This window comes from Reyranella soli (genome assembly GCF_007992495.1).
GTDB lineage: Bacteria > Pseudomonadota > Alphaproteobacteria > Reyranellales > Reyranellaceae > Reyranella > Reyranella soli.
On the sequence record NZ_BKAJ01000090.1, the window covers coordinates 1 to 53,741 of the forward strand.

Annotated in this window: 59 protein-coding genes (1 of these 59 running past the window's edge); 32 read left to right on the forward strand and 27 right to left on the reverse strand. The window is 66.7% G+C overall.

The features are described from left to right. Window positions 1-171: 171 nt before the first annotated feature. The 3 genes from RSO01_RS25280 to nudB form a co-directional block, all read right to left on the reverse strand. Window positions 172-2,448 (reverse strand): mechanosensitive ion channel family protein, encoded by a 2,277-nt coding sequence (locus tag RSO01_RS25280; RefSeq protein ID WP_147152635.1) that lies wholly within the window; start codon window positions 2,446-2,448, stop codon window positions 172-174. A 139-nt stretch (window positions 2,449-2,587) separates the two neighbouring features. Further along, window positions 2,588-3,961 (reverse strand): MFS transporter, encoded by a 1,374-nt coding sequence (locus tag RSO01_RS25285; RefSeq protein ID WP_147152637.1) that lies wholly within the window; start codon window positions 3,959-3,961, stop codon window positions 2,588-2,590. After that, window positions 3,958-4,413: a dihydroneopterin triphosphate diphosphatase gene (gene nudB / locus RSO01_RS25290; RefSeq protein WP_147152639.1), complete on the reverse strand. Its 456-nt coding sequence runs from the start codon at window positions 4,411-4,413 to the stop codon at window positions 3,958-3,960. Before nudB ends, RSO01_RS25285 begins: the two co-directional genes overlap by 4 nt. 128 nt (window positions 4,414-4,541) lie before the next feature. On the opposite strand from nudB, the gene dapD reads away from it, so the two are divergent. From dapD to RSO01_RS25305, 3 genes are all read left to right on the forward strand, one after another. Next, window positions 4,542-5,381 carry a 2,3,4,5-tetrahydropyridine-2,6-dicarboxylate N-succinyltransferase gene (gene dapD / locus RSO01_RS25295; protein WP_147152641.1) on the forward strand — a complete coding sequence of 280 codons (840 nt, stop codon included), beginning with the start codon at window positions 4,542-4,544 and terminating at the stop codon, window positions 5,379-5,381. Window positions 5,382-5,385: 4 nt separating this feature from the next. Continuing rightward, window positions 5,386-6,345: a TauD/TfdA family dioxygenase gene (locus RSO01_RS25300; protein WP_147152643.1), complete on the forward strand. Its 960-nt coding sequence runs from the start codon at window positions 5,386-5,388 to the stop codon at window positions 6,343-6,345. Between the two features lie 276 nt (window positions 6,346-6,621). Next, window positions 6,622-6,813: a DUF433 domain-containing protein gene (locus tag RSO01_RS25305; RefSeq protein ID WP_147152645.1), complete on the forward strand. Its 192-nt coding sequence runs from the start codon at window positions 6,622-6,624 to the stop codon at window positions 6,811-6,813. A gap of 73 nt (window positions 6,814-6,886) precedes the next feature. Here RSO01_RS25305 and RSO01_RS25310 read toward each other — a convergent pair whose 3' ends face one another. After that, on the reverse strand, window positions 6,887-8,128 hold the full coding sequence (locus RSO01_RS25310; RefSeq protein ID WP_147152647.1) for a hypothetical protein: 1,242 nt from the start codon (window positions 8,126-8,128) through the stop codon (window positions 6,887-6,889). Between the two features lie 138 nt (window positions 8,129-8,266). Beyond that, window positions 8,267-8,734 (reverse strand): nuclear transport factor 2 family protein, encoded by a 468-nt coding sequence (locus RSO01_RS25315; RefSeq protein ID WP_147152649.1) that lies wholly within the window; start codon window positions 8,732-8,734, stop codon window positions 8,267-8,269. 65 nt (window positions 8,735-8,799) lie between these two features. On the opposite strand from RSO01_RS25315, the gene RSO01_RS25320 reads away from it, so the two are divergent. From RSO01_RS25320 to RSO01_RS25345, 6 genes are read left to right on the forward strand one after another with little or no spacing between them, the layout of a single operon-like run. Beyond that, window positions 8,800-9,354, forward strand: a complete 555-nt coding sequence (locus RSO01_RS25320) for a LemA family protein (protein ID WP_147152650.1) — start codon at window positions 8,800-8,802, stop codon at window positions 9,352-9,354. A gap of 3 nt (window positions 9,355-9,357) precedes the next feature. Continuing rightward, entirely contained in the window at window positions 9,358-10,317 is a 960-nt protein-coding gene (locus tag RSO01_RS25325) for a M48 family metallopeptidase (RefSeq protein WP_147152652.1), read from the forward strand. Continuing rightward, complete coding sequence (locus RSO01_RS25330; RefSeq protein ID WP_373867948.1) at window positions 10,304-11,221, forward strand: glycerophosphodiester phosphodiesterase; 918 nt, start codon at window positions 10,304-10,306, stop codon at window positions 11,219-11,221. Before RSO01_RS25325 ends, RSO01_RS25330 begins: the two co-directional genes overlap by 14 nt. A gap of 40 nt (window positions 11,222-11,261) precedes the next feature. After that, window positions 11,262-11,933 (forward strand): GntR family transcriptional regulator, encoded by a 672-nt coding sequence (locus RSO01_RS25335; RefSeq protein ID WP_147152654.1) that lies wholly within the window; start codon window positions 11,262-11,264, stop codon window positions 11,931-11,933. 30 nt (window positions 11,934-11,963) lie between these two features. Beyond that, complete coding sequence (locus tag RSO01_RS25340; RefSeq protein WP_147152656.1) at window positions 11,964-12,764, forward strand: phytanoyl-CoA dioxygenase family protein; 801 nt, start codon at window positions 11,964-11,966, stop codon at window positions 12,762-12,764. Between the two features lie 22 nt (window positions 12,765-12,786). Further along, entirely contained in the window at window positions 12,787-14,151 is a 1,365-nt protein-coding gene (locus RSO01_RS25345; protein ID WP_147152658.1) for an NAD(P)H-dependent oxidoreductase, read from the forward strand. Window positions 14,152-14,277: 126 nt separating this feature from the next. Here the strand turns inward: RSO01_RS25345 and RSO01_RS25350 are convergent, their stop codons facing one another. The 3 genes from RSO01_RS25350 to argB are packed head-to-tail and all read right to left on the reverse strand — an operon-like array spanning window position 14,278 to window position 16,269. Continuing rightward, window positions 14,278-14,676, reverse strand: a complete 399-nt coding sequence (locus RSO01_RS25350) for a globin family protein (protein WP_147152660.1) — start codon at window positions 14,674-14,676, stop codon at window positions 14,278-14,280. A gap of 54 nt (window positions 14,677-14,730) precedes the next feature. Then, entirely contained in the window at window positions 14,731-15,300 is a 570-nt protein-coding gene (def, locus tag RSO01_RS25355; protein ID WP_147152662.1) for a peptide deformylase, read from the reverse strand. 48 nt (window positions 15,301-15,348) lie between these two features. Next, the gene (gene argB, locus RSO01_RS25360) at window positions 15,349-16,269 is read right to left on the reverse strand and encodes an acetylglutamate kinase (RefSeq protein ID WP_147152664.1); all 921 of its coding nucleotides are present in this window, start codon (window positions 16,267-16,269) and stop codon (window positions 15,349-15,351) included. A 119-nt stretch (window positions 16,270-16,388) separates the two neighbouring features. Between argB and RSO01_RS25365 the strand changes: the two genes are divergently transcribed. After that, window positions 16,389-17,060: a 2OG-Fe(II) oxygenase gene (locus RSO01_RS25365; protein WP_147152666.1), complete on the forward strand. Its 672-nt coding sequence runs from the start codon at window positions 16,389-16,391 to the stop codon at window positions 17,058-17,060. Window positions 17,061-17,239: 179 nt separating this feature from the next. On the opposite strand, the gene RSO01_RS25370 is transcribed toward RSO01_RS25365, so the two are convergent. Further along, on the reverse strand, window positions 17,240-17,710 hold the full coding sequence (locus tag RSO01_RS25370; protein ID WP_147152668.1) for a hypothetical protein: 471 nt from the start codon (window positions 17,708-17,710) through the stop codon (window positions 17,240-17,242). A gap of 140 nt (window positions 17,711-17,850) precedes the next feature. Between RSO01_RS25370 and RSO01_RS25375 the strand changes: the two genes are divergently transcribed. Next, entirely contained in the window at window positions 17,851-18,882 is a 1,032-nt protein-coding gene (locus RSO01_RS25375) for an EF-hand domain-containing protein (RefSeq protein WP_147152670.1), read from the forward strand. A gap of 90 nt (window positions 18,883-18,972) precedes the next feature. Here the strand turns inward: RSO01_RS25375 and yihA are convergent, their stop codons facing one another. From yihA to rpmH, 5 genes are read right to left on the reverse strand one after another with little or no spacing between them, the layout of a single operon-like run. Further along, entirely contained in the window at window positions 18,973-19,635 is a 663-nt protein-coding gene (gene yihA / locus RSO01_RS25380; RefSeq protein WP_147152672.1) for a ribosome biogenesis GTP-binding protein YihA/YsxC, read from the reverse strand. Continuing rightward, a complete protein-coding gene (yidC, locus tag RSO01_RS25385) occupies window positions 19,635-21,491 on the reverse strand; it encodes a membrane protein insertase YidC (protein WP_147152674.1) in 1,857 nt (618 codons plus the stop codon). The genes yihA and yidC overlap by 1 nt, the downstream gene beginning before the upstream one ends. Window positions 21,492-21,503: 12 nt before the next feature. Continuing rightward, window positions 21,504-21,761, reverse strand: a complete 258-nt coding sequence (gene yidD / locus RSO01_RS25390; protein ID WP_147152676.1) for a membrane protein insertion efficiency factor YidD — start codon at window positions 21,759-21,761, stop codon at window positions 21,504-21,506. Window positions 21,762-21,813: 52 nt separating this feature from the next. Next, the gene (rnpA, locus tag RSO01_RS25395; protein ID WP_147152678.1) at window positions 21,814-22,191 is read right to left on the reverse strand and encodes a ribonuclease P protein component; all 378 of its coding nucleotides are present in this window, start codon (window positions 22,189-22,191) and stop codon (window positions 21,814-21,816) included. A 14-nt stretch (window positions 22,192-22,205) separates the two neighbouring features. Further along, window positions 22,206-22,340: a 50S ribosomal protein L34 gene (rpmH, locus tag RSO01_RS25400; protein WP_147152680.1), complete on the reverse strand. Its 135-nt coding sequence runs from the start codon at window positions 22,338-22,340 to the stop codon at window positions 22,206-22,208. A gap of 165 nt (window positions 22,341-22,505) precedes the next feature. Between rpmH and RSO01_RS25405 the strand changes: the two genes are divergently transcribed. The 7 genes from RSO01_RS25405 (at window position 22,506) to RSO01_RS25435 (ending at window position 29,650) form a co-directional block, all read left to right on the forward strand. After that, window positions 22,506-23,153 carry a glutathione S-transferase family protein gene (locus RSO01_RS25405; protein WP_147152682.1) on the forward strand — a complete coding sequence of 216 codons (648 nt, stop codon included), beginning with the start codon at window positions 22,506-22,508 and terminating at the stop codon, window positions 23,151-23,153. 72 nt (window positions 23,154-23,225) lie between these two features. Then, complete coding sequence (locus RSO01_RS25410; protein ID WP_218037453.1) at window positions 23,226-23,942, forward strand: TVP38/TMEM64 family protein; 717 nt, start codon at window positions 23,226-23,228, stop codon at window positions 23,940-23,942. After that, entirely contained in the window at window positions 23,923-25,341 is a 1,419-nt protein-coding gene (locus RSO01_RS25415; protein ID WP_147152684.1) for a dihydrolipoyl dehydrogenase family protein, read from the forward strand. Before RSO01_RS25410 ends, RSO01_RS25415 begins: the two co-directional genes overlap by 20 nt. An 8-nt stretch (window positions 25,342-25,349) precedes the next feature. After that, window positions 25,350-26,600, forward strand: a complete 1,251-nt coding sequence (locus RSO01_RS25420; protein WP_147152686.1) for an NAD(P)/FAD-dependent oxidoreductase — start codon at window positions 25,350-25,352, stop codon at window positions 26,598-26,600. 54 nt (window positions 26,601-26,654) lie between these two features. Next, complete coding sequence (locus RSO01_RS25425) at window positions 26,655-27,455, forward strand: DUF2092 domain-containing protein (RefSeq protein ID WP_170303345.1); 801 nt, start codon at window positions 26,655-26,657, stop codon at window positions 27,453-27,455. 17 nt (window positions 27,456-27,472) lie between these two features. Further along, the gene (locus RSO01_RS25430; protein ID WP_147152690.1) at window positions 27,473-28,153 is read left to right on the forward strand and encodes an RNA-binding protein; all 681 of its coding nucleotides are present in this window, start codon (window positions 27,473-27,475) and stop codon (window positions 28,151-28,153) included. 54 nt (window positions 28,154-28,207) lie between these two features. After that, a complete protein-coding gene (locus RSO01_RS25435; RefSeq protein ID WP_147152692.1) occupies window positions 28,208-29,650 on the forward strand; it encodes a sensor histidine kinase in 1,443 nt (480 codons plus the stop codon). A gap of 29 nt (window positions 29,651-29,679) precedes the next feature. On the opposite strand, the gene RSO01_RS25440 is transcribed toward RSO01_RS25435, so the two are convergent. Beyond that, window positions 29,680-30,429 (reverse strand): DUF1499 domain-containing protein, encoded by a 750-nt coding sequence (locus RSO01_RS25440; protein ID WP_170303346.1) that lies wholly within the window; start codon window positions 30,427-30,429, stop codon window positions 29,680-29,682. 77 nt (window positions 30,430-30,506) lie between these two features. Between RSO01_RS25440 and yddG the strand changes: the two genes are divergently transcribed. Further along, entirely contained in the window at window positions 30,507-31,388 is an 882-nt protein-coding gene (yddG, locus tag RSO01_RS25445) for an aromatic amino acid exporter YddG (RefSeq protein ID WP_246158786.1), read from the forward strand. On the opposite strand, the gene RSO01_RS25450 is transcribed toward yddG, so the two are convergent. The 4 genes from RSO01_RS25450 to RSO01_RS25465 are packed head-to-tail and all read right to left on the reverse strand — an operon-like array spanning window position 31,374 to window position 33,810. Continuing rightward, window positions 31,374-31,631 (reverse strand): hypothetical protein, encoded by a 258-nt coding sequence (locus RSO01_RS25450; RefSeq protein ID WP_147152696.1) that lies wholly within the window; start codon window positions 31,629-31,631, stop codon window positions 31,374-31,376. The two genes, yddG and RSO01_RS25450, sit on opposite strands and share 15 nt — an antisense overlap. An 8-nt stretch (window positions 31,632-31,639) precedes the next feature. Continuing rightward, window positions 31,640-32,056, reverse strand: coding sequence for a cupin domain-containing protein (locus tag RSO01_RS25455; RefSeq protein ID WP_147152698.1), 417 nt, complete (start codon window positions 32,054-32,056; stop codon window positions 31,640-31,642). Window positions 32,057-32,066: 10 nt separating this feature from the next. Then, window positions 32,067-32,687, reverse strand: a complete 621-nt coding sequence (locus RSO01_RS25460; RefSeq protein WP_246158788.1) for a glutathione S-transferase family protein — start codon at window positions 32,685-32,687, stop codon at window positions 32,067-32,069. A gap of 22 nt (window positions 32,688-32,709) precedes the next feature. After that, window positions 32,710-33,810: a malate/lactate/ureidoglycolate dehydrogenase gene (locus RSO01_RS25465; protein WP_147152700.1), complete on the reverse strand. Its 1,101-nt coding sequence runs from the start codon at window positions 33,808-33,810 to the stop codon at window positions 32,710-32,712. Window positions 33,811-33,978: 168 nt separating this feature from the next. Here RSO01_RS25465 and RSO01_RS25470 point away from each other — a divergent pair, with 168 nt between their 5' ends. The 3 genes from RSO01_RS25470 to RSO01_RS25480 all read left to right on the forward strand — a co-directional run bounded on the left by RSO01_RS25470 (window position 33,979) and on the right by RSO01_RS25480 (window position 37,782). Next, window positions 33,979-36,390 carry a DUF3772 domain-containing protein gene (locus tag RSO01_RS25470; RefSeq protein ID WP_147152702.1) on the forward strand — a complete coding sequence of 804 codons (2,412 nt, stop codon included), beginning with the start codon at window positions 33,979-33,981 and terminating at the stop codon, window positions 36,388-36,390. After that, window positions 36,371-37,420: an alpha/beta fold hydrolase gene (locus RSO01_RS25475; protein ID WP_147152703.1), complete on the forward strand. Its 1,050-nt coding sequence runs from the start codon at window positions 36,371-36,373 to the stop codon at window positions 37,418-37,420. Before RSO01_RS25470 ends, RSO01_RS25475 begins: the two co-directional genes overlap by 20 nt. Window positions 37,421-37,485: 65 nt before the next feature. Beyond that, entirely contained in the window at window positions 37,486-37,782 is a 297-nt protein-coding gene (locus RSO01_RS25480) for a GIY-YIG nuclease family protein (RefSeq protein ID WP_147152704.1), read from the forward strand. A 149-nt stretch (window positions 37,783-37,931) separates the two neighbouring features. Here RSO01_RS25480 and RSO01_RS49545 read toward each other — a convergent pair whose 3' ends face one another. From RSO01_RS49545 to RSO01_RS25510, 5 genes are all read right to left on the reverse strand, one after another. Continuing rightward, on the reverse strand, window positions 37,932-38,456 hold the full coding sequence (locus RSO01_RS49545; RefSeq protein ID WP_281291509.1) for a UGSC family (seleno)protein: 525 nt from the start codon (window positions 38,454-38,456) through the stop codon (window positions 37,932-37,934). Beyond that, a complete protein-coding gene (locus RSO01_RS25495) occupies window positions 38,453-39,907 on the reverse strand; it encodes a thioredoxin family protein (RefSeq protein WP_147152710.1) in 1,455 nt (484 codons plus the stop codon). The genes RSO01_RS49545 and RSO01_RS25495 overlap by 4 nt, the downstream gene beginning before the upstream one ends. Before the next feature lie 91 nt (window positions 39,908-39,998). Then, window positions 39,999-40,991 carry an alpha/beta fold hydrolase gene (locus RSO01_RS25500; RefSeq protein WP_147152712.1) on the reverse strand — a complete coding sequence of 331 codons (993 nt, stop codon included), beginning with the start codon at window positions 40,989-40,991 and terminating at the stop codon, window positions 39,999-40,001. Between the two features lie 75 nt (window positions 40,992-41,066). Continuing rightward, window positions 41,067-42,008, reverse strand: coding sequence for a fatty acid desaturase (locus RSO01_RS25505; protein ID WP_147152714.1), 942 nt, complete (start codon window positions 42,006-42,008; stop codon window positions 41,067-41,069). After that, complete coding sequence (locus RSO01_RS25510) at window positions 41,990-42,652, reverse strand: MSMEG_1061 family FMN-dependent PPOX-type flavoprotein (protein ID WP_147152716.1); 663 nt, start codon at window positions 42,650-42,652, stop codon at window positions 41,990-41,992. Before RSO01_RS25510 ends, RSO01_RS25505 begins: the two co-directional genes overlap by 19 nt. A 105-nt stretch (window positions 42,653-42,757) precedes the next feature. Here RSO01_RS25510 and RSO01_RS25515 point away from each other — a divergent pair, with 105 nt between their 5' ends. The 7 genes from RSO01_RS25515 to RSO01_RS25545 all read left to right on the forward strand — a co-directional run bounded on the left by RSO01_RS25515 (window position 42,758) and on the right by RSO01_RS25545 (window position 49,930). Next, window positions 42,758-43,741: an ABC transporter substrate-binding protein gene (locus RSO01_RS25515; protein ID WP_147152718.1), complete on the forward strand. Its 984-nt coding sequence runs from the start codon at window positions 42,758-42,760 to the stop codon at window positions 43,739-43,741. An 89-nt stretch (window positions 43,742-43,830) separates the two neighbouring features. Continuing rightward, a complete protein-coding gene (locus RSO01_RS25520; RefSeq protein ID WP_170303347.1) occupies window positions 43,831-44,715 on the forward strand; it encodes an ABC transporter substrate-binding protein in 885 nt (294 codons plus the stop codon). A gap of 47 nt (window positions 44,716-44,762) precedes the next feature. Next, the gene (locus RSO01_RS25525; protein ID WP_170303348.1) at window positions 44,763-45,080 is read left to right on the forward strand and encodes an ABC transporter substrate binding protein; all 318 of its coding nucleotides are present in this window, start codon (window positions 44,763-44,765) and stop codon (window positions 45,078-45,080) included. Beyond that, the gene (locus tag RSO01_RS25530) at window positions 45,077-47,938 is read left to right on the forward strand and encodes an ATP-binding protein (protein WP_147152724.1); all 2,862 of its coding nucleotides are present in this window, start codon (window positions 45,077-45,079) and stop codon (window positions 47,936-47,938) included. The genes RSO01_RS25525 and RSO01_RS25530 overlap by 4 nt, the downstream gene beginning before the upstream one ends. Then, window positions 47,935-48,300 (forward strand): response regulator, encoded by a 366-nt coding sequence (locus RSO01_RS25535; protein ID WP_147152726.1) that lies wholly within the window; start codon window positions 47,935-47,937, stop codon window positions 48,298-48,300. The genes RSO01_RS25530 and RSO01_RS25535 overlap by 4 nt, the downstream gene beginning before the upstream one ends. A gap of 172 nt (window positions 48,301-48,472) precedes the next feature. Then, window positions 48,473-49,567 carry an adenylate/guanylate cyclase domain-containing protein gene (locus RSO01_RS25540; RefSeq protein WP_147152728.1) on the forward strand — a complete coding sequence of 365 codons (1,095 nt, stop codon included), beginning with the start codon at window positions 48,473-48,475 and terminating at the stop codon, window positions 49,565-49,567. 90 nt (window positions 49,568-49,657) lie between these two features. Next, on the forward strand, window positions 49,658-49,930 hold the full coding sequence (locus tag RSO01_RS25545; protein WP_147152730.1) for a hypothetical protein: 273 nt from the start codon (window positions 49,658-49,660) through the stop codon (window positions 49,928-49,930). A gap of 187 nt (window positions 49,931-50,117) precedes the next feature. Here the strand turns inward: RSO01_RS25545 and RSO01_RS25550 are convergent, their stop codons facing one another. Then, entirely contained in the window at window positions 50,118-50,597 is a 480-nt protein-coding gene (locus RSO01_RS25550; RefSeq protein ID WP_170303349.1) for a hypothetical protein, read from the reverse strand. A 67-nt stretch (window positions 50,598-50,664) separates the two neighbouring features. Then, window positions 50,665-51,591: a patatin-like phospholipase family protein gene (locus RSO01_RS25555; RefSeq protein ID WP_147152734.1), complete on the reverse strand. Its 927-nt coding sequence runs from the start codon at window positions 51,589-51,591 to the stop codon at window positions 50,665-50,667. A 143-nt stretch (window positions 51,592-51,734) separates the two neighbouring features. Here RSO01_RS25555 and RSO01_RS47535 point away from each other — a divergent pair, with 143 nt between their 5' ends. From RSO01_RS47535 to RSO01_RS25565, 3 genes are all read left to right on the forward strand, one after another. Beyond that, the gene (locus tag RSO01_RS47535; protein ID WP_170303350.1) at window positions 51,735-51,932 is read left to right on the forward strand and encodes a hypothetical protein; all 198 of its coding nucleotides are present in this window, start codon (window positions 51,735-51,737) and stop codon (window positions 51,930-51,932) included. 154 nt (window positions 51,933-52,086) lie between these two features. Next, a complete protein-coding gene (locus RSO01_RS25560; RefSeq protein WP_147152736.1) occupies window positions 52,087-52,356 on the forward strand; it encodes a hypothetical protein in 270 nt (89 codons plus the stop codon). Window positions 52,357-52,408: 52 nt separating this feature from the next. Further along, the gene (locus tag RSO01_RS25565) at window positions 52,409-53,419 is read left to right on the forward strand and encodes a protein kinase family protein (protein ID WP_147152737.1); all 1,011 of its coding nucleotides are present in this window, start codon (window positions 52,409-52,411) and stop codon (window positions 53,417-53,419) included. Between the two features lie 6 nt (window positions 53,420-53,425). On the opposite strand, the gene RSO01_RS25570 is transcribed toward RSO01_RS25565, so the two are convergent. Next, window positions 53,426-53,741 carry the final stretch of an alpha/beta fold hydrolase gene (locus tag RSO01_RS25570; protein ID WP_147152739.1) on the reverse strand. It continues 509 nt past the right edge of the window, so only the last 316 of its 825 coding nucleotides appear in the window; its start codon lies beyond the right edge, outside the window; it ends in the stop codon at window positions 53,426-53,428.

Genomic DNA, 53,741 nt, shown 5'->3' on the forward strand with positions numbered 1-53,741 from the left:
ATCTCCTCCCCCGTCATACGGGGGAGGATAAAGGAGGGGGCGAGCCGCAAAGACGATCTCTCGAATGAGAAGATCATGATCTGAAATTGGCCACGCCCGATCTGTGGCCTGCCCCCTCCTATATCCTCCCCCGTATGACGGGGGAGGAATGAGAGAGACCTGAGTAGGGGTTCAGCTCGCTGCCGCCAGTGCCGGCGTTCCCTTGGCGTCGGCGGGGGCCGGGGTAGCCTCCGCCACCACGCGTTCCACCGAGGCGGGGGCAGCCTGCACGACGACGGCCGCCCCTTCCTTGGCGAATTCGATGCCCATGGCCGGGAAGACGCTGAACATGCGCTTCACCGCCTCGCGCTGGATGGCGGCGGGGTTGCCGGGCTTGGCCGTGAACTTGAAGCGGACCAGCAGGGCGTTGTCGGCGATGTCGGCTACGCCCTGCATCTTGAAGGGCGCCAGGATGTCGGCCTTGATCGCCGGCATTTCCATCATGTCCGCGCCGATCTTCTTCGCCGCCTTGCGCAGCTTCTCGAGGTCGGTGTCGCGGGCGAAGCGCAGGTTGAACTTCACCGTGATCCAGTCGCGGCTGAAGTTGGTGATCTGGCCGAGCTGGCCGAACGGAATGGTGTGCACCTGGCCGTTCTGGTGGCGCAGTTTGATCGAGCGCAAGGTGAAGCCCTCGACCGTGCCCTTGGCCTTGCCGCAATCGATGTACTCGCCGACACGGAAGGCATCGTCGGACAGGTAGAAGATGCCCGAGACGATGTCCTTCACCAGCGTCTGGCTGCCGAAGGAGATCGCGATGCCGAACACCGAGGCGCCGGCGATCAGCGGCGTGATGTTCACGCCGAACGATTCGAGCGCGATCATCACGGCGACGATGGTGATCAGGACCGCACCCGTCGCCCGCAACAGCGGCATCATGGTGCTGATGCGCGAGGCCGGCGCCGCCGCGGCGTCGCCGTCGGCGATCGCCTCGGCGGCGCTCTTGTTCTTGTGCGCCATGTAGGGATCGGTCTGATACTTGAAGAGCTCCCACACGACGTAGGCCACGAACAGCGTGAAGCCGGCGGTGCGGGACGAGCGCGTGATCGCGTCCCATTGGGCCTCGTCGACCAGCGCCAGGACCTGGACGACCCAGCTCTCGGCGATCGTGACCGCGACGCCGATCAGCACCGCCACGCGCACGCAACGCGCCACGACGTCGGGCAGCTTGGCCGAATCGCTGGCCGGCGTGGCGCCGAGCAGCTGCGAATCGAGGCGGCGCACGAAGGCCTGCATCAAGGTCTCGAACATCAGCACGCCGACCACGAGGATGAGGGTCAGCAGCATGGCCTGCCCGACATGCATCAAGCCCGAGATGGCGCCGTAGACCTGGGTGAGGCCGAGGATCAGGAAGAACGTGGTGGCGACCGTTATCCAGTTGCGGCCGACCACGCCAGCGAGCGGCGCAACCTTGCCGAGGCCGCCCAGCCACTGGGCAGCGGCATCGCGCGAGCTGCGGACCAGCCAGATGAAGGTCGAGACGTAGATCACCGTGACGATCACCTGGTAGGCGCCGATGGCGGCAATCGGTGTCTGGATGGCGAGCAGCACGTGCCCCAGGATCCGGCCCAGGATGATCATCAGCATCACCAGCTCGATGCGGGCATACATGGCGCGCGCATCGTGGTCGGCGACCTCGCAGAGCCTGCCCTGCGGCAGTGCCGGCCGCAGGATGATCAGGAACAGCAGCACATAGAGGCGCCAGTAGAAGATGCCGTCGAGGATGGCGGCAGCGAGCTTGTCCTGGCCGGTCGCACCGGTGAACCAGGCGCCGATGGCGGCATTGCAGATCAGCCAGACGGCGAGGACACCGAGCCCGTCGAGCACTGCCAGTGCCGCCAGGTTCGCCAATGATCGCAAGCCCTGTTCCGGGACGGCGTTGCCGGCAAGGCGATGACGGAACCGGGTCATGAAGGCGCGCAGCACCGCTTCGGCCGCAAGCGCCGCCGCGGCAACGAGGCCCAGCAGCAACAGGAAGATCGAGGTGCTGCGCCCGCCCGCAGCGGTCTGATCGAGCAGGCCGGGGATCGAGCCGAGCTTGGCGCCAAGCGTCGGCAGGGCGCGCGCGAGGTTGCCCGCGTGGTTGATGAAGACGGCGAAGGGGCCGGGACCCTCGGGGATCGGCGTATGAATGATGGAGGGCGGCGGCGGCTTGGCCTTGGACTTGGAGGTCGAGGAGGCAGCGGGGGCTGCCGGGGCCGCGGCCGGCGGAGCCGCCGGAGCGTCATGCACGCCTTCCGCCTTGAGCTTCTCCGTGACGGAATTGCTGATGGCGTCGACCAGCGCGTTGAACTGCTCCGGCGTCATGCCGGCCGGCGGCGCCGCCGGCGTCTGGGCGCCGGCACCTGCCGCGCTCAAGAATAGGACAAGCGTCAGGATCGTTGCGCCGATGGCTCGCATGAAAGTGGGCATTTCAATTCCCCTCTCGCCGATACGCTTGCAAACACGGGCAAGGCATCTGTCTACAGCGGCCTTGTCGACCGCTTGTGTCGGAATTGTATCGACCAACGAAAGTTGAACTTCAAGTGCAAAAATATGAGCGGCGGCTCGTTCAGGCCGAGGCCCGCTCCTCGCGGACCCCCCACAGCAGGATAAAGCCCAGCACCAGGAAGAACAGCACGCATGCTACGCCCAGTCGGTTCGAATCGGTCGCCTCGGTGACGATGCCGATGGCGAGCGGCGCCATCCACGCCGTCGCCCGGCCCGAGAGGGCGAACAGGCCGAAGAACTCGCCGGTCATGCCCTCGGGCGCCAGCCGGCCGATCATGGTGCGGCTCGCCGCCTGCATCGGCCCCATGCAGACGCCGAGCAGCAGGGCGAAGCCCATGAATACCCTCTCCTGCAGCGAGCCAAACAGGTCGCGGGCCGGCTGCAGCTCGGCCGCCGGGATGAAGAACAACACCCGGTCGGCGCTGACGCCCACGATGCCGACGGCAGCCACGATCACGCCCACGATGGCCGCCTGCACGACGCGCTTGCTGCCCAGCTTGTCGTCGAGCCGGCCACCCAGGAACGCGCCGGGAATGGCGAACACCGTCAGGATGATGCCGAAGACTCCGAGCGTCACGGTGCTCCAGCCGAAGGTCGCGGCGGCGTAGACACCGCCGAAGGCGATGATGGCGGCGAGACCGTCGTTGTAGAGCATGAAGGCGATCAGATAGCGCAGCGCGTTCCGGAAGCGGCCGAGACGCCGCACCGTATGGACCAACGACGAGCCTCCGCGCCGGGCCGCCAGCAGCAGCGGGACATGGCTCTTCGCGCCATCCGGCGTGAACAGGAACATCGGCATCACGAACACGATGAGCCACAGCGCCGACGCGGGCCCTATCAGGCGCTCGAGCTCATGCGTCTTGGCATCGAGGCCGAACAACGGCTGGTCGATTCGCTCGGGCATGCCGAACAACTCGGGGCGGCTGACCAGCAGCACGGCAAACAGCGCGACCAACCCGCCGCAATAGCCCAGGCCCCAGCCGAAGCCGCTCAGCCAGCCCATGCGCTCGGGCCGCACGATGTTGGGAAGTTGCGCGTTGTTGAAGACGATCGACATCTCGGCGCCGATCGTGGCGATCACCACGGCTGCGCTGATCGGACCGATGAGGTCGGGCCGGTCGGGATAGGCCCACCACAAGGAAATGCAGCCCAACACGAGCAGGAGCTGGAAGGTGAAGATGTAGGGTTTGCGCCGGCCGCCGGCGTCGGCCATGGCGCCGAGGAAGGGGCTCATCAGCGCGATCAGGATGCCCGAAGTCGATTGCGTGAAGGCCCAGGCCGCCTGGCCTTCCACCGGATTGCCGACCATGACGTTCGCGAAGTAGGGCGCGAAGATGAAGGTTGTGATGATGGTGAAGAAGGGCTGGTTGGCCCAGTCGAACAGGGCCCAGCTCACTTGGCCGAGCTTGGAGGCTTCCTTGGGGGCTGAGGTCATGCCGGGCCAGTATGCCCGAGAACCCGTCGCGGCAACTGGCTGATCGCTTCGCGGTTTGTGGGCGAAAAGGTCCGCTCCATCGCCTCCTGCCAGGGCAGCCAGAGCTGGGCGACGTGCTCGGCGGGATCGAGGGTGGCGACCGTCGCACTGTCGACCAGGAAGCCGAACACGTGCTCGGTGTTGTGCGTGACGTCGGGCGCATACTTGGCGCGCCACTGCGGCCAGATCTCATAGCGGTTGACGTGGCCCCAGTCGGTGAGCGTGCCGACCGACAAGCCGGTCTCTTCGAGAAGCTCGCGCCGTGCCGTCGCTTCAAGGTCGGGATCGTCAGGCTCGCGCGAACCGGTCACCGACTGCCACATGCCCGCCTGCTTGGCCCGTTCGAGCAGCAGCACCTCGAGCTGCCGCGTATAGACCACCACCAGCACTGATTCGGGGATCTTGTAGGCCATGGCGCCAGCATAGAGCACAATCCGCTCGGCGGGGGGCGCGCCACTCCAGTGGCGCGCCCCCAGCAGGCCCGAAACGTTGACTCCCCGCCCCCCAACGCTATGGTCCGGCGGCATTTTCGAGAGGGACGATGAGCAAGCAGCTTGAGGCCGCCATCGATGCGGCGTGGGAGAAGCGCGACGGCATCAACAGCGCCACCAAGGGCGAAGTACGCGACGCTGTCGAGGCCGCGATCGCCGGCCTCGACGACGGCAGCTTTCGCACGGCGGAGAAGTTCGGCGACGAATGGATCGTCAATCAGTGGCTGAAGAAAGCCGTGCTGCTCTCCTTCAGGCTCTATGACTCGGTGCCGATGGACGGCGGTGCGTCGTTCCCGGGCATGGGCGCCGCCCCATGGTTCGACAAGGTGCCGCTCAAGACGACGGGCTGGGACGCCAAGCGCTTCGCCAAGGCGAACTTCCGTTCGGTGCCAGGCTCGGTGATCCGCCGCGGCTCCTACGTGGCGCCGTCGGTCGTGGTCATGCCCTCGTTCATCAACCTCGGCGCCTATGTCGACACCGGCACCATGGTCGACACCTGGGCGACGGTCGGCTCGTGCGCCCAGATCGGCAAGAACTGCCACCTGTCGGGTGGCGTCGGCATCGGCGGCGTGCTCGAGCCCTTGCAGGCCAACCCGGTGATCGTCGAAGACAACTGCTTCATCGGCGCGCGCTCGGAGGTCGTCGAAGGCGTGATCGTCGGCACCGGCGCGGTGCTGTCGATGGGCGTGTTCATCTCGGCCACCACCAAGGTGGTCGATCGCGCCACCGGCCAGATCCATGTCGGCAAGGTGCCGCCCTATTCGGTGGTGGTGCCGGGCAACATCGGCGGCGGCCCGGATCGGCCCTCGACCTACTGCGCGGTGATCGTGAAGACGGTAGACGAGCGCACGCGGTCGAAGACCTCGATCAACGAGCTTTTACGCGACTGACACCATGATCGGCCAGGCGCTCCCCGAACGGTTGCTCTGGCGCGGTGATACCCTGGCCAGTGCGGCCGGCCGCGTCGTGATGCCGGCCGACGTCGAGCAAGAGCTCGACCGGGTCGTGTTGGCGCTCGACCGAGATCCGCTGCCGCTCCTGTTGCTGCGGCCCGACGACTTCGCCCTGGACGCCTCGCGCGCCTTCATGCGCGAGGTCAAGCGCACCATCGACGACGGGCCGGGCTTCGCCATCGTCGATCGCCTGCCCGTCGAGCGCTGGTCAACAGACAGTGCGCGGGCCGTGTGGTGGCTGCTGGCTTCGCTGGTGGCGCGGCCGGTGGCGCAGAAGTGGGACGGCACCTCGATCTACGACGTCACCGATCTCGGCCGGCCGCCCGGCAACGGCGTGCGGCCCGACGTCACCAACGCCGAGCAGAACTTCCATACCGACAACAGCTACAACCACGTGCCGCCGCACTATGTCGGCCTGATGTGTCTGCGCACGGCGATGGAAGGCGGCGTGAGCGGCATCGTGAGCTTCGCCACGGCGCACGAGGAGATGCGCAAGCGCCACCCCGAGCTGCTGCCGCGGCTGTACAAGCCGTTCTACTTCGATCGGCAGCGCGAGCATGCGCCCGATGACGTCATGACGACCCATCATCCGATGCTCGAGGACAAGGACGGGCGGCTGATCGCGCGGCTGTCGCACTTCCAGGTGAAGAACGGCCAGAAGCTCGCCGGCGTGCCGCTCGACAATGAGGGCGCGGCGGCGCTGGAGGCCTTCGAGGCGATCCTGAACGAGCCCGGCATGTCGGCGCGCTTCCAGTTCCAACCCGGCCAGATGCAGATCATCGACAACCGCGCGCTCGGCCACAAGCGCACGGCGTTCCGCGACTGGCCGGAGGCCGCGCGCAGGCGCCTATTGGTGCGACTCTGGCTGCGTGACACCGGCAGCCGGGCTTACAACGGCTGAGCCGGTCGTCCAATGAAGCCGCACCGCAGGCTGAAGGAAATGCTCTGCATTGCGCGGTTGCAGTCACTACGCTGCCAGGAAACAGTCACGCGGCCCTTGCGGTTTTCACACCCGATCTACCGAAACGGATATCATCAACGCCAACGACAGCTTCTCTTTGATATGCTGAGGGCGTTTCAAAGAAAGCGGCTGGCCCAACGCCGAGCTTCAAGTCAGGCCTTTACACTGGATTAGGTGCGATTGCCGTCGCCGGCAGGCGAGCGGTAGGCTGTGCGCATGGGTCCACCGATCATATCGCGTGCTCCGGAGGTGATGGGAGGCGCGGCGGTTTTCTACGGGACAAGGGTGCCCGTACAGACGTTGCTCGACTATTTGGAAGCAGGCGAGTCGATTGAGGATTTTCTCGCTGGCTTCCCGTCGGTAACACGTGCGCAGGTGATCGCTTTCCTTGAAGAAGCGAAGGATTGAGATGGGCATTGCCCGGCACTGGTTCGTTCGTCGGACCGGCCTGATCGCGGCTGGCGTTTTTCGACGCCCAACCTCAGTTCTGCATCGCGTCGAAGTTCGGGCAAGCGCCGCCCGTCAGGCCGACGACCGAAGGCAAAGCCTTCCCGGCATCATATCCCTTGGCGATCATGCCGAAGACGTAGGGGTTCCACGTGTAGCCGCAGTGGGCGGTGTCGGGACGCTCGACATATTTGAAGTAGGTGGTGTCGTTCGACACGATCACGTTGACGACGCGGAAATCCTTCAAGTCGCCGGCAAGATGGCCGGCAATGATCCTGTAGCTGAGAAGATCGTTGGGATCGGAGAAGGCGACCACGGTCATCGGCTTGGCGGCCGGAGCGGCGTGGCGGCGGGCGCGGGAAATCACGTCGAAGACGTCCCTGCTGTGGCCAGGTGTTGTCAACTCGTCCAGCGCGGCTTCCAGGGCGCGATCTGCCATCGACGTGCCGGCAACGTCGAGCAGCGGCAATTGATTGGCCACCATGTACATCATCCTGGTGGAAGCGAGGCTGGTCGCCAGACGGGGAATCGCCGTCTTGTCGTTGCTTTTCTCCGCGGCGCCCCAGATCGACAGGATGGCGTCGAAGACAAGCTTGCTGCCCAGGCTCTCGGTGACGAAGGCGAGGGCGGCGGGCGAGGCGCCCTCCGGAACCTCGCAGGCCGTGCCGTCGATGCGGCCGCCCATGGCCTGGCAGACCGCCTCTTTGGCGGCGCGGCGAAGCGCCTGCCCGTTGGCGCCGCCATAGACCACGACGTCGGTCATGCAATCATTGATCAGCCCTCGCTTCAATTCGCGGTTCAGCGACGCTCTCGTGTAGGGAAAGGCGCCGCCGTAATCCGTGGAATGATCGTACGCCAGCGCCGCCTTGTACGGTGCGGTCAACGGCGACCAGGTCAGGAACATCACATCGATCGTCGACGACCGGAGCTTGATCCGATCGGTGCGCAGGGTGGCGGCGTGGTCACCGACACGACGCACGCTGAGCGTCTCGGATGTGCCGCCGATCGAGGTGGTCAGGCGCTTCATCCGGTCGTCGACCCAGCTCGCTGGATGACTGCACATGCCATGGGTCCACAGGACCTTGATCGAGGACGATGGCGGCAGCGACTCGGCCAAGGTCAGCAGGCCATCGAACGTACCGGGGTCGCCATCAGTCAGCTTCTCGACAACCGGCGTCGAGTATGGCGTCTCGTAGGCGATCGAATGCGGCAGGTATTCCGTGGATGCAAACGTCAGGATCCCAAGCCCGACGGCCCACGACGCAACGCTCTTCACTGGCTCCTCCCCCGAGAAACCGAATGGCACCACTCAAGCGTGCATATGCAAGCATGGAAGTCCCACCCGTCCAAGGCGAAGGTGTCGACACTTTTGCAGACCTTGCCGACGTTTTTCGGCAGATCGAAAGAAGAACGTTCAGCCGAGGTGTCGTCTGAAGTCCGGTTGTTTCTTCAGGTGAGAACCTTCTTTCGCGAGAATTTTTGCAGTCCGCTCGGGGGCAAACCCCAGATCGACGAAAGCAGGTCCGACATTGGCGACCTCGCTGTACTCGGCGATCTTGCCGTCACGCAGCTTCATCATCGACACGCCCTCGAAGCCGACGCGCTTGCCGTTGGCCTCGGGCAGCAGCGAGACGTAGCTGAACGTGTAGTAGGCGTAGAGCATCTTGCCGTCGCTCACCGGCCGGTGCATGTCCCAGCGGAAGTCGCGGGCGGTGCGGTGGAAATGGTCGTCGATCATCTCGGCGATCTTCTGATGGCCTGTGAAATCGCCATAAAACACGTCGTGGTAGACGCCATCCTCGGTGAACAGGCTGGCGAAGGCCTTGCCGTCGCGGCGTTCCACGGCCGAGCAGAATTCCTTCAATAGGGCTGTCGCATCCATATTCGTCCTCCCGATATGGCCGCAATCATGACTAAACTGGGCGTTGCGGCAAGGAGGCCCAAGGCATGAGTTTCTGGATCGTCGTTGGCGTTCTCGTGGTGATCGCGCTATGGGCGATCGCCGTCTACAACGGGCTGGTCGCCGGCCGGAACCAGGCACAGACCGCGTGGAGTCAGATCGACGTGCAGCTCAAGCGCCGGCACGACCTGATCCCCAACCTGGTGCAGGTCGTGAAGGACGCCATGGGCTACGAGCAGGAGACGCTCACCAAGGTCGTCCAGGCGCGCAATGCGGCGGTGGCCGCCAGTGGCAACCCGGCGCAAGCGGGACCGGCCGAGGCGTTGCTGACACAGGCGACGCGCGGACTGTTCGCCCTGGTCGAGAGCTATCCGCAGCTCAAGGCCAACGACAACGTCAAGCAGTTGCAGGAAGAACTGACCACGACCGAGAACAAGATCGCTTTCTCTCGCCAGTTCTACAACGACTCGGTCAACGCCTATAACAACCGCCGGCAGAGCTTTCCCGCGGTCCTGGCGGCGGCATCGCTGGGCTTCGGCCCCATCGAACTCTTCAGCATGCCCGACACAGAGCGCGAGGTGCCCAAGGTCGCGCTGCGCTGATCCATGGCCAACGTCACCGACTTCGTCGGCGCGCAGAAGACCAACCGTCGCAACACGATGGTGCTGCTCGTCATTCTGACGGCGCTGGCCGCGCTGGTCGGCTATGTGATCGGCTGGCTGCTGGAAAGCGAGGCATCGAATGCCGTGCCGCTCTTCAGCAAGGGCGGTGTCGCGGTCGCCGGCCTGTTGGCGATGGTCAGCGTCGGCTGGAGCGGGCTATCGCTCGCCTTCGGCGACAAGATGGTGCTGACCATGGCCAACGCGAAGGAGATCGACAAGGCCGACGCGCCGCAGCTCTATAACGTGGTCGAGGAGATGGCGATCGCCGCCGGCGTGCCCATGCCCAGGGTCATGGTGCTCGAGACCGATGCGCTGAATGCCTTCGCCACCGGCACGAAACCAGGCAAGGGCACCATCGCGGTGACGCGCGGCCTGCTGAACAGCCTCAATCGCGACGAGCTGCAGGGCGTGGTGGCGCATGAGATGGCCCACCTCGCCAACCTCGACACGCGCTACATGGTGGTGGTCGGCGTCACGGTCGGCTTGATCGCGCTGATCTGCGACATGGTCCTGCGCAGCATGGCCTGGGGTCGCGGCAACCGCAGTTCGAGCAGCAGCAGCGACAAGAAGGGCGGTGGTGCGGCCATCCTGATCATCCTGCTGATCGTGGTGGCCATCCTGGCGCCGATCGCGGCGAAGTTCGTGCAGATGGCGGTATCACGCCAGCGCGAGTATCTTGCCGACGCGACGTCGGTACAGTTCACGCGCAATCCCAACGGACTGATAGCGGCGCTGGGCAAGCTCGCCGAGAAGGCCGAGCCCTTCCCCGGAGTGAGTCGTGCCACGCAGCATCTCTTCATCGTCAATCCGGTGCAGACCTTCACCAGCAAAAGCTCGGCGCTGCTGGCCACGCATCCGGACATCGCCGATCGCATCGCTCGCCTGCGCAATCTGGGCGCTTAGCGTCTCGGCCCACGCCTTCGACCTGCAGGGCCATCGCGGCGCGCGGGGCTTGGCGCCCGAGAACACGCTGGCCGCCTTCCGCACCGCCCTCGATCTCGGCGTCAGCACGCTCGAGACCGACATGGCCGTGACCAAGGATGGCGTCGTCGTGATCAGCCACGATCCCTTCCTCAATCCCGATCTCACTCGACTGGACGGCCAGTGGCTCGCCGCCGCCGGGCCGCCGATCCGCACGCTCACGCTCGACGAGCTCAGGCGCTACGACATCGGCCGCATGAACCCGGCGAGCAAATACGCCCAGCAGTTTCCCGAGCAGAAGCCGGTCGATGGCGAGCGCTTTCCGACACTGGAAGAGCTGTTCGCCATGGCCGGGCCAACCGTGCGCTTCAACATCGAGATCAAGACCGATCCCGGCAAACCCGACCTCACGCTCGAGCCCGAGCGCTTCGCCGAGCTTGCGGTCGCGGCCGTCCGCAAGGGTGGGGCCGCAGCGCGCACGACCATCCAGTCGTTCGACTGGCGCGGCCTGCTCGCCTCGGGCCGCCTGGCGCCCGACATCGCCACGGCGTGCCTGTCGATCGAGAGCAACAACGTCGACACGGTACGGCGCGCGGGCGGCCAGCCCTCGCCCTGGTTGGGCGGCCTCGACCTCGCCGCCCATGGCGGCTCGGTACCGCGGCTCGCCAAGGCCGCCGGCTGTGCGGTGTGGTCGCCCTTCTGGCGCAACGTCACAGCCGAGAATGTGAAGGAGGCCCAGGGGCTTGGCCTAAAGGTCGTGCCATGGACCGTGAACATTCCCGCCGACATGGCGGCGCTGATCGATCTCAAAGTTGACGGGTTGATCACGGACTATCCGGACCGCGCGAAGTCCGTGTTGGCGACAAAAGGGCTCAAAATCCGCTAAGCGGGTTGACTCCTGCGAGTCTGTGTTCTGTATACAGAACATGCGCCCATTCCTGCCCGAACCCGATCTCAGCGAAAAAGTCCACGACGCCGTTTTAGACGCCATCTGCTCCGGTGAACTGAAAGCCGGCGCCCGCATCACCCAGGAGGAACTGGCCAACCAGTTCGGCGTCAGCCGCCAGCCGGTTTTGCAGGCCATGATGCTGCTCAGGCGCGAGGGCTTTTTGATCGATGCCGGCCGCAAGGGCGTGTGCGTGGCGCCGCTCGATGTCCAGCAGGCGCGCAACCTCTATGTCGTGCGCGGCGCCCTCGATGGCGCGGCGGCGCGACTGGCCGCGGCGAACTACACACCGCATCTGGCGCAGCGCGGCCGCAGTCTCCTCGAGGTCGGGCGGCGCGCCGTCGCCAGTGGCTACGTGCCGTCGGTCATCGAAGCCGACATCGATTTCCATCTCTTCGTCTACGAGGCCTCGGGCAATCCGCTGATCGGCGAGACCGCCCAGCCGCACTGGCAGCATCTGCGCCGTGTCATGGCAGCGGCCCTCGGCGAAAGCGACCTGCGCGTTTCGGTATGGGACGAGCACGAGGGCATCCTGCGCGCTCTCGAGGCGGGCTGCGCCCGCGAGGCCGAGGAGCTCTGCCGCGGCCATGCCGAGCAGATGGCCGACATCCTGACCGGCCGCCTGAAAGCCGTGATTTCCCGCGCGGCCTGAGCCGCGTCACTACCAGCCAGGAGGAACGCCATGAAGCTCACTTCTGAGCAACTGAAGCGCTTCGACGAGCAGGGCTACCTGTTCTTCCCCAATTACTTCTCGGCCGAGGAGACAGCCATCCTCAAGGCCTCGGTGCCTGAGGTCTTCGCCCAGCGCCGCGAGGAGAACGTGCGCGAGAAGACCGGCGACGTCGTGCGCACCGCCTTCGCCGTGCACACCTACCATCCGGTGTTCGAGGCGCTGATCCATCATCCGCGCTTCGTCGAGCCGGCCGAGCAGCTCCTGAAGGACAGGACCTACATCCATCAGTTCAAGATCAACGGAAAGGCCGCCTTCGACGGCGATGTCTGGCAGTGGCACCAGGACTACGGCACCTGGAAGGCCGACGACGACATGCCCGAGGCGCGCGCCATGAACCTCGCGGTGTTCATGGACGACGTGAACGAGTTCAACGGCCCCTTGTGGTTCATCCCGCGCAGCCACAAGAGAGGCGCGATCGAGGCCAAGCACGACCTCACCACGACGTCGTACCCACTATGGGTGATCGACAACGACACCATCGCCAAGCTGGTTGAGCAGGGCGGCATCGTTGCGCCCAAGGGCGGGCCGGGCTCGGCGATCTTCTTCCATGGCACGCTGGTGCACGGCAGCCCGCCCAACATGTCGCCGTGGGATCGCCAGATCATCTATGTGACCTACAACGCGGTCTCCAACGCCATCCGCCGCTTCAAGCGGCCGGAATACATCGCCCATCGCGACTTCGCGCCAATCGATGCCTGGGAGGACGACGCCGTGCTGCGCGCCGCCCAGCGCAAGGCCGCCGCGGAATAATCAAGGTTTCGGGAGGAAGAGGATGAGTCTCCATCGCATGCTGCTGGCGCGCGCGGCCGAGAACAAGCCGCTGCGCATCGGCGTGATCGGCGCCGGCAAGTTCGGCTCCATGTACCTGTCGCAGATCCCGACCACGCCCGGCATCCATCTCCTGGGCATCGCCGATCTCTCGCCGGCCCGGGCCAGGGAGAACCTGGCGCGGCTGGGCTGGAAGCCCGAGGTTACGGCGGCTGGGTCGTTCGCCGAGGCGCGCAAGCACGGCAGCACCCATCTCACCGACGACTGGCGCGCCCTGGTCAGCCAGCCGGACATCGACATCATCGTCGAATCGACGGGCGATCCGATCGGCGCGGTGGAGCACGCGCTGGAGGCCTTCAGGAACGGCAAGAGCGTGGTCATGGTCACGGTCGAGGCCGATGCCTTCTGCGGCCCGCTGCTCGCCCAGCGCGCGGCGGCGGCCGGCGTGATCTACAGCCTGGCCTATGGCGACCAGCCGGCGCTGATCTGCGAGTTGGTCGACTGGGCGCGCACCTCGGGCTTCGAGGTGACGGCGGCCGGTCGCGGCCACAAGTGGCTGCCGCACTACGCGCAATCGACGCCGGAGACGGTGTGGAAGTACTGGGGCCTGAACGAAGAGCAGGCCAAGCGCGGCGGACTGAACCCCAAGATGTTCAATTCGTTCCTCGACGGCTCCAAGCCGGCCATCGAGAGCACCGCCGTCGCCAACGCCACGGGCCTCACGCCGGCGCCGGACGGGCTCGCCTTCCCGCCGTGTTCCGTAGAGGACCTGCCGTTCGTGATGCGCCCGGCCTCCGAGGGCGGGCAGCTGCATCACAAGGGCCAGGTCGAGGTCGCGAGCTCCCTGGAGCGCGACGGCCGCGCCATCCCCTACGAGATCCGCAAGGGCGTGTGGGTCGTGTTCGAGGCGGCGACCGAGTACCAGAAGAACTGCTTCGAGGAGTACATGCTGCAGACCGATCCGTCGGGCCGCTACTCGGTGATGTACAAGCGCTGGCACCTGATCGGGCTGGAGGTCGGCATGTCGGTCGCCTCGATCGGCCTGCGCAAGGAACCGACCGGCTGCCCGATCGGCTTCCACGCCGACGTCATCGCGACGGCCAAGCGCGACCTCAAGCCCGGCGAGATGCTGGACGGCGAGGGCGGCTACACGGTCTACGGCAAGTTGTTCCCGGCCGAGAAGTCGACCGGTCTCGGTTCCCTGCCGCTCGGCCTGGCGCACAACGTCAAGCTCCTGAAGCCGATCAAGGCCGGCCAGTCCCTGACCTACGCCGACGTGGTGATGGATGAGTCGCTCACGGCCGTGAAACTCCGCCGCGAAATGGAACAGGCCTTCGCGCCAGCCGCGAGCAAGATCGCCGCTCAGTAGCTGGGGGCGCGCCACTCCAGTGGCGCGTCATGGTCTTCTGGACCGCGCGCGTCCTCGCGCGCCTTATGATCATGAGCGCGCAAGGATGCGCGCGGTCCGGAAGAGTATGAGAAGACGCGCCCGGCGCTACGCTGATGTCATGACGCCCGACAGGGCGGTGTAGGTCTCGGTCCAGGCGGCCTTCACTTCCGGCGTGAAGTCGGGGCCGAGGCCCTTTTCCAACGTCCACAGCAGTGCCGCGCCGACCGGCGCGTAGTGCGCCGCCGTCACGCCGTAGCCCTTGTGGCGAGCGCCAAGGTCCTTCACCGCCGGGAGGATCGTGTCGAGCTTGTGCAGGCTGCCGACCGCGGTGCCCAGCATGGCCATCAGCTTCTTCTTCTGCTCGCTGAGATCCTGCGGGAACATCGACCGGACCTCGGGCGCGATCTCGAACAGGCGGTCGTAGAACAGGTCGGCGGCGGTGCCAGCGATCGGCACGACCTTCTTGAAGCTCGATTGGACCAGATCGATCTGTTGCGGTGTCATCGGCGGAGTCTCCCGGGCTGAGACCTCCACGCCGCAATTTCCATGCCGCCCTATCTAAAGGGCGTGCTCGGGATCCTTCGTCTTGTCGGCCGGCTTGCCTTCGGCCTCGTCGCGCTCCTTCTCCTTCCGGGCCTTCAGGAGCTTGCGCAGGATCATGTTGCGCTTGAGCGCGGAGATGTGGTCGATGAACAGGATGCCGTCGAGATGGTCGATCTCGTGCTGCACGCAGGTTGCGAGCAGGCCCTCGCACGTCATGTCCTGCTGCTTGCCGTCACGGTCGAGGTAGCGGACCGTCACCTTGGCCGGGCGCACCACGTCGGAATAGTGGTCGGGCACCGACAGGCAGCCTTCCTCGTAGCTCACATCCTCGTCCGAGGCCTCGACGATCTCGGGATTGGCCATGAACAAGGGGCCGGTCTTGACGTCCTCACGGTCGATGTCGAGCACGATCACGCGCCGGAGCTCGCCGACCTGCGGCGCGGCGAGGCCGATGCCGGGCGCGGCGTACATCGTCTCCAGCATGTCGTCCATCAGCCGGCGCACGCCGTCGTCGACGGCCTCGACCGGCTTGGACTTCTTCTTGAGGCGCGGGTCGGGCGCCGTCAGGATGGGCAAGAGGGCCATAATGCCTAAATATGCAGCGAAATCAGGCGTTTCAAGCCCGACCGCGCTTCACCCCCGTCCTCGTTTCACCATGGTGCCCAGGCCGGACTCGGTGAAGATCTCGAGCAGCAGGGCATGGGGCACGCGGCCATCCAGGATGGTAGCCGCCTCGACGCCCGAGTTCACCGCATCGATGCAGTTCTCGACCTTGGGGATCATGCCTCCGGAAATGGTCCCGTCGGCGATCAGGGCCCGCGCCTGGTCGATCGTCATCTCGCTGATCAGCTGGCCGTCCTTGTCGAGCACGCCCGGCACGTCGGTCAGGAACAGCAGCCGCTTGGCCCGCATGGCGCCGGCGATGGCGCCCGCCGAGGTGTCGGCATTGATGTTGTAGGTGAGCTCGTCGTCGACGCCGAAGCCGATCGGCGCAACGACGGGAATGACGTCGGCGCGGCGCAGCTGCTCCAGCACCATGACGTTGATCTTGGCGGGCTCACCGACCTGCTTGAGGTCGACCTTCAGCAGCTCGCCCGTCTTGGGATCGCGCATCTCGGTGACCTTGCGGGCCAGGATCAGGTTGCCGTCCTTGCCGCATATGCCGACGGCGATGCCGCCACACTCGTTGATGTCGGCCACGATCGCCTTGTTGATGGCGCCGGCCAGCACCATCTCGACGATCTCCATGGTCGCCGCATCGGTGACGCGCAGGCCGTTCACGAAGGTGCTCTTCAGCCCGACGCGCTCCAGCATCTTGTTGATCTGCGGGCCGCCGCCATGGACCACGATCGGGTTCATGCCGACCTGCTTCATCAGCACGACGTCGCGCGCCACCAGATCGCCGAGCTTGGGATCGGTCATGGCGTGGCCGCCGTACTTCACGACGAACGTGGCGTCGTTGTGTCGGCGCATGTAGGGCAGAGCCTTGGAGATGGTCTCTGCCATGCGGATGAGCCGCCGTTGCTCCTTGTCGGTCTGAACCGGCTCGGCCATTTCTGCGTTACCCCGAGTTGGCAAAAGCCCCCTCCCGGGCCGGGAGAGGGCTAAGACGGCATCATATATCAAGCGGACTGCGGATAGAAGAAGTGGGCGGGCGGCGCAAGGATATCCAGATGATCGACAGCGACACTTTGGCCTCCCGCGGCTTCGTCGTGGCGCCCGGCCTGATCGACCCGGCCGAGTGCCGCGCCCTGGCCGGCCTGTGGCCCGAAAAGCCCCGCTTCCGCAGCCATGTCGTCATGCAGCGGCACGGCTTCGGCCAGGGCGAGTACCAGTATTTCGCCTACCCGTTGCCCGAGCGGATCGAGGCGCTGCGCCAGGCGCTCTACCCCGAGCTGGCGGCGGTGGCCAACCGCTGGAACGCCGAGCTCGGGGTGGCCAAGCGCTATCCGCCGACGCTGCAGGGCTGGCTGAAGCAGTGCCATGCCGGCGGCCAGAAGCGGCCGACGCCGCTGCTGCTGCACTACCGGGCAGGCGACTACAATTGCCTGCACCGCGATCTCTATGGCGAGCTGGTGTTCCCGCTGCAGGCGACGGTGCTGCTGAGCGATCCCGCCAAGGACTTCAGCGGCGGCGAGTTCATGCTGGTCGAGCAGCGCCCTCGCATGCAGTCGCGCGGCGAGGTCGTGCCGCTCAATCAGGGCGACGCCGTGATCTTCGCCGTCAACGAGCGGCCGGTGAAGGGAAGCCGCGGCTTCTACCGCACGGCCATGAAGCATGGCGTGTCGAGCCTGCACCAGGGCGAGCGCTTCACGCTCGGCATCATCTTCCATGATGCGGCGTAGGAAGACCTGAGATCATGATCACCTCCCCCGTCATACGGGGGAGGCCGGAGGGGGAAGGCCTTCGCAAAAGCTCTTCCAAGAAAAAGATCATGATCTGAAATCAGCGGACGACACGACTGTGGCTCGCCCCCTCCCTACCCTCCCCCGTATGAACGGGGGAGGAGAAGAGGACAGCTGACCTAGTGCACCAGCTCGCGGGTCGTGAACTCGCGGCTGCGCATACCGCGGATCACGATGCCCTGACGGTCGGGATCGGCCCACGCGTCGACGACCGGAACAGGCTTGGGGGCGTTCTGGATCCTGGCGATCCAGGCGCGTGCGTCGTGCAGGCTCTTGAACAGCTCGACCGGCCCCTCGTGGGCGGTCTGGTTGGCGAACATCCGGGGAAACGGCTGGTCCAGCTCGCGCACGACGAAGGCGATCGGTCCGCGGCCGTCGGCGTCGGCGCGCAAGGTCATTGCCAGGGCCATGACGTCGGCCGGCTGGAAATCGAAACGGGCGCTGGCGACCTCGACGATCTTGGCGAAGCGGCGGACCCGGGCGTCGGCCAGTTTTTGCGCGGTGCCGCGCACTTCATCGCCACTGACAGTACCGCGCGCCACAATCGTCACAAGACGATGGAGCGGCGATATCTCCATGTAGATCGGCATGCCTTCCCACTACACTACGGGGCGTCCCTGTCTGCAACAATCGGCCGGGTGGACGGTGGATCGGCGATTTTCTTCTGGCGGTGGCTGGCGCGACCCTCGGTCTTTTTCTACGAATGCGCCGGGGGAAGTAAGGAAGGGTGATGAGAGCGATAATTCTGCTGTGCCTGCTTGCGCTGCCGGTGGCTGCCCACGCTCAGACGACCGGCCAGCCCGCGGGGCAGCCAACCGGGCAACCCCCCAGCCAGCCCACAGGCCAGGCTACTGCTCCGCCTGCAGGCCCGGCGCCCATCCCGCTGCCGCCGTGGTTCATCGAGATCGACACCGCCAAGAAGGGCGAGGTCGCGCGCGCCGACTTCCTGAAGTACCGCATGAAGTCGTTCGACGATCTCGACCTGAACAAGGACGGCAAGATCTCGCTCGAGGAATTCCTCAAGCTCGCCGAGCCGCCGCACTCCAGCGACCAGCCGGGCGGGCCGAGCCTGGAGGACCGCCGCAACCGCCTCCGCGCTGCCTTCCAGAACCTCGACCTCAACAGCAGCGGCTTCATCGAGCGCGCCGAGGCGGAAGCGCCGATCCAGTCGGAGTTCAATCAGTTCGACACTGACCGCGACAACAAGATCACCGAGCCTGAGATCCGGCTGATCATGCAGCGGCTACAGCAGCGGCAGATGGCCGAGCGCCAGCAGGCCGAGGCGGAGCGACGCAAGGGCCTGGTCGCGCTCAACGAGCTCATGGACATGCAGATGCGCGACGCCGACAAGCTCGACAAGAACAACGACGGCAAGATCAGCCAGCAGGAATATCTCCTGGCCGCCGGTCCGGCCGACGGCGCGCAGAGCGAGGGCCTGCTGCCGTACGACATCCGCAAGAAGCTCGTCATGATCAAGTTCAACGACATCGACAGCAACAAGGACGGCATCATCGACCGGCCTGAGCTGACGGCCTACGCACTGAAGGAGTTCCTCGAGACCGACCTCAACAAGGATCGCTTCCTCGACCAGGAGGAGGTCAAGAAGTTCCAGGAAGCCGAGGCCGCGAAGACGCAGGAGCTGATCAAGAAGATGATGCCGCCGCCGGCGCCGCCAGCGCCGCCGAAGCCGGCACAGCCGCAGCGCGCACCGGCGCCCCAGCAGGGCGCGCCGCCGACCGGCCTGCCTCAGGGGACGCGGTAAGCGTACAGGCACGCTGTCATCCCGAGCGTAGCGAGGGACCTTTACTGTCGCCTCAATGGTCCCTCGCTACGCTCGGGATGACAGACGTCGCTAGCCCAGGCCTACGGCTGCAATCTCGGCCCTGAGTTCCGGAATCCCGAACCCCGTCTCGCTGCTGGTCGGCAGCACTTCGGGATGCGCCGCGCCGTGCTTGCGCGCGACCGCCTCGGCAGCCGCCACGGCGCGCGGTACGTCGGCCGCCTTGAGCTGGTCGCACTTGGTCAGCACGAGCTGGTAGGACACCGCGGCCTTGTCGAGGTTCTTCATGGTCTCACGGTCGGTGTCCTTCACGCCGTGCCGCGAATCGATCAGCAGGCAGACGCGCTTCAGCGTCGGCCGACCGCGCAGGTAGGCCGAAGCAAGGTCCTGCCACGCCTCCTTCATCGAGCGCGAGACCTGGGCGAAGCCGTAACCCGGCAGGTCGACCAGGTAGAGCCGGCCGGCGAGGTCGAAGAAATTGATCTGGCGAGTGTGGCCGGGGTTTGACGAGGTGCGCGCGAGCGTGCGCCGGCCGGTCAGCGCATTGACCAAGCTCGACTTGCCGACATTGGAACGGCCGGCAAAGGCCACTTCAGGCAGCGAGATCGCCAGCATCGACTGGGGCGACGCAGCACCAGCCACGAACTCGCAGGGGCCGGCAAAGAGCTTGCGCGCCGCCTCGATCTCCTCCGCCGCGCGCCCCTCTTGCTCTTGATCTGGCCCTTGATCTGGCATCAGCGCTTCTTCGCCTTGCTGCCCTTCTTGCCGCCTCCACCGCCTTCGGCGGTCGCGGGAGCCGGTGCCGGCGCCGCGGTGGCCACGGCCGGCTTGCCCTTGCCGCCGATCTGGGCGCCATGCCGGCGCATAATCGTGTACTGCTGGGCGATCGACAGCGTGTTGCTCCACGCCCAGTAGATCACCAGGCCGGCGGCGAACGGCGCCAGCATGAAGGTGAACAGGATGGGCAGGAACTGGAACACCCGCGCCTGCACCGGATCGGTCGGCGCCGGGTTCAGCTTCTGCTGCAGGTACATCGTCACGCCCATGATGAGCGGCCAGATGCCGATGTTGAAGAAGTGCAGGAACTCCGGCACGTGCCACTGGAACAGGCCGAAGCCGGTCAGGATGGTGAGCGGATCGGGCGCGCTCAGGTCCTTGATCCAGCCGAAGAACGGCTGATGGCGCATCTCGATGGTGGTGTAGAGCACCTTGTAGAGCGCGAAGAACACCGGGATCTGCACCACGATGGGCAGGCAGCCCGCCGCCGGATTGACCTTCTCGCGGCGATAGAGCTGCATTAGCTCCTGGTTCATGCGCTGGCGGTCCTCGCCGTAGCGCTCCTTGAGCTTCTCCATCTCCGGCTGCAGCGCCTTCATCTTGCTCATCGCCGCATAGGACTTGTTGGCCAGCGGGAAGAACACCGCCTTGACGATCACCGTGAGGATCAGGATCGACAGGCCGAAGTTGCCGAGGTGCACGTAGAGCCACTCGAGCAGCCAGAACAGCGGCTTGGTGAAGAACCAGAACCAGCCCCAGTCGATGGTGAGGTCGAACTTGTCGATGCCGTACTTGGTCTCGTAGTCGGAGATGATGCGCACGATCTTGGCGCCGGCGAACAGCTTGGCGTCGGTCGTTGCGGTAGCGCCCGGCGCGATCGCCTGGCCCGGCGCGATGTAGTCGATCTGGTATTTCAGGTCCGGACCCGAGCCGGTCTGCTTGATGGTGACGTCGACCTTCTGCTTCTGATCGGGGATCAGCGTCGCCATCCAGTACTTGTCGGTGATGCCGACCCAGCCGCCGGTCGTGGCGATCTTCTGCTGCTTGTTGTCCTTGAAGTCGGAGTAGCCCCACTCCTTCAGGCTGTTGTTGAAGACGCCGTAGGGACCTTCATGGAGAATGTAGATGCCCTCGGCCTTGGGCTCGCCGTAGCGGACGACCAGGCTCCAGGGATAGACGGTGACCGGCTTGTCGGTCTTGTTCTCGACGCTCTGCTTGACGTCGAACATGAAGTATTCGTCGAGCGAGATGTCGAGGGCGAAGATCAGGCCCTGGCCATTGTCCCAGGTGAGCCGCACGGGCTTGCCCGGCGCCACCGTGTCCTTGTCGGCGGTCCACACGGAATCGGGCCCCGGCACCTTGATCGACGGATCGGCCGGCGACCAGCCGAACTCGGCGTAATAGGGATGCTCGCCACCGACCGGCGACAGCACCGGCACGGGCGGGCTCTTGGGATCGACGGTCTCGCGATACTTGACCAGACGCACGTCGTCGATGCGCGCGCCCTTGAGCGCGATCGAGCCGACCAGCTCGGGCGTGTCGAAGGTGACGCGCGGCGAGCGGGCGAGCGCCTCGCTGCGGCTCACGATCTGCGGTGGCTGGTTGGCCGGGGCGCCGGGCTGGGCCGTGCCCTGGGTGCCGGGCGCACCGGGGGCGCCGGGTGCGCCGCTCGGCGCCTGCGGGGCGGTGCCGTTCTGGGTCGATGCCGTCTGCTGCTGATTGACCGGCGGCTTGGCCGGCGGGAAGGCGTACTGCCAACCCATGATGATCAGCACCGAGAGCACGATGGCGATGATGAAATTCTTCTGGTCCATGGGGTCAGACTTTTAAGCGCGCTCGGCGGATTGACAGGAAAGCTTCGGCGGCACGGGATCGAAGCCCGCGCCTCCCCATGGCCCGCAGCGGCACAGCCGATGGGCGGCCAGCCAGCTGCCGCGCAGCGCGCCATGGCGCGCCACCGCCTCGGCCGCATAGGCCGAGCAGGACGGCTCATAACGGCAGGCGCCGACGAAGAAGTAGGCCAGCGTCAGCTGATAGAAGCGGATCGCGCCACGCAGCGCGCCGGACATCAGGCGGGAGAACATGCGGCCCGGAAACTGGCGATTTGCCGGGGCATGCGCAAGGCGTCCGTGCAGGTCATGGCGTCGCGAGGGACGACGTGGCGGCCAATGCTTTCAGCCGCTTGAGGGCCTCGAGCAGTTCCAGGCGAAGGGCGCCGTAGTCGCGGGCGATGGCGGCCTGGCGGCCGACCAGGACGTAGTCGAGATCGGGGCGTGCCCGGCCCGGGATCACCTCGCGGGCGGCCTCGCGCAAGCGACGGCGGACCCGGTTGCGCACGACGGCATTGCCGACCTTGCGGCTGACGGTGAAACCGACCCGGATGGCCGGCAGGGCGAGGTCCGTGGGGGCGGGGGCGACCTGCAGGACAAAGCCCGGCATGGCGCAGCGCCGGCCGGCCTGGACGCGCAGAAAATCGCGGCGGTTCGGCAGCCGCCCGAGGCGCGCCGAGGCCAATTTGGCGGGGCCGGCTAGGCCGAGAGGCGCTTGCGGCCCGACTTGCGGCGGCTGGCAATGACCTTGCGGCCGCCCACCGTCGCCATCCGCGACCGGAAGCCGTGCCGGCGCTTGCGCACCAGCTTGCTCGGCTGATAGGTGCGTTTCATCACGCAACTCCTTCAAATACAAGACCCCCGCCAGTTACAGCGGGGGCTAATTCTGTGGGCGAGGGTAATAAGCGGGGCCGGCCCCCGAGTCAACGAGGCTGGGAGCGCGGGCCTCTGGCCCGCTCATGATGCGGGCCAGAGGCCCGCGCTCCCGTACAATGGGCCATGTCCCTTGTCCTGCATGGCTACCACTACAGCGTCTATAACCGCATCGCCCGGCTGGCCCTCGCCGAAAAGGGCGTCGCCTACGACCGGGTCGAGGTGAACCCGTTCGCCGAGCCGTCGCCCGAGTACCTGGCGCTGCACCCTTTCGGCCGGGTGCCCACCCTGGTCCATGACGGCTTCGTCCTCTACGAGACCGGCGCCATCACCCGCTATATCGACCGCAGCTTCGCCGGACCGGCGCTGCAGCCAGGATCGCCGCAGGCGCTCGCCCGCATGGACCAGCTGATCGGCGTCATCGATTCCTACGGCTACTGGCCGATGGTCCGGCAGGTCTTCTCGCATCGCGTCTTCCGGGCCGCCGCCGGCCGGCCGGTCGACGAGGCGGAGATCGCTCAAGGCCTTTCCGGCTCGGCCAAGGTCCTGGCCGCTCTCGAGGCGCTGGCGTCCGAACCTTTCCTCACCGGGGCCGACCTGTCGCTCGCCGATCTGCATGTCGGCGCGATGGTCGCCTACTTCACGCTCGCTCCCGAAGGCACCGCTGCGTTAGCCAAGTACCCGCGGCTTGCCGCATGGTGGGCGAGAGTCAGACAGCATGCGAGCTTCACCACGACCGATCCGGGTCTGCCAAAACCTGATCGCGTCACCTAGGCGTGAGCGCATTTGCTTTGAGGCAGCGGGCCAACAAGCCAATATCGATCGTGAAGCCACGCAAAGGGCGACATGACCTCCCAGATGTGGCGCCGGCTCGCACCGGCGGCGATCCTGCTGCTGGGACTGGCGCTGTTCCTGCTGTTCGGCCTCGAACGCTACTTCTCCTTCGAGATGTTGAGCCGCAACCATGCCGCCCTCCTCGCCTGGGTGACGGCCAACACCATGCTCGCCGTCGTCCTGTTCGTGCTGGCCTACACGCTGGTCGTGGCCTTCTCGCTGCCGATCGCCATCATCATCACGCCGCTCAGCGGCTTCCTGTTCGGCGTCTGGATCGGCGCCGTCCTGTCGGTGATCGGCGCCACGCTGGGCTCGGTCGCGGTGTTCCTGGCGGCGCGCACCGCCTTCTACGATCTCTTCCACGCCCGCGCCGGCGCCATGCTGGCGCGCTTCGAAGACGGCTTTCGCCGCGACAGCTTCAGCTATCTGTTGTTCCTGCGCCTGGTGCCGGTGTTCCCGTTCTGGCTGGTCAACATCGTGCCGGCGCTGCTCGGCATGAAGCTCGGCCCCTACACGCTCGCGACCTTGATCGGCATCATCCCGGCGGCGTTCGTCTATGCCGGCGTCGGCGCGAGCTTCGGCCTGCTGTTCGACCGCGGCGAGTCGCCGGACCTCGGCATCATCTTCGAATGGCGCATCCTGCTGCCCCTGCTCGGCCTCGCCGCACTGGCGCTGGTGCCGGTGCTCTATGCGCATCTACGCGGCCGCAATGACAACGCTCGCTCCTGACGTCTGCATCGTCGGCGCGGGCTCGGCCGGCCTGGTCGCGGCAGCCGGCGCCGCGCAACTCGGACTTGATGTGGTGCTGATCGAGCGCGCCGCGATGGGCGGCGATTGCCTCAACCAGGGCTGCGTGCCGTCCAAGGCGCTGATCGCCGCGGCCAGGATGGCGCAGGCGCAACGCGACGGCGCCCCCTTCGGCATCGTCCCGGTCGAGCCCACGGTCGATTTCGCCCGCGTCATGGATCACGTGGCCGAGGTGATTGCGGCCATCGCCCCCAACGATTCGGTCGAGCGCTTCGAGAAGCTCGGCGTCCGCGTCCTGAAGGAGGAAGCGCGCTTCATCGGCCGCACCGAATTGCAGGCCGGACCGCATCGCATCAGCAGCCGACGCATCGTGCTGGCGACCGGCTCCCAACCGGCGGCGCCGCCGATTCCCGGCCTGGCCGAAGCAGGCTTCCTGACCAACGAGACGATCTTCGCCAACCGTACCCTGCCCAGCCACCTGATCGTGATCGGCGGCGGGCCGATCGGCCTGGAGATGGCCCAGGCCCATCGCCGGCTGGGGTCGCGGGTCACCGTGCTCGAGGTCGCCGAGTTCCTCGCCAAGGACGATCCCGAACTCGCCACCATCGTCGTCGCGCGCCTCAGGAGCGAAGGCGTCGACCTCTGCAATCACACCAAAATCGCACGCGTCGACCGTTCACCGGCGGGCGTCGTGGTGATCCTGGAGAGCGGCGAGCGCCTGGAAGGATCGCACCTGCTGGTGGCAGCCGGCCGCGCGCCGGTCGTCGACGGCCTCGATCTCGACAAGGCCGGCGTCGCCCATACCGCCAAGGGGATTACGGTCGATGCTTCGCTCAAGACGTCCAATCGCAATGTCTGGGCGATCGGCGACTGCAATGGTCTCTATGCCTTCACGCACATGGCGGGCTACGAGGCATCGCTGTTCATCCGCGGCGCCTTGTTCCGCGCACCCGCCCGACTCGATGCCGCGATCGTGCCCTGGGCGACCTACACCGATCCCGAGCTGGCGCAGGTTGGCCTCAGCGAACGCCAGGCGCGCGAGAAGCATGGCGATGCCATAAAAGTCCTGCGCTGGAAGCTCGCCGAGAACGACCGCGCCCAGACCGAGCGCACCACTGAGGGCATGGTCAAGGCGATCACCGACCGGCGCGGCCGCATCCTGGGCGCCGCGATCGTGGCGCCGCACGCCGGCGAATTGATCCAGCCCTGGTGCCTGGCGATCGCCAAGCGGCTGAAAATATCCGCGCTGGCGAGCTTCGTGCCGCCTTATCCCACCTTGGGCGAGGCGAGCAAGCGCGCCGCCGGCAGCTACTTCACCGAGACGCTGTTCGGCCCGCGCACGCGCTGGCTGGTGCGCCTGCTGTCGCGCTTGCCTGTATAGTGGCCGCAATGGCCCGTCCGCACATTGTCATCGTCGGCGCCGGTTTCGGCGGCCTCAGCGCCGCCGCCGGACTCGCTGGCGCCGATGCCGACGTCACCGTGATCGACCGGCACAACTACCATCTCTTCCAGCCGCTGCTCTATCAGGTGGCCACCGCCGGCCTGTCGCCGGCACAGATCGCCCAGCCCATCCGCTCCATCCTGCGCAAGGCGCCCAACGTGCGCGTGATCATGGACAGCGTGACCGGCGTCGACCGCCACCGCCGTGTCGTCAGTCTCGAAGACGGTGAAGTGCCCTACGACACGCTCGTGCTGGCCACCGGCTCGCGGCACGCCTACTTCGGCCATGACGAGTGGGAGAACGTGGCGCCGGGCCTGAAGACGATCGACGACGCCACCGGCCTCCGCCGCCGCATCCTGTCGGCCTTCGAGCATGCCGAGGAGAGCAGCGATCCCGAGGCGCGGCGGCGTTTCCTGACCTTCGTCGTGATCGGCGCCGGCCCGACGGGCGTGGAGATGGCGGGCGCCATCGCTGAGCTCGCCCATGTGGCGCTGCGGCACGACTTCCGCACCATCAATCCGCGCGACGCCCGCATCGTGCTGGTCGAAGCGGGGCCGCGCGTGCTGGCGGCCTTCCCGCCGACCTTGAGCGAATCGGCGCTGCGCTCGCTCGAGCGCCTGCATGTCGAGGTTCGGCTGGGCAAGCCCGTCGCCGAGTGCGACGAGCGGGGCGTCACCATCGGCGATGAGCGCCTCGAGGCTTCGACCATCATCTGGGCGGCCGGAGTCGCTTCCTCGCGCGCCGCGCAATGGTTGGACGTCGAGAAGGATCGCGTCGGCCGGGTCGTCGTCGGTCCCGACCTCACCGTGCCCGGCCATCCCGAGATCTTCGTGATCGGCGACACCGCGCACGCGACGGGGTCCGACGGGCAGCCGCTGCCCGGACTGGCGCCGGTGGCCAAGCAGCAAGGCGGTTATGTTGCGCGCGTGTTGCGGGCGCGGATTGGCGGGCGCGCGGCACCCGGGGCTTTCCGCTATCGCAACTACGGCGCCATGGCGACGATCGGCCGGCGCGCCGCCGTCGCCGACTTCGGCTGGCTGAAAGTCGACGGCACCTTGGCCTGGCTGCTGTGGGGCCTGATCCACGTCACTTTCCTGATCGGCTTTCGCAATCGCTTCGTCGTGCTGTTCGACTGGCTGTGGTCCTATGCAACTTTCCAGTCGGGCGTACGGCTTATCACGGGACCGGGCTCACACTGATTGCGTCCGTCATGGAAAATGTCGATCATCGGCGCAGTCCCTGGAGAGCATCGAATGAAGATCACGTTCTTCGCCAGCCTTGCCGTGACGGCAATGTCGATGTCGATGGCCCTGGCCCAGCAGCAGCCGACGACCCAGGCGCCCGCATCGCCGCCCGATCTCGGCCTGAAGGTCGAAGTCGATCCGGCCGCCATGGCCATCGTGAAGGCCATGGCCGACAAGCTCGCCGCCGCCAAGTCGATGAGCTTCACGGCGTTCACGATCTACGAAAGCCCCGACCGCACCGGCCTGCCGCTGGCCTACACGACGCTTTCGCAAGTGATCATGGAGCGCCCCAACAAGCTCAAGGTCGTCTCGCCGGGCGACGGGCCGCGCACGGAATTCTACTACGACGGCAAGACCGTCAACGCCTACGAGCCCGCGGCCAAGCTGGTGGCGACGGTCGATGCGCCCGACACGATCGACGCCATGCTGCGCGCGGCGTTCCAGCGGGCGGCGATCTACTTTCCCTTCACCGATCTCGTGGTCAGCGATCCGATGAAGGCGATCAGCGAAAACGTGCGGGTCGCCTTCGTCGTCGGCAAGTCGACCGTGGTGGGCGGCGTCACGACGGACATCGTCGTGCTGGTCGGCAAGTTCGCCCACGTCCAGCTCTGGATCGGCAGCGACGACAAGCTGCCGCGCATGGCGCGCGCCATCTTCCTGGAAGATCCGGCGCACTACCGCCATACCGCGATGTTCTCGGACTGGAAGATCGATCCGCCGCTCGCCGCCGACACCTTCGCCTTCACGGCGCCGGCCGACACGATCCGCATACCGTTCGCGCCGCCGGGCGCCACGGAAAAGGGCAAGTAAGGGTTCAGGAGAGCACGATGAACAGGAAGCTGTTTCTTCTCGCTGCAATCGCCATCGCCACGCCACTGGCGCCCGCTGCCGCGTGGTTCCATGCCGGCGGCTGGAGCGGCGATCGCTCGTCGTGGTCCGCGCATACCTGGCGCGGCGGCACGGCCTCGGGCGGCGACGGTTCGTGGTCGGCGACGGGTGCCCGCGGCGGCACGGCCTCAGGCGGCGGCGGCTCGTGGAACGCCACCGGCTATCGCGGCGGCACGGCGAGCGGCGGCAGCGGCTCGTGGAGCGCGACGGGCGTCAACGGCAACCATTATTACGGCGGCCCGGACTACTATCACGGCGGCTATTACGGCGCCTACAACGCGCCCACCGTGGTCAATGCCTACGGCGCGGGTTGCTACAATTGCGGCGGCTGGAACACCGGCGGCGCCGTCGCGGCCGGCCTCGTCGCCGGCGCCGCCGTCGGTGCGGCGGCGGCTTCGAGCGCCAACAACCAGGCAGCCTACGCCGCCGGGGTCCAGGCCGGCGCCGCATCCGCCACCGTCGCGGCCAATCCGCCGGGCACGCTCTACGGAAGCTTGCCGGCAGGCTGCACTTACAAGCCGATCGGCGGACAGGCCTACTACAGCTGCACCGACGGGTTGTGGTTCCTGCCGGCCTACGGCGCCAATGGCGTCTATTATCGCGTCGTCACGGCGCCCTAAGAGTTGAACACCCGGCACCTAGGAGGGCCCGGCCGACTTCGATAGAGTCGGCTGATGGCTGCCGACGTCACCATCCAAGCCCGATCCGACCAAGCCGGGGCAACGCAGGCGGTGCGCCGGCGCAGCTTCACCTTCGGGCTGTCGTGGCGCATCCTCGCCCTGGTCGTGGCCGCGGTGATGACGGCGGAGATCGCGATCTTCCTGCCGTCGATCGCCCGCTTCCGCACGGTCTATCTCAACCAGCTCATCGAAAGCGGCACGCTCGCCGCGTTGGCGCTCGACGCCACGCCCGACAACATGGTGACCGAGGAGGTGAAGCGCACCTTGCTCGACCATGCCCGTGTCGACGCCGTGGTGCTGGTCGAGCCCAACAAGCCCAAGCGGGCGCTGTTGAACATCGAGCCCAAGCCCAGCATGCCGACCTTCAACCTCAAGGAGGAAGGCGCGCTGATGCTGATCTGGGATGCGCTGCAAGCGATGGCCAATGACGGTCAGCGCTACATCCGGGTCGGCGGCCAGTCGATGCGGCTGCCCAACGCCATGGTGTGGATCGTGGCCGATGAGCTGCCGATGCGCATCGCCATGTACGGCTACGCCAGCCGCATCCTGGTGCTGTCGATCATCATCGCGCTGTTCACCGCCTTCCTCCTCTATCTCGCGCTGCGCTGGCTGGTGATCCTGCCCTTGCAAGGCCTGTCGGCCGACATGGTCGCCTTCCGCCGCGCGCCCGAGGAGCCGGGCACCGAACGGCAACCGACCAAGCGGCGCGACGAGATCGGCGTGGTCGACCGCGAGTTCCAGAACCTGCAGCGCGAGTTGCGCGCCTCGCTGCGCCAGAAATCGCGGCTGGCCGAAGTGGGTGCGGCGACCAACAAGATCAACCACGACCTGCGCAACATGCTGTCGACGGCGCGTCTTCTGTCCGACCGTCTGGCGCGCAGCGAAGATGAGCGCACGCGCGCGCTCGCGCCGACCATCCTCAACACCATCGACCGCGCGGCGCGGCTGGCGAGCGATGCCATCGAATACGTGCGCGACCAGCGCACGCCGCGCCTCGCCGCGATCGACCTGGCCGACCTGGTCGACGAGGTCGGCGTGGCATTGCAGGAGCAGGGCGAGGAGAGCAATCCCAACATCGTGCGCGGCTGGATCAACGAGGTCGCCCACGACCAGCTGGCGCGGGCCGACCGCGACCTGCTCTATCGCGTGTTCGTCAATCTCGGCCGCAATGCGTTCGAGGCCGGAGCGACCACGGTGACGGTGCGCGCCCGCCGCGACGGCGGCACCCTGCTGGTCGATGTGTGCGACAACGGCCCCGGCATTGCGCACGAGCTGGCCGACGACATCTTCCGCCCGTTCGTCAGCGGCGGCCGCCCGGGCGGCGCGGGCCTCGGCCTCGCCATCGCCCGCGACCTGGTGCGCGCCCACGGCGGCGACATCACGGTCGCCGAGACCGGCCAGCAGGGCACGACCTTCCGGTTCACGCTGCCGCTTTAGGGAGCGCGGGCCGGAGGCTCGCGCTCCCACTAAGACGCCTTCAGCTTCGCAATGAACTCGCGGATGCGTTTCGCGTTCACGCCGAGGTCGGATTCGCCGTCGCGGCTCTTGGAGCGGATGTCGATCTTGCTGCCAGCGCCGTCGGGCCGGATGCGGATGACGATGTCGTCGCGGAAGCCGAACCAGACGCTGGTCGCGATCGCTTCGATGCGGCCGTCGGCTGGGGCGCGGGCGACGACGTCCCAACCCATCGCCATCGCCACGGCATCGACCTTCTTGAACGCCTCGGCCGGCGGGACGGGCAGGACGACCGGCACGATGTCGGGATAGGCGGCGCGTTGCAGTACCGCTGCATTTGCTCCGGGATAGGTTGCCGGATTGGAGGCGCCGCGACGCAACTGCAACGTCACCACCAGCGGCGGCGGGCTGTTGGTGTCGGTCGTGATGTCGTTGAGCTCGGGCGCCTGCTGGGCGTGCAGGAACCAGGTGAGCGGCATGTAGGCGGTGGCGACGCCGACCACGATGGCGAGCAGCGCCGCCACGAAGCCGCGCCGGCGATCGCCGGGCCGCGTCGGCACGATGGTGGCAAGCCCCAGCGTCGCGCCGGCCACGGCAAAGTAGAAGCCGTAACGGAAGATCGTGAAGGCCGGCTCGATCTCGAGCCCGGCAAAGCGATGCAATGGCCCCGCAGACGCGACGATCAGCGCCGCGACGCACGCCATGATGAAGGCCATGCGTGCCAGACGATGACTGACCGGGTTGGTCGGACGAACGAACATGGCGTCGCACATCGTAGCCGCGAAACAACTGACACGCACGGCTCGACAAGTGCAGTTTCCCTCTCTAAGCGCCGCCTATGAGAATTGCCGACGCCGACCGACGCCGCGCAATGGCCGCGGGCTTCGCCGCCATCGCCCTGTGGAGCGCCCTGGCGGCGCTGTCGGTGTCAGCCGGCCCGATCCCGCCGTTCCAGATGGTTGCCATGACGTTCGCGGTGGGGGCTTCGATCGGCATCGTGCGCGCGCTGGCGCGCGGCGTCGGCTGGCGCGGACTTTTAGGCTGGCCGATGCGCATCTGGCTGCTCGGCGTCGGCGGACTGTTCGGCTATCACGCGCTCTATTTCGCAGCACTCCAGCTTGCCCCGCCGGCCGAGGCCAACCTGGTGAACTACCTGTGGCCATTGCTGATCGTGCTGCTGTCCGCGCCGCTCGCCGGCGAGCGCCTGGCCTGGCCTCATCTGCTCGGTGCCTTTCTCGGTTTTGCCGGAGTCATCCTGCTGGCCTTCGGCCGCGGCTTGAGCTTCACCGGCGCGCACGCACTGGGCTACGCGCTGGCGCTGGGCTGTGCCTTCATCTGGTCGCTCTACTCGGTGCTGTCGCGCCGCTTCGGCGAGACGCCGACCGACGCGGTCGCCGCCTTCTGTGCAGCGTCGGCCCTGCTGTCGTTCGCGTGCCATCTCCTGTTCGAGCGCACGGTGTGGCCCGCCACGACGACGGCATGGCTTTCCGTGCTGGCGATCGGCATCGGCCCTGCGGGCCCCGCATTCTATCTCTGGGACCACGCCGTCAAGCACGGCGACATCCGCGCACTCGGCGCATTCGCCTATGCCACGCCCATCCTGTCGACGGCGCTGCTGATCGTCTGTGGTCTCGCCGAGCCGACCGGTGCGCTGCTGATCGCAGCCGCGCTGGTCACCGTCGGCGCGGTGCTGGCATCACGTGAGCTATGGCGTTCCTGAATCTTCGTCGTAGTAGTTGGTAGTTCCTGGTACCGGCCAAGCCGTCCAAGCATTCCATTGCTTGTCGAATTCCAGCACCGCTTCCATCTCCAATTCGCCAGTCATATAGATAATCACACGCATGCCGTCGCGGAGCTGGTCGGCGATCGGTGCAATGTCGTCGAGTGATCCCTTAACCCAGAGCCCATACCGTCCATCGGGGGTACCGTCGTTGGTATCGAAGTAGATGCGAAGCATTGACATGGGGCGACCTACGAGCGCGGCTGCCAATCCGGCGGCGCCATCTCGAAGCCCTTGAACTCGAACCCCGGCGACACCGTGCAGCCGACCAGCGTCCAGGCGCCGAGCGAGCGTGCCGCCTGCCAGACGTGGCACGGCACAACCGCCTGCGGCTGCTCGCCGACACCGAAGTCGGTGCCGAGCCGCAGATGGCGCACCCTCTTGCCGTCGTCGCTCATCGACAGCTCCAACGGTGCGCCAGCATAGTGATGCCAAATCTCGTCGGCATCGACCCGGTGCCAGTGCGAGCGCTCGCCCACCTTCAGCAGGAAGTAGATCGCCGTTCCGGAGCTGCGTCCTTCACCCGGCGCGCGGAAGGTCTCGACATAGTGGCCGCCCTCGGGATGCGGCTTCATCCCGAGATGGGCAATGATCTCGTCTGCGGTCACGCCCCAGTTCTCATGAGGGTGGAGGCACCGTGGCCTTCATCGACGGCAGCTTGGAGAAGGTCGTGAACCACTTGGCGAGCTTGGGCCGCTTGGCGCGCCAGTCGTGATTGGCGAAGCGGAAGTCGAGATAGCCCAGCGCGCAGCCGATGGTGATGGTGCCGAGCGTCGGCTTGCCCTTGAGCGACCTGGCCTCGGCCTCGAGCGCATCGAGCACGCCGTCGATCTTCTTCATCTGGCCCTTGCTCCAGTCGGGCCAGCGCCGGTCCTCGGGCCGCAGAAAGCCCTCGTAGCGCGCCAGCAGCGCGGCATCGAGCAGGCCGTCGCCCATCGCCTGCAGGCGCAGCGCCACCCAGCGGTCGCGGCCCTTGCGCGGCAGCAGCTTGCGACCCTTGTGCTGGTGGTCGAGGTACTCGCAGATCACCGGCGAGTCGAAGAGATCCATGCCCTTGACCGACAGCGCCGGGATCTTGCCGATGGGATTGTGCTTGTCGACATCGGCGTTGGGCTGCACCGGCGTCAGCGCCACGTTGATCATGTCGATCTTCTTGTCGAGCTTGGTCTCGAGCGCCAGCACCCTGACCTTGCGGGCATAGGGTGACGACGGCGAATAGTAGAGTCTCATCTTGGCCATAGTCGCTCTCCCCTTCGTTTGTTCAGGCAGCTGCCATCTGCGGAATCTCGGTATCGTTCAACCGTACCTTGCGCGCGACATCCAGAAGCTGTTGCCAGGTCGTGCCGTCGATCGGCACGCCGTTCTTTTCGCGATCGATCTTGCGGGCGCGCTCGGGCTCGCCCGGCGTCAGCACCTCCGGCACACCGGGCTGCGGCTTGGCCGACTTCACCCAGGTGATGAAGGTCTCGACCTCGTCCTCGAAGAACGCGGTGCCGCCCATCGCCTCGGGATCGATGATGATCGACAGCATGTTGTTGATTATGTCGGTGCCGGGCTTGATGGTGCGCGGGCTGTGAGTGCGGCCGCCGGTCAACGCGCCGGCCAGCAGGTCGCAGATCACCGCGAGCCCGCCGCCCTTGTGCAGGCCGAAGGGCAGGATGGCGCCATACGGCGGATTGTAGAGCACGCCGGGGTCGGTGCTGGGATGGCCCGCCGAGTCGATCAGCAGGCCGTCCTCCATCTGCACCTTCTTGTTGAAGGCGACGCGCACCTTGCCTGCCGCCACCTGGCTGGTGGCGAAGTCGAGCACGATCGGCTCCTTGCCCTTGCGCGGTATGGCCGTGCAGTAGGGATTGGTGGTGAAGCGCGGCTCGGCGCCGCCGAACGGCGCCACCAGCGACTTGTGGCCGTGAACGTTCACCCAGTGCGTGCTCACCATGCCGGCGCGCGCGCACTGCTCGCCCCAATGGCCGATGCGGCCGATATGGTGCGCGTTGGTGAGGCCGACGACGCAGACGCCGTGCTTTCTGGCCCGCTCGATGCCGATATCCATGGCTTCCTTGGCGACGACCTGGCCGTAGCCCGCGCCGCCGTCGATCACGATCACGGCCCCGTTGTCGCGGATGATCTTTGCATGATTGTTACGGACGCAGGCGCCGGTGTCGGTGTTCTGGATGTAGTGCGGGATCATGCCGACGCCGTGGCTGTCGTGGCCGAATAGGTTGGCCAGCACCAGGTGGTCAGCGACCAGGCGCGCTTCCACATCGGAGCTGCCGTCGGCCCGGCAGATCGCCATAGTGAAAGCATGCAACCGATCGGGCTTGATCCTGACCTCACCAACTGAACTCTTGCCCTCGGCCATGCCTTCATTCCCCTGGGATTTCGCTTTCGGGGCGCAAGGTTCCGCGTCGGCAGAGCCCTGTCAACCGACGCGCAAAAGTCGCGGGAATCCGCCTAAATTTGGCCCCCAGGAGCCGGCAAGACGGGGCTCCGACCCCGTGGTAAACGGGGGCTGAATAGCGAGGCCTGCGTGCGCTTTCCCATCCGACTGGCGTGGCTGCTCCTGCTGCTGGTCACAGCCGGCCCGGCGTTGGCCCAGACGCCGGCGCCGCCGCAGCGGCCGTTCGGCCAGCTGGTCGAGCTGTGGACGCGCCAACTCGACCGCATCGCCACCCGCGCCGAGCAGGCGAACCTGCTGCCGGTCGAGATCGACGCCCTGCGCGAGCAGGCGGGCGACGTGCGGACAGCGGCCGCCGCCGCAGCCAACCTTGCTCGCGGCGACCTCGCCGACACGCGCAAGCTTCTTGCGCCGCTGGAAGCCAAGCCGGCCAGCGACGCCGTCCCCGAATCGGATGCGGTCAAGGCCGAACGCGATCGGCTGACCGAGCAGGCCACGGTCAGCGAGGGCCGCGTCAAGCAATGCGAGGTGATAATCGCCCGCGCCGACCAGCTCATCGAGCGCCTGACCAAGCTGCGCGGCGAGGTCATGCTGCGCACGCTGCTGCGCCGCGACGCCTCGCCCCTGTCGCGCGACGTCTGGAGCAAGCTCGGGCCCGAGCTCGGCACCTCACTGCAGGCGCTGTCGACGGCGACCAGCGCGTGGCTCGGCGCCGGCTTGCAGTTCGACGGCCGCGACCTTGCCGGCCTGGCCGGCTGGGCCATCATCACCGTGTTGCTGTGGGCCGGCGGCCGCTTCCTGCGCCGCCGCTTCGGGCGTGGTGAGGCGACCGAGCCCGGCCAGCGCGACCGCACCGTCACCGCCGCCATCGACGGCGTCGGCCTTGTGCTGGTGCCGATCCTGGCGGTCTGGCTGATTGGCAAGCTTCTGCTCGCGACCATGCCGCCATCGCCGATCAACATCCTGCTGCCCGAGCTGATGACCCGGGTGATCACCTTCCTGCTGGTCGTGGGCCTGACGGCGACGGCGCTGTCACCGCATCGTCCGGCGTGGCGCATCTTGCCCTTCACCAATCAAAGCGCGCAGCAACTGTCGCTGGCGCTGCGCCGCCTGATGGCGGTCGGCCTCACGGTCGACTTCATCTACGTCGCCCTGACGCGCAGCGGCGGCGAGACCGACGCTTTGTCGGCAGTCGGCGCGCTGGTCCTGGCCACCGTCATCTCGCTCCTCACCCTGCCGGCGCTCGCCAACCGTGCCTGGCATGCGGCCCAGCCCGAGGGCGAGGAACGCTCGAGCATGATCGGCGGCACCTGGTGGTCGGTCGCCCGCCTGCTGCTCAGCGTCGCGGTGTTGTCGTCGATCGTCTTCGCGCTATTGGGCTACGCCACGCTCGCGGCCCAGCTGCACAACGCCATCTACTTCACCTGCCTGCTGATCGCCGTTGCGCTGCTGGCGCACCGCATGATCGGCGACCTGCTCGAGGAGGCGGCGGCGCCCGACACCCCGTCCGGCCGGTGGGTGCGCCATCGCCTCGGCCTGCCGTCGGACGCGACCCTGCGCGGCCAGCACCTGGTGATGCTGGTGGTCGACATCGTCCTGTTGGCGCTGCTGGCCGTCCTGATCCCGGCCGCCTGGGGCGTCGACACCGACGCCATCCTGAACGGCGCCGGACAGCTCATCCGCGGCGTGCAGGTCGGCGGCGTCACGATCTCGCTCGGCAATATCGGCATGGCGATCCTGGCCTTCGTCGTCTGCATCCTGCTGGCGCGCCTGATCCGCCGCATCGTGCGCGACCGCGTGTTGCCGACCGTCGACGCGCCGATGCCATTGCGCCAGTCGATCGATGCGGGGCTGAACTATATCGGCGTGATCGTGGCCATCCTGATCGGCATCGGCGCGCTCGGCATCGATTTCACCAATCTCGCGATCGTGCTGGGCGCGCTGTCGGTCGGCATTGGCCTCGGCCTGCAGAACATCGCCAACAACGTCATCTCCGGCGTCTTCCTGCTGGTCGAGCGGCCGATCAAGGCGGGCGACTGGGTGACGGTGAGCGGGCACGAGGGCTTCGTGCGACGCATCAACATCCGCGCCACCGAGGTCGAGACCTTCCAACGCACGCACGTGCTGGTGCCCAACAGCATGTTCCTGCAGAATCCCGTGGTGAACCGCACCTATTCCGACACGTCGAGCCGCGTGGAGATCAAGCTCACGGTGGGGCTGGGCACCGATGTCGCGGCCATGGAGGGCCTGCTGCGTGAAGCCGCGCTGGGCCATCCGCGCGTGCTGCGCGTGCCGGCGCCGATCGTGCGCTTCATCCAGATCACGACCAGCGGCCTCGACTTCGAATTGTTCGTGTTCGTGGCGCGGCTGGAGGATCGGCTGGTCGTGAGCAACGATCTCAACAAAGCGATCCTGGCCAAGCTGATCGAGCTCAAGATCGTCGATCCCGCGCCGGTGCCGCAGTTGCGTCTGGTCGCCGCCGAGAACGCTTCGACGGAGGAACGTCAGCCGAGAAAGCCGACCGATGCCGCCGCGTCGTCGTAGGGACGAGGGGCCGCGGCGGCGCCCCCGGCGTCACTGGCCGATCATTGCGCTGTTCGTGCTGGGCGCGTTGGCCGGCGTGGCACTGTGGGCCTACTCGCCCAGCCTGCCGGCCGAGACACTGGTCGCGCGCTATGCCAACGACCGCTCGAAGTTCATCGATGTCGGCGGCGTGCGCGCGCATGTCCGAGAAGAGGGCGATCCCGACGGCATACCGATCGTGCTGATCCATGGCTCGATGGGATCTCTGCACATGTGGGAAGGCTGGGTGCGCGAGCTTTCAGGCAAGGCGCGGCTGATCTCGGTCGATTTGCCGGGGCACGGGCTGACCGGCGCCTGGCCGCGCGACGAATACACGATCGACGCCTATGCCGATTTCGTCGAGGTGCTGGCCGACGAGCTGAACCTCGATCGCTTCGTGCTGGTCGGCCATTCGATGGGCGGCGCGGTGGCCTGGACCTTTGCCGCGACGCGGCCCGATCGCGTCAGCCAGCTCATCCTGGTCGATGCCGCGGGCTATCCGCGCACCGGCGAGGCGCCGCTGCCCACCCGTCTGGCGCGCATGCCGGTGGTCGGCGACATCGGCATCTACTTCAAGCCCGAGCGCCTCGTGCAGCGGTCGCTGAGCGAGGTCTACGCCGACCCAGCGATGGTGACGCCCGAGCGCATCCGCCGCTATGCCGAGCTGCAGCGCTTCCCCGGCAACCGCGAGGCGACGCTGCAGCGCGCCCGCACCCAGGAGCCGCTCGACCCCGCGCCGCTCAGGCGCCTCGACGTGCCGACGCTGATCCTGTGGGGCGGCAAGGACCGCTGGGTGCCGACCGCCGACGCCTTCCGCTTCCAGAACGACATCAAGGGCTCTGAGATCGAAATCTTCGGGGCGCTGGGCCACAACCCGATGGAGGAGGACCCCAAGGCGACAGCCGCCGCGGTCGCCGCCTTCATCAAGCCGATCACGCCGCGCCCGACACCGCCGCCCGAGCCACCGGCCGACCAAACGGTCCATCCCTCGGTCCTGCCAGAGAAGGATTAAGCTGGGTCTTGATGACACAACAGCAGTCATCCTGAGCGCAGCGAAGGATCTCATCGCCGCCAGCCATGAGTGAACGCCGCTACTTCGTCTATATCATGATGACGAGTAACTCGCTCAACACGATGTACATCGGCGTGACCAACGACATCGGTCGGCGCGTTTTCGAGCACCGCAATCGCAAGGGCAGCGAATTCGCAGCGAAGTATCGTGTGACCCGGCTTGTCTACGTTGAGGAGTTCGAGAATCCAACCGAAGCGATAGCCCGTGAAAAGCAGCTCAAAGGCTGGAAGCGGATTCGCAAGAACCAGCTCGTCCGTGCGGCTAATCCTACGTGGGCCGACCTCGCCCCCGAGTCATCCTGAGCGCAGCGAAGGATCTCATGCCGTCGACGACAGAGTCCTGCATCGACGGCGATGAGGTCCTTCGCTGCGCTCAGGACGACAGGTAGGGCTAGCTTTCGCGTAGTCGACGAGCAGGACTGCCTCAACGGCGATGAGATCCTTCGCTGCGCTCAGGATGACTGAAGGAGCGCCATCACCTTGGCGAAGGCTTGGTCGGCAATTGCCTCGATCTCGGCCTTGGTGCGGTTCTGGATGGGATGGGGGACGTAGACCACCGCCGGATCGAAACCCAGCGATTCGCTTTGCGCCTCGACGCCGTCGACGAAGCCGGTGGTGACGATGTTCACGCCGGGGATGCCGCGGGTGTCGAGGTTATGAATGTCGTGCAGACTGCACGATGTGCAAGACCCTCAATCGCTTAAGGCGATCACTGCGAGCTGGTTCTCGGCGGCGATCTGCTGCATCAGCGCCGTCGGCGCCACCTTGGTGTTGGTCGGCTTGGCGTAGCGCCTGGTCGCCACGCCCGCCTTCTTGAAGTGGCCTTCGAGGCGGTCGATGAATTCCGCCCCGCGCGACTTGCCGATATCCATCAGCGCCACGGTCTTGCCGTCGAGCGACGAGGGCGGTGTAAGACGCGCGCGCCGCACCGGCGAGCTTTCAGCGGTGGGATCGCGCAGCTTCGTTTGCGAATTCATGGGCGAATCTCCCTGGTAACGGCCTGGCATTCCTCGCGCACACGCTGACCCGGCCAGCCGCCGATGATGGCGGAGAATAGCCCGGCTTCGCCGCCAGCGCGAACGATCAGCACGCCGTCGGGCATGGGCTGGAACTTGTCGACGACCAGGTCGGCGTACTTGGGCGGCAGGCCTTCGGCCACGTTCTGGGCGCCCCAGACCAGGTCGCGGCCCGGTCGCTTCAGCGCCTGGAACAGCTCGTCCTCGATGCGGCGGCGGTTCCAGCCGCCATCCTTAAAGATCTTGTAGTGCTCGGGCGTCAGCACCAGCACCGCGTTGCCGGCATCACAGAGCTTGGGATGCCCGACGCCGAACAGGCCCATGGCCAGCGAGCGCACCAGCTCTTCCGGCGTGCGTGACTTCTGGTCGATGAAGCCGTGCACACCCTCGCCATGGAACAGCGTGACCGCGCTCTTGCCGGGCGCAATGCCGCGGCGCACGGACAAGGGCTCCCAATCGGGATCGGATTCGTCCTCGGCGAAGCAGAAGGTGTACTTGCCGGGATTGCCCAAGGTCGCGCGATCGATGGCGCCCGGCAGGCCGCCGCCGACGTTACGCACGATGAGCTGCAGCGCGCGGCCGATCGTGGCGTTGGCGCGATTGCCCTGGCCCAGCGCATTGACGCCGCTGTTCATGCCGATCGCCTTGGCGGCCGGGCCGTTGATGATCACCAGTGGGCCCGAGAAGTGCGTGGTGCAGAGCAGCCCGTGCAGCACGAACAACGGATCGAGGGCGGCCTCCAGCACGCCCAGCACCACGGGCATATATTCCGGCTTGCAACCCGCCATCACGGCGTTGATCGCCACCTTCTCGACGGTGCAGGGCGCGAGGTTGGGCGGAATGAGCCCGACGACCTCGTCGGGCTTGCGCTCCGTGCCGCCCAGCATGCGCAGGATGCGCTCGTCGGTCGGCGGCACGACGGGCAGGCCATCGGTCCAGCCGCGCTCGAAACAAGCCTCCATCGGATCGTCCCAGTTGCCGACGGCGATCTCTCGCGACTTCAGGCCGGGATCGCCATAGCGCGCGATCAGCGCTTCGTGCATACCGGGCTCGACGCTCTTGGAGCCACAGCCGGGCTGCCAGTCGGGCAGGCCCTTGCCCTCGGCAGCGTCGCCGGCGAGCCGCATCCATTCCTGGCGCTGCCAGCCTACCGTGCGCTCGACCTCGCGGCCGTCCTTGAAGCGGATCAGGGTCGGCACCGCCTCGATGTTGAGTCGGAACGAGCGCTCGAGCGCGTCGTCGTAGAGCACCGAGCGCACGCCCGACGGGAAGGTCGGATCGTCCTGGCTGACCACGGCCAGCGGGCCGGCGCGATCGAGGCTCTGCATCACCGGCTCGACCAGCACGCAGGTCGGGCAATCACGCTTGGCGACGATGACCAGGCCGTCGCGCGGGAGGAGGGTGTCGGGCATGGGGCCACTCCTGTCATGCTGAGCGTAGCGAAGCATCTCATCGCCGTCGAAGCCAGTCTCGATTTCGACGGCATGAGATCCTTCGCTGCGCTCAGGATGACAGAAGGGCGTTCACCTGGGCATCGACGAAAGCCGCATCCTCCGGATTGCCGTTGGGATTGCCGGCGCGGTGGCCCCAGACGGACGGGATCTCGACCAGCCTGCCGTGCCTCAGGTGGGGCAGCTCCAGCCGGTTGTCGTCGGTCTGGAAATAGAGGTCGGTGGCGGACGGCATCAGCAGCACCTTGGCCTTGATGCCGGCCAGCGCCATCTGGAGATCGCCTCGGTAAAGGTCGTTGGCCGAGATGTCGCCGTTCTGCCAGGTCCAGAGCTGGGCCATCAGGTCGCGTGCATCGCGGCGCAGGAAGTTGGCCTCCCATGAGCGCACCAGAAAATCCTCCAGGCTGGTGAAGCCCAGCCCGCGCCACATCTCGCGGCGATAGAAGGTCTGGCTGAGCGCCCAGCCGGCATAGATGCGACCCATGGCGCGCAGCCCGTCTTGCGGCGTGCGCGCGTTCTGCACCGCCGTGCGCACGCCCTCGAGGAACACGAAATTGTGCGGCGCCGTCTTGGCCGAGCCGCAATTGACGACGATGCGCTCGACCGCGTCGCCGAACAGGGCGGCCCAGTGATAGGCCTGCTGCGCGCCCATCGACCAGCCATAGACCATCTTCACCCGATCAACGCCGAACAACTCGGCCAGCAGACGGCGCTGCTGCGTGACGTTGTCGTAAGTCGTGACCTCGGGAAACTCCCCGGGGGTGTTCGACGGCGAGGACGACAGGCCGTTGGTGAACATGTTGGGGATGACGATGAAGTAGCGGCTGGGATCGAGGCAGTGCTCGACCTTCACCAGCCATTCGATATCGGTGTGATGGGCCGAGTAGCTGGTCGGATAGAGGATGACGTTGTCGCGCTTGGGCGAGAGCGTGCCGTAGGTCTTGTAGACGATGCGCGCGCCCTTGAGCGTGCCGCCGCGCTGCAGCGCGAGGTCGCCGCACTCGAAGGTGCCTTCAGCCGTTCTCACGTTGAACTCTCCTGTCATGCTGAGCGAAGCGAAGCATCTCATCGCCGTCGAGGCCGTACTCTGTCACCAGCGCCATGAGATCCTTCGCTACGCTCAGGATGACAGAGGGGCTCGCGACAGAGAGCGCACGATCTCGCCCTGCACCTGGATGTAGCCCTTGGCGACGTACTTCAGATGCGGCCGCAGGTGGCGATGGGCCTCGGGCAGGTTATGGAAGGCGATGTTGGGGAACAGGTGATGCTCGGCGTGGTACGGCAGGTTCCACATCAGGAAGCGCACGATGGGATTGCTGAGCGTGGTCCGCGTATTGGCGAAGCCGTCGTCGGAGTTGGGGCAGAGCGTGTGCTCGCACAACAGATAAAGCCGCAGGAACGGCAGGCCGACCAGCAACGGGATGAACCAGACCCACAGCACGACCGTCGTCTGCAACGCGATCGAGCCCACGATCAGCACGGCATAGAGCGCCAGCAGCCAGCGGCCCCAGCGCCGCACCTCGGGCCACGCCGAGGGATGGATGTAGTCGACATCGCCGCGATAGCCGAACGGGAACAGGAAGATGTCGCGCACGCGCAGCATCAGGAACGGGATCGAGCTGACGCGGAACAAGTACTGCCCCCACGTTTTTGGCGTGCCCGACGTCACCAGCTCGGGATCGCGCGCGGGGTCCTGCGTATAGCGGTGATGCGCCATATGATAATGCCGGTAGAAGCCGGCATTGTTCAGGATCGCCGCACCCGAGAAGAAGGCGAGCACGTCCGCCATCCAGCGCGTCTTGAACGAGCCGTAGTGCACCGATTCATGCATGGCGCCGAACAGCGAATTGACGAAGAGGCCCTGCACGAGCAACGCCGGCACGACCCACCACGTGCCCTTGGTTGCAAGCACCAGCCAGCCGCCGGCGACCAGCAGCGCCACATGCGCCGCCGTCTGCACCAGCCCGTGCCGGTCGGACCGGGTGTAGAGGCGCTTCAGCACCTCGGCCGGCACGACCCGCATCTGGCGGGCGCGCTGGCCGGTTATGGTATAGGCGCCCATAGCCCGTCCTTGTAGGCGCGCTCGGTGCGCGCCTCGGCCGTCTTCTTGTCTTCTTCGCTGAGGCCGATCTGCTCGCCGACCATGCGGCTGATCGACGGGAAGGTGCCCTTGGCCTGGACATAGTCGGGCTGCCACAGCCTGGAGCGCAGCAGGGCCTTGGCGCAGTGCAGGTAGGCCTGGCGCACCGAGATGACGATGGCGCACCTGGGTTCCTTGCCCTGCACCGCCATCGAGGCCAGCAACTCGGGATCGACCGAGAGCCGCGCCGTGCCGGCCACGCGCACCGTCTCGGTGATGCCGGGGATCAGGAAGATCAGCGCGATCTCGGGATTCTCCAGCAGGTTCTTCAGCGTATCGAGCCGGTTGTTGCCCGGCCGGTCAGCCAAAGCGATCGTGCGCTCGTCCAGCACCTTGAACGACCCCGGCGGATCGCCCCGCGGGGTGACGTCCTGCTTGCCGGACGCATCGGCCGTGGCGACCAGACAGAGCGGCGACAGTTCGATGAAGCGACCCATGTGCACGTCAATGCGGCCGATGTCCTTCAGCGCCGCGCCCTTGGAGACGGCGGCGTAGGACCCGACCAGCGCGGCCGCGCCGGCGGCATCGAGCAGGACAGGCGAACGGGGTGCCAAGGCATCGGGCATGGGGACCTCCAATGGCCGAAAGGCTAGCACAATTCGCGCCTGCAACCGCTCGCCAAGTCGCCGCCGATCTGATTACCTGCCCCCTTGGGGCAGGGGGTTCGTCGAATGAGGCGACGCGATTTCACGACCATGGTTGGCGGCATGGCGCTCGCCTGCGCGCGCCCTGCCACCGCGCAGACCTCGGCGAAAACCTGGCGCCTCGGCACGCTTTCGCCGGGCGCGCCGATCAGCGAGAACAGCCCCAACGGTAAGGTCCTGTTGGCCACGCTGGCGCAGCACGGCTACACGCTGGGAGGCAACCTCACCTACGAGGCGCGCGCCGCTGCCGGCCAGATCGCCAAGATTCCCCCGCTTCTGCAGGACCTCAAGGCAAGCGGCGTCGATGCCATTGTTGCCATTGGCTACCCGCCGGCACTCGCCGCCAAGACGACCGGTATACCGACGGTCGTGGCCTTCGGCGTCGGCGATCCGGTGGCCACCGGCTTGATCGACAGCCTGGCCCATCCGGGCGGCTCCATCACGGGCATTTCCGACATGGCCGGGCCGCTTTCCGCCAAACGCCTGTCGCTCTTGAAGGAGCTGGCGCCGAAGACGAGCCGGGTAGCGATGCTGTGGAACCGGGACGATCTCGGCATGTCGCTGCGCTACGAGGCGTCGGCCGCCGTCGCCCGCTCGCTCGACATCACGGTGCAGCCTCTCGGCGTGCGCGAGCCGGACGATTTCGAGGGCGTGTTCGAGGCGATGAACCGCCAGCCGCCGGACGCCATCCTCATGGTCTCCGACTCGCTCACCACGCTCAATCGCAAGCGGGTGTTCGACTACGCCGCTGCCAAGCGCCTGCCCGCGATCTACGAGTACGACTTCCTGGTACGCGACGGCGGCCTGATGTCGTACGGTTCCGATCTCGCCGAGTCCTTCGATCGGGCGGCCGCCCTGGTCGACCGGATCTTCAAGGGCGCCAAGCCGTCGGAATTGCCGTTCGAGCAGCCAACGCGCTACCCCTTCGTGATCAACCTGAAGACCGCCAAGGCGATGGGGCTGGAAATCCCTCCGAACGTGCTCGCCCGCGCTGACGAGGTCATCGAGTGAAGCGTCGGCATTTTCTGCTGGCGGCAGCGACAACGGGAATCGCTCCAGCGGCGCACTCACAGTCGCCCTCCGGACCGCGCATCGTCTATTTGAGTGGCAGGTCCGCCGCCACCGACTCCCATCTGCTCGAAGCATTCCGCGAAGGCTTCAAGAGCACAGGCTATGTCGACGGCCAGAACGTCACCATGGACATACGCTGGGCCGACGGCCGCTACGGCGACGTGGCGAAAATGGCGGCCGAGGTCGTGGCGACCAAGCCCGACCTGATCGTCGCCGTCGGCGGCAACCCGGTCGGGCTCGCGGCCAAGCAGGCGACCTCGACCATTCCCGTCGTGTTCGGCGCCGGCGCCGATCCGGTCAAGATCGGGCTGGTCGATAACCTCAACCGACCGAACGGCAACCTGACCGGCATGACCTTGTGGGCCAACGAGCTCGACGCCAAGCGGCTCGACCTGCTGCACGACATGCTGCCCAAGGCGCGCACCGTGGCCGTGCTGATGAACCCCGACAACCCGGGCTACGAGGATCTCCTGCCGCGCACCCGCGAGACCGCCGCCGCGCTCGGCCTCGAGATCAAGCTCCTGACCGCGGCCAGCAGCTCGGCGATCGAGCGCGCCTTCCAATCCCTGCCGGCGGGTTCGGTCGATGCCCTGGCCGTCGGTGCCGATGCTTTCCTGATCAATAGCCGCGCCCGTATCGTGGCGCTGACCAACGAGCGCCGTTTGCCGACGATGTTCCCGGCGCGGGAGTTCGCCATCGACGGCGGGCTGGCGAGCTACGGCACGCGCTGGACCGACATGTACCGCATCCTCGGCAGCTATGCCGGTCGCATCCTCAAGGGCGCCAAGCCGGCCGAGCTGCCGGTGCAGCGGCCGACGACCTACGAGCTGGTGCTCAACCTCAAGACAGCGCGGACGCTCGGTCTTGACCTGCCGCCGCTCATCCTGACGCGCGCCGACGAGGTCGTCGAATGAGGCGGCGCCATCTGCTGTCATTGGCAGACGCGTCAGCTGCCAACCCAATGCCCGCGGCCGTAAACCAGAAGACGGCGCGGGCGCTGGGCTCTACCCTGTCGCCCATGGTCCTCACCCGCGCCATGTGGTTCGACCGCCAGGCTGTGGTGGCCGGCGGCCTGATCTCGCTGTCGGCCAACACCAACGACATCTTCGAGCGCGCCGCCGTCATTACCGACAAGGTCCTGAAGGGCGCCAAGCCTGCCGACCTGCCCGTCGAGCAGCCCGCGATCTTCGAGCTGGTCATCAATCTCAAGGTCGCCAAGGAGCTCGGCCTCACCCTGCCGCGATCGGTGCAGGTGCAAGCCAACGAACTGATCGAATGAAGCGCGGCCTGTTCCTCAAATACGTCGTTCTGTTCGTCGGCCTGGTCGCCGCCGTGCTGGTGATCAATTCCGCGCTCGGCCTGTGGTTCGTCTACCAGGAGAACCGGCGTGCCTCGATCGAGGTCCAGCACGAGAAGGCCGAGAACGCCGCGCAGCGCATCGAATCCTTCGTGCGCGAGATCGAGCGCCAGATCGGCTGGGTGGCCCAAGCACAATGGGCCGCCCTGCCGGTCGAGCAGCGGCGTTTCGACTATGTCCGCCTGCTGCGCCAGGTGCCGGCCATCACCGAGCTGGTGCAGATCGACCGCGAAGGCCGCGAGCAGCTCAAGGTCTCACGGCTGACCATGGACGTGGTCGGCAGCGGCACCGACCTCTCCAAGGAGCCGGCCTTCGTCGAGGCGATGGCCAAGAAGACGTGGTTCGGACCGGTCTACTTCCGCAAGGAATCCGAACCCTACATGACCATGGCGGTGGCCCATGGCGGGCGCGGCGGCGTCACCGTGGCCGAGATCAACCTCAAGCTGATCTGGGACGTCGTCACGCAGATCAAGGTCGGCAAGGACGGTTACGCCTACGTCGTCGGCCCCCAGGGCCGGCTGGTGGCGCATCCCGACATCTCGCTGGTGCTGCGCGGCACCGACATGAAGCGCCTGCCGCAGGTGGCCGCGGCGCTCGCCTCGCCCGGCGCCAACGACAGCGAGAGCGACGCCACGAACCTGGCCGGCGTCTCGGTGCTCTCCGCCCACGCCGAGATCCCGGCCCTGAAATGGCTGGTCTTCGTCGAAGTGCCGACCATCGAGGCACAGCAACCCGTCATCAATGCCGGCCTGCGCGGCCTGGCGCTGCTGGTGCTGGGCCTGCTGATCGCAGCCTTGGCCGGCGCGTTGCTGGCACGGCGCATGGTTGTGCCGATCCGCGCCATGCAGGCCGGCGCCGAGCGCATCGGCAGCGGCGAGCTCGGCCATCGCCTGTCGGTCAAGACCGGCGACGAGCTGGAATCGCTCGCCAACCAGTTCAACCGTTCGGCGGCGGCGCTCGAGGAATCCTACGCCACCCTGGAGCAGCGGGTCGTCGACCGCACCCAGGAGCTCACCGAGTCGCTCGAGCAGCAGACCGCGACGGCCGGCATCTTGCGCGTCATCTCGCAATCGCCGACCGACGTCGAACCCGTGCTGCAGGCCGTGGCCGATGCGGCGGCCGGCCTGTGCCGTGCCGACGAGGCCGCCGTCTTCCTGTTCAAGGACGGCGCCTATCGCTGGGCGGCGTCGGCGCATATCGCCAGCACCTATGTCGACATCGTGAAAGGCGAGACCTTCACGCCCGGCAACGACAGCCTGGTCGGCCGTACGGCGCTGCAAGGCACGGTCGTGCAGATCGAGGATGCCCCGAACGATCCCGAGTACGGCCGCCGCGACCTCGCGCAGCTGGGCGGCGCGCACACGCTGATCGGCATTCCCCTGCAGCGCGAGGGCGAGACGATCGGCGTCATGGTGCTGACGCGCCGTCACGTCGAGCGCTTCACCGACAAGCACATCGAGATCCTCAAGATCTTCGCCGATCAGGCCGTGATCGCCATCCACAACGTGCGGTTGTTCACGGAACTGCGTCAGTCGCTCGAGCAGCAGACGGCAACCGCCGAGATCCTGCAAGTGATCTCGAGCTCGCCGACCGACGTGGCGCCCGTCATGCAGGCGGTCGCCAAGGCGGCGGTGCGCTTCTGCGGCGCCGAGGACGCACACGTCTTCCTGCGTGACGGTGACGAGATCGTGTCGAGCGCGCATGAGGGCCCACTGTCGGCCCATCCGCTGGGCCATCGCGATCCACTCGATATCCGTCTAAGCCGCGCCCAGTCGATTCTCGAGGCGCGCGTCACCCACATCGTCGATACCGAGGCGCTCGACGCTCAGGAATATTCGGTGACGAAGGCCTATGCGGTGCAGTACGGCTTTCGTGCCCAGCTCAACGCGCCCATGCTGCAGGAGGGCCGCGCCATCGGCTGCATCTGCCTGCGCCGCCGCGATCCCGGCGCCTTCACCCAGCGCCAGATCGAGCTGCTGGAGACTTTCGCGGCTCAGGCCGTCATCGCCATCCAGAACGTGCAGCTGTTCACCGAGATCCAGGAAAAGAGCCGCCAGCTCGAGGTCGCGAGCCAGCACAAGTCGCAGTTCCTGGCCAACATGAGCCACGAGCTGCGCACGCCGCTCAACGCCATCATCGGCTACACCGAGATGATGGCCGACGGCCTCTACGGCGACGTGTCGGAGAAGGCGCAAGGCGTGCTGGAGCGCGTGCAGGCCAACGGGCGTCATCTTTTGGGCCTGATCAACGACGTGCTCGACCTCTCCAAGATCGAGGCCGGCCAGCTCGTGCTGGCGATGGAGGAGTATTCCGTGGCCGACATGGTGGCGACGGTGCTGTCCGCCACCGAATCGCTGGCCCGCACCAAGAACCTGAAGTTGGGTTCCGACGTGCCGGCCGGGCTGCCGACCGGCACCGGCGATGCGCGGCGGCTGACGCAGGTGCTGCTGAACCTGGTGGGCAACGCCATCAAGTTCACCGACCAGGGCTCGGTCGAGGTGCGGGCGCGCCAAGTCGACGGACGCTTCGAGCTCAGCGTGGTCGACACCGGCTTCGGCATCGCGCCCGAGGACCAAGCTAAGATCTTCGAGGAATTCCAGCAGGTCGACAACACCAGCACGCGCAAGAAGGGCGGCACGGGGCTAGGCCTCTCGATCTCGCGCCGCATCGTCGAGTTGCACGGTGGCCGCATCACGGTCGAGTCCGACGTGGGCAAGGGCTCGACCTTCAAGGTCACGGTTCCCATCAACGCGTCCCCCATCGAGGAAGCCGCGCAATGAGCAAGAAGATCCTGGTCGTCGAGGACACCGAGGACAATCGCCAGATCCTGCGCGATCTTTTAGGCATGGCGGGCTACGAGATGGTCGAGGCGCATGACGGCGCCGAGGGCGTGGCCAAGGCGTCGGAGCACAAGCCCGACCTGATCCTGATGGACATCCAGATGCCGGTGATGGACGGCTACGAGGCGACGCGGCGCATCAAGGCCGATCCGACACTGAACAGCATTCCGATCATCGCTGTGACGTCCTATGCGCTCTCCGGCGACGAGCAAAAGGCGCGCGCCGCGGGATGCGACGGCTATATCGCCAAGCCATACAGTCCGCGCCAGATGCTGGCCAAGGTGCGCGAGGTGATTGGATGATTGCGATGAAGGGCGCATCGTCGCTACCACCAGCACCACCTCACCCTGAGGAGCGCACGAAGTGCGCGCCTCGAAGGGTGGGCCACAGGCCGGTCGGTTGCCCACCCTTCGAGACGCGGCCCTGCGGGCCGCTCCTCAGGGTGAGGTTGGGTTTTGTTTCGTCGTCCCCCTGATGCGTAACCCCGCGCGCATCCTGATCGTCGACGACGTCGCTGACAATGTCGAGATCCTGCGCATGCGGCTCTCCTCGCTGGGCTACGAGGTGGTGGTAGCCGAGGACGGCGAGCAGGCGCTGGCCCGCGTGCGCGACGACCTGCCCGACCTGGTGCTGCTCGACATCATGATGCCCAAGATCGACGGGCTGGAGGTCGTGCGCCGCATGAAGGCCGATACGAGCCTGCCCTTCATTCCGGTGATCCTGGTCACGGCCAAGGCAACCCCGAAGGACGTCGTGGCCGGCCTCGACGCCGGCGGCGACGACTACCTCACCAAGCCGATCGAGCACGGCGCGCTGGTTGCCCGCGTGCGCGCCATGCTGCGCATCAAGGCATTGCACGACGAGGTGCAGGCGCTGAACAAGGACCTCGAGGCCAAGGTGCAGGCCCAGGTCGGCGAGCTCGAGCGCGTCGGCCGGCTGCGCCGCTTCCTCGCGCCACAGCTTGCCCAGGCGATCGTCTCGGCCGGCGACGAGAACATCCTGGGCAATCATCGCCGCGAGATCGTGGCGATGTTCTGCGACCTGCGCGGCTTCACCGCCTTCTCGGAGACGTCGGAGCCCGAGGACATCATGCAGCTGCTGGCCGAATATCACGGCGCGCTCGGTCCGCTGATCCGGCAGTACGAAGGCACGCTCGACCGCTTCACCGGCGACGGCATGATGGTGTTCTTCAACGACCCGCTGCCCTGCCCCGACGCGCCCGAGCGGGCGACCAGGCTCGCGCTCGAGATGCGCGATGCGGTGGCGAGGCTTGGCGAAACCTGGCGCAAGCGCGGCCATCGGCTGGGCTTCGGCGTCGGCATGGCGCAGGGCTACGCCACCCTGGGCCGCATCGGCTTCGAGGATCGCTTCGACTACACGGCGATCGGCGCCGTCATCAACCTGGCGGCCAGGCTGTGCGCCGAGGCCGAGGACGGCCAGGTGCTGGTGAGCGGCCGGCTGGCCGCAGCAGCCGAGACGGTGGCCGAAGTCGAGGAACTGGGCGAACGCCAGCTCAAGGGGATGGCCCGACCTCTAGTGGTCACCTGCCTCAGGACCCTCAAGACCTAAGTTCCTGAAACGAACCGGAAATTGGCTTGGAACACCTCCGGCCGAGAGGCGTTCATCCCGCATGCGCTTCCGGAGAGAAAGGAGAGACCGATGAGTGACTACATTCCCAATCCGCCCAATCCCGAGCGCGACCCTCGCAACTACGACCGCTACTACGAAGACAATAGCGGCAAGGGCGTGACCCTGGTGGTCGGCATCCTCGTGGCGATCGCCTTGGCAGCGGGCTTGATGTTCTTTGCCGGCTCGCCGAACGAACGCACCGACCAGGCGCAGCTGCCGGCGCAGGAGCGCACGATAACTCCACCGGCCAACCCCGCGCCTGCGACACCGCCGGCCCGTCCGGCCACCAATCCGCAGCAATAGAGCTCGGGTAGTAGCTTACTAGGCGAAAAAAAGGCCCGGCCGCGCGAACACGCGGTCGGGCCGCAAGGGCCTTTTGGTCTCAGCCGCTTGCTAGCACGCGTCGTGGACCGCATCCCGCGCATCCCACGCAAAGCTGATTTGCATCTTGTCGGACCGCGGGCCTCCAGGCCCGCCGTCGATCAGAAACTTATTTGGCCATCTTGTCGAAGGGTGGCCGCAGGAAGAGGGGCACGCTCACCCCTTTCACCTCGGCCCGGCTGCGTTCGACGTCCTTGGAGATGCAGCGGCGGTCGAGGGCGTCGTCCTTGGCGTCGCGCCCATAGGTGCGCACGGTCGCCAGCACCATCTGCACCATCTCGGCGCTCTGGCGGGCGCTGGCACCGGCTGTCTTCATCCGCTGCACCGCCTGCTCGAGGTCAGCCTGCAGGCCTGCATAGAGGAAAGGCACCGTCTCGGTCGAGCCACGCAGGCAATAGAGGATCAGCGAGCGGTCGTCGGCGTAGTCGCGCGCCGTCATCAGCACCGATTCGAACTGCGCACGCTCCAGCGCCGCCTGGGCATGGGCCGCCGGCAGCGTGAGCAGCAGCATGCTCCCCGCCAGGAAATTCCGGGCTGATTTGACCATGGTCACGACATCTTGGGCGCGGGCCAGCGTCTTGTCGATCAAGCGACGAAGACCTTGATGGGCTGGTCGGCTGGTGCTGTCCGTGGCATTTGCCACATTCAGATCGTGCCTACAGATAGCGCCGCAGCGTCGGCAGAGCCTGCTCGACGCAGGCGCGGCCTTCGTCGATCGCCTCCTCGGCGCGGTTGAACTCCATCAGGCCGATTTTGCGCAGGCGCGGCACCAGCATCACGTGAGGCGGCTCGCCCGCCAGGCGCGCGCGGGTGATGTGGTCCTGCATGATGTTGATGGCGGTGGCGAGCACGTCGAAGTAGCCGGGCGCCGCTTCGCGCGGCGGCGGCGGGCTTGAGTCGGCCTCGGCTGACGGGCGCCGCAATGCCGCCGGCAGAGGCCACTGGCCCAGCATGCGCCGCACGACCTCGCCCGAGAGACGCGACGGCTTTGTCTCGACCGGCGGCTCGGGCTCGGTGAAGCGTCGTCCAACGAGCTCGCCGTTGAGATTGACGGCGATGATGACGTCGGCGCCCAGCGCGCGGCAGACCGAGACGGGGATGGGATTGGAGAGGCCGCCGTCGAGCAACCACCTGTCGTCGAGTCGAGCCGGGCTGAAGATGCCGGGGATGGCGATCGACGCGCGCACCGCTTCGTGGATCGGGCCCGACTGCAGCCAGATCTCGCGTCCCGTGGCCATGTCGGTGGCGACGGCGGCGTAGTGCGTGGCGTAGCTCTCGATCGGCTCGCCGATGCCCATGCCCTTCAGGAAGGACATCACCTGCCGGCCGCTGATCAGCCCGCCGCCGCTGAGGCGCAGGTCGGTCAGCCGCGCGATCGTGCGCCAGGTCGCAGTGCCGGCCCATTGCCTGAGCTCAGGAAGACGGCCTGCGACGTGCGCGGCGCCGACCAGCGCGCCCATCGACGCACCGCAGACGATGTCAGGCTGGATGCCGGCTTCGGTCAGCGAGTCGATGACGCCGATATGCGCCCAGCCGCGGGCCGAGCCGCTGCCCAGCGCGAGGCCAATACGGGGCCGTACCATGGCAACATCATAGGCGCAGGTAATCCGCGGATACCAGACGCCAGACTGCACGGATCATGCGCAACAATCGGCCGCCATATCGTTGACTTGATGTCAGCCGATGATCGCCGAGTGGGGAGGGCAGAGTAGTAGGAACGTGGGCTATGAGTATTCTAGGTGACCTGCAGGCGGTGGCAGCCAAGCTGTCGCTGCAAGACAACCGTCAGACCTGTGCCTTTTGCGGCAAGGGCAAGCTAGTCCTGATCGCCGAACGGCCGGATCCCAACTTTGGCGCGCTCGGTGTCGTCGAACAGACGTTCCGATGCGACTCCGCAGAGTGCGGCAAGCTCACGATCGACTGATAGTCTGGAGATCCTGGAGCGCACGGCGGCGAGAAGCGCCCGCTGTCATCGCGGCGCGCGATGACAGAGTGCATAGCCCCGGGCCCCAACGCTGCGCGGGTAGTGTGCTTTCCGCGGGTTGCCCGAAACGGGCTTCCGGGGCAGCATGCCGTCCATGACCGAGAGCGTGCACAAAGTCACCAAGCGCATCGAAGAGCTGCAGGGCGCGGCACGCAGGGCGCGGCTGGAAGCCATGCAGCTCGCCGCCAAGCTGCTCACGACCTCCAACGCCGAGCTGTCGGGTTCGCCGACCAACATGCCTCGCGACGGCGAGCTCGCCGCGTTGCGCGCCCGCTACGAAGGCCTGGTGAAGATCGCCGACGAGGCGCAGGCCCAGATCGACCGGCTGCAGGCCGAAGAACACGAGCGGAAATACTATCGCTGACCAGACCTCCCCGCTGCACAAGGTCGCCGATGCCGCCTATCTCACGGCGGCCTTGCAGCGTTGCGGCGTCTTGGGCGACGGCCGCGTCGTCTCGGTCGAGGCCGAGGCGCCGCGCGACCAGCTCGTGTCGCGCATCGTGCGATTGCAGCTTACTTACGAAGGCGCAGCCGACGCAGCGCCCCGCTCGCTGATCCTGAAGATCGCATTGCCCGGTCGCGCCAGTGACGGGCCGTTCGTGCAAGGCGAGCGCGAGGTCGCCTTCTACGCCAAGGCTGCGTTAGCGACGCCCGCAGGCCTGGTGCCGCGTTGCTTCGATTCGGCCTGGGAGCCAGAGAGCCGGCAGTGGCACCTGCTGCTGGAAGATCTCACCGACACGCACGAGATCGCCACACAGTGGCCGTTGCCGCCCGACGAGGCGCTGTGCCGGCGCATGGTGCAGACGCTGGCACGCTTCCACGCCGCATGGTGGGACCATCCATGGCTCGGCAGGGAAATCGGCACACGGGTCGACGCCGAGACCGTGCGGCAGACGATGCAGCAGTATGCTGGCGCGTACGAGCGCTTTGCCGATCACCTGGGCGATCGCCTGTCGCGCGAGCGGCGCCAGCTCTATGATCGCTTCTTTGCATCGGCACACCGCGTGCAGGCGCGCGTGCTGACGTGGCGCAATGTCACGCTGGTCCACGGCGACGCCCATGTCTGGAACTGCTTCGTGCCGAAGGACGGCTCGGACGACCTGCGCTACTTCGACTGGGATACCTGGCGCATCGGGCTCGGCACTGGCGACCTCGCCTACATGATAGCGACGCACTGGTATCCCGAGCGCCGCCGGCAGTTCGAAAGGCCATTGCTCGACCACTATCACCGGGCCCTGCTCGCCCACGGCGTGCAGGACTACGACCGCGCCGCCCTCGCCGAGGACTATCGCCGCTCGGTGCTGATGCAGCTCCTGCTGCCGCCGCTGCAGTGGTCGGTCGGCATCCCGCCCTGGGTGTGGTGGCACCATATCGAACGCATCACGGCGGCAGTCGACGATCTCGACTGCCGCCCACTTCTCGGCTGATCCGGCTCACGCCTTGATGAAGGCGAGCAGCTCGGCATTGATCGTGTCGGCGTGCGTGGTTGGCAGGCCGTGCGGGAGGTCCTTGTAGGTCTTCAGCGTTCCGTTCTTCAGGAGCTTGGCCGACAAGGGGCCCGCATCGGCATAGGGCACGATCTGGTCGTCCTCGCTGTGTACCACCAGGACCGGGATCGTGATCTTCTTCAGGTCCTCGGTGAAATCGGTCTGCGAGAAAGCGACGATGCCGTCATAGTGCGCCTTGGCGCCGCCCATCATGCCCTGTCGCCACCAATTCTGGATGATCGCTTCCGACGGCTTCGCGCCC

Coding starts and splice junctions, on each gene's coding strand:
- RSO01_RS25535 (WP_147152726.1), top strand. CDS start 47,935: ATGAGCAAGAAGATCCTGGTCGTCGAGGACACCGAGGACAATCGCCAG.
- RSO01_RS25305 (WP_147152645.1), top strand. CDS start 6,622: ATGGGTCCACCGATCATATCGCGTGCTCCGGAGGTGATGGGAGGCGCG.
- RSO01_RS25555 (WP_147152734.1), bottom strand. CDS start 51,591: ATGGTACGGCCCCGTATTGGCCTCGCGCTGGGCAGCGGCTCGGCCCGC.
- nudB (WP_147152639.1), bottom strand. CDS start 4,413: ATGGCCTACAAGATCCCCGAATCAGTGCTGGTGGTGGTCTATACGCGG.
- yidC (WP_147152674.1), bottom strand. CDS start 21,491: ATGGACCAGAAGAATTTCATCATCGCCATCGTGCTCTCGGTGCTGATC.
- RSO01_RS25325 (WP_147152652.1), top strand. CDS start 9,358: ATGGCCAACGTCACCGACTTCGTCGGCGCGCAGAAGACCAACCGTCGC.
- RSO01_RS25415 (WP_147152684.1), top strand. CDS start 23,923: ATGACAACGCTCGCTCCTGACGTCTGCATCGTCGGCGCGGGCTCGGCC.
- RSO01_RS25405 (WP_147152682.1), top strand. CDS start 22,506: ATGTCCCTTGTCCTGCATGGCTACCACTACAGCGTCTATAACCGCATC.
- RSO01_RS25420 (WP_147152686.1), top strand. CDS start 25,350: ATGGCCCGTCCGCACATTGTCATCGTCGGCGCCGGTTTCGGCGGCCTC.
- RSO01_RS25435 (WP_147152692.1), top strand. CDS start 28,208: ATGGCTGCCGACGTCACCATCCAAGCCCGATCCGACCAAGCCGGGGCA.
- RSO01_RS25425 (WP_170303345.1), top strand. CDS start 26,655: ATGAAGATCACGTTCTTCGCCAGCCTTGCCGTGACGGCAATGTCGATG.
- RSO01_RS25515 (WP_147152718.1), top strand. CDS start 42,758: ATGAGGCGACGCGATTTCACGACCATGGTTGGCGGCATGGCGCTCGCC.
- RSO01_RS25280 (WP_147152635.1), bottom strand. CDS start 2,448: ATGCCCACTTTCATGCGAGCCATCGGCGCAACGATCCTGACGCTTGTC.
- RSO01_RS25335 (WP_147152654.1), top strand. CDS start 11,262: ATGCGCCCATTCCTGCCCGAACCCGATCTCAGCGAAAAAGTCCACGAC.
- RSO01_RS25495 (WP_147152710.1), bottom strand. CDS start 39,907: ATGCCCGACACCCTCCTCCCGCGCGACGGCCTGGTCATCGTCGCCAAG.
- RSO01_RS25410 (WP_218037453.1), top strand. CDS start 23,226: ATGACCTCCCAGATGTGGCGCCGGCTCGCACCGGCGGCGATCCTGCTG.
- RSO01_RS25560 (WP_147152736.1), top strand. CDS start 52,087: ATGACCGAGAGCGTGCACAAAGTCACCAAGCGCATCGAAGAGCTGCAG.
- def (WP_147152662.1), bottom strand. CDS start 15,300: ATGGCCCTCTTGCCCATCCTGACGGCGCCCGACCCGCGCCTCAAGAAG.
- dapD (WP_147152641.1), top strand. CDS start 4,542: ATGAGCAAGCAGCTTGAGGCCGCCATCGATGCGGCGTGGGAGAAGCGC.
- RSO01_RS25285 (WP_147152637.1), bottom strand. CDS start 3,961: ATGACCTCAGCCCCCAAGGAAGCCTCCAAGCTCGGCCAAGTGAGCTGG.
- RSO01_RS25320 (WP_147152650.1), top strand. CDS start 8,800: ATGAGTTTCTGGATCGTCGTTGGCGTTCTCGTGGTGATCGCGCTATGG.
- RSO01_RS25370 (WP_147152668.1), bottom strand. CDS start 17,710: ATGCCGATCTACATGGAGATATCGCCGCTCCATCGTCTTGTGACGATT.
- RSO01_RS25465 (WP_147152700.1), bottom strand. CDS start 33,810: ATGGCCGAGGGCAAGAGTTCAGTTGGTGAGGTCAGGATCAAGCCCGAT.
- RSO01_RS47535 (WP_170303350.1), top strand. CDS start 51,735: ATGAGTATTCTAGGTGACCTGCAGGCGGTGGCAGCCAAGCTGTCGCTG.
- RSO01_RS25475 (WP_147152703.1), top strand. CDS start 36,371: ATGCCGCCGCGTCGTCGTAGGGACGAGGGGCCGCGGCGGCGCCCCCGG.
- RSO01_RS25430 (WP_147152690.1), top strand. CDS start 27,473: ATGAACAGGAAGCTGTTTCTTCTCGCTGCAATCGCCATCGCCACGCCA.
- RSO01_RS25450 (WP_147152696.1), bottom strand. CDS start 31,631: ATGTCAATGCTTCGCATCTACTTCGATACCAACGACGGTACCCCCGAT.
- yddG (WP_246158786.1), top strand. CDS start 30,507: ATGAGAATTGCCGACGCCGACCGACGCCGCGCAATGGCCGCGGGCTTC.
- RSO01_RS25340 (WP_147152656.1), top strand. CDS start 11,964: ATGAAGCTCACTTCTGAGCAACTGAAGCGCTTCGACGAGCAGGGCTAC.
- argB (WP_147152664.1), bottom strand. CDS start 16,269: ATGGCCGAGCCGGTTCAGACCGACAAGGAGCAACGGCGGCTCATCCGC.
- RSO01_RS25530 (WP_147152724.1), top strand. CDS start 45,077: ATGAAGCGCGGCCTGTTCCTCAAATACGTCGTTCTGTTCGTCGGCCTG.
- rpmH (WP_147152680.1), bottom strand. CDS start 22,340: ATGAAACGCACCTATCAGCCGAGCAAGCTGGTGCGCAAGCGCCGGCAC.
- RSO01_RS25345 (WP_147152658.1), top strand. CDS start 12,787: ATGAGTCTCCATCGCATGCTGCTGGCGCGCGCGGCCGAGAACAAGCCG.
- yihA (WP_147152672.1), bottom strand. CDS start 19,635: ATGCCAGATCAAGGGCCAGATCAAGAGCAAGAGGGGCGCGCGGCGGAG.
- RSO01_RS25510 (WP_147152716.1), bottom strand. CDS start 42,652: ATGCCCGATGCCTTGGCACCCCGTTCGCCTGTCCTGCTCGATGCCGCC.
- RSO01_RS25545 (WP_147152730.1), top strand. CDS start 49,658: ATGAGTGACTACATTCCCAATCCGCCCAATCCCGAGCGCGACCCTCGC.
- yidD (WP_147152676.1), bottom strand. CDS start 21,761: ATGTTCTCCCGCCTGATGTCCGGCGCGCTGCGTGGCGCGATCCGCTTC.
- RSO01_RS25300 (WP_147152643.1), top strand. CDS start 5,386: ATGATCGGCCAGGCGCTCCCCGAACGGTTGCTCTGGCGCGGTGATACC.
- RSO01_RS25350 (WP_147152660.1), bottom strand. CDS start 14,676: ATGACACCGCAACAGATCGATCTGGTCCAATCGAGCTTCAAGAAGGTC.
- RSO01_RS25460 (WP_246158788.1), bottom strand. CDS start 32,687: ATGGCCAAGATGAGACTCTACTATTCGCCGTCGTCACCCTATGCCCGC.
- RSO01_RS25375 (WP_147152670.1), top strand. CDS start 17,851: ATGAGAGCGATAATTCTGCTGTGCCTGCTTGCGCTGCCGGTGGCTGCC.
- RSO01_RS25480 (WP_147152704.1), top strand. CDS start 37,486: ATGAGTGAACGCCGCTACTTCGTCTATATCATGATGACGAGTAACTCG.
- RSO01_RS25540 (WP_147152728.1), top strand. CDS start 48,473: ATGCGTAACCCCGCGCGCATCCTGATCGTCGACGACGTCGCTGACAAT.
- RSO01_RS25315 (WP_147152649.1), bottom strand. CDS start 8,734: ATGGATGCGACAGCCCTATTGAAGGAATTCTGCTCGGCCGTGGAACGC.
- RSO01_RS25440 (WP_170303346.1), bottom strand. CDS start 30,429: ATGTTCGTTCGTCCGACCAACCCGGTCAGTCATCGTCTGGCACGCATG.
- RSO01_RS25500 (WP_147152712.1), bottom strand. CDS start 40,991: ATGACAGGAGAGTTCAACGTGAGAACGGCTGAAGGCACCTTCGAGTGC.
- RSO01_RS25365 (WP_147152666.1), top strand. CDS start 16,389: ATGATCGACAGCGACACTTTGGCCTCCCGCGGCTTCGTCGTGGCGCCC.
- RSO01_RS25505 (WP_147152714.1), bottom strand. CDS start 42,008: ATGGGCGCCTATACCATAACCGGCCAGCGCGCCCGCCAGATGCGGGTC.
- RSO01_RS25525 (WP_170303348.1), top strand. CDS start 44,763: ATGCCCGCGGCCGTAAACCAGAAGACGGCGCGGGCGCTGGGCTCTACC.